The organism is Pseudomonas sp. PA15(2017) (genome assembly GCF_001945395.1).
Taxonomy (GTDB): domain Bacteria; phylum Pseudomonadota; class Gammaproteobacteria; order Pseudomonadales; family Pseudomonadaceae; genus Aquipseudomonas.
The window spans coordinates 1-57,671 of sequence record NZ_MSXV01000020.1 but is presented as its reverse complement, the minus strand read 5'-3'; the positions used below and the strand labels follow the sequence as shown (position 1 = coordinate 57,671).

At 64.8% G+C, this 57,671-nt stretch carries 46 protein-coding genes and 1 pseudogene (1 of these 47 running past the window's edge); 17 read left to right on the top strand and 30 right to left on the bottom strand.

Translation table 11 applies throughout. The features are described 5' to 3' along the window. Nucleotides 1–1,114, bottom strand: the 5' portion of a protein-coding gene (gene pmbA / locus BVH03_RS07325) for a metalloprotease PmbA (protein WP_075960553.1). It extends 233 nt beyond the left edge of the window; only the first 1,114 of its 1,347 coding nucleotides appear in the window; its start codon is at nt 1,112–1,114; its stop codon lies off the left edge, out of view. 102 nt (nt 1,115–1,216) lie between these two features. Between pmbA and yjgA the strand changes: the two genes are divergently transcribed. Next, nucleotides 1,217–1,735 (top strand): ribosome biogenesis factor YjgA, encoded by a 519-nt coding sequence (gene yjgA / locus BVH03_RS07320; RefSeq protein WP_075929222.1) that lies wholly within the window; start codon nt 1,217–1,219, stop codon nt 1,733–1,735. A gap of 38 nt (nt 1,736–1,773) precedes the next feature. Here the strand turns inward: yjgA and tldD are convergent, their stop codons facing one another. From tldD to mreB, 8 genes are all read right to left on the bottom strand, one after another. After that, nucleotides 1,774–3,216 carry a metalloprotease TldD gene (tldD, locus tag BVH03_RS07315; protein WP_075960552.1) on the bottom strand — a complete coding sequence of 481 codons (1,443 nt, stop codon included), beginning with the start codon at nt 3,214–3,216 and terminating at the stop codon, nt 1,774–1,776. After that, entirely contained in the window at nt 3,213–4,067 is an 855-nt protein-coding gene (locus BVH03_RS07310; protein ID WP_075960551.1) for a carbon-nitrogen hydrolase family protein, read from the bottom strand. The genes tldD and BVH03_RS07310 overlap by 4 nt, the downstream gene beginning before the upstream one ends. A 13-nt stretch (nt 4,068–4,080) precedes the next feature. Then, complete coding sequence (locus tag BVH03_RS07305; RefSeq protein WP_075960550.1) at nt 4,081–7,908, bottom strand: YhdP family protein; 3,828 nt, start codon at nt 7,906–7,908, stop codon at nt 4,081–4,083. Between the two features lie 31 nt (nt 7,909–7,939). Next, entirely contained in the window at nt 7,940–9,397 is a 1,458-nt protein-coding gene (rng, locus tag BVH03_RS07300; protein WP_075960549.1) for a ribonuclease G, read from the bottom strand. Nucleotides 9,398–9,479: 82 nt separating this feature from the next. Beyond that, the gene (locus BVH03_RS07295; protein WP_075960548.1) at nt 9,480–10,076 is read right to left on the bottom strand and encodes a nucleoside triphosphate pyrophosphatase; all 597 of its coding nucleotides are present in this window, start codon (nt 10,074–10,076) and stop codon (nt 9,480–9,482) included. Between the two features lie 34 nt (nt 10,077–10,110). Then, on the bottom strand, nt 10,111–10,599 hold the full coding sequence (gene mreD / locus BVH03_RS07290; protein WP_075960547.1) for a rod shape-determining protein MreD: 489 nt from the start codon (nt 10,597–10,599) through the stop codon (nt 10,111–10,113). Beyond that, nucleotides 10,596–11,588 carry a rod shape-determining protein MreC gene (mreC, locus tag BVH03_RS07285; protein WP_075960546.1) on the bottom strand — a complete coding sequence of 331 codons (993 nt, stop codon included), beginning with the start codon at nt 11,586–11,588 and terminating at the stop codon, nt 10,596–10,598. Before mreC ends, mreD begins: the two co-directional genes overlap by 4 nt. 81 nt (nt 11,589–11,669) lie before the next feature. After that, nucleotides 11,670–12,707: a rod shape-determining protein MreB gene (gene mreB, locus BVH03_RS07280; RefSeq protein WP_070884352.1), complete on the bottom strand. Its 1,038-nt coding sequence runs from the start codon at nt 12,705–12,707 to the stop codon at nt 11,670–11,672. A 329-nt stretch (nt 12,708–13,036) separates the two neighbouring features. On the opposite strand from mreB, the gene gatC reads away from it, so the two are divergent. The 4 genes from gatC (at nt 13,037) to BVH03_RS07260 (ending at nt 16,695) form a co-directional block, all read left to right on the top strand. Further along, entirely contained in the window at nt 13,037–13,324 is a 288-nt protein-coding gene (gatC, locus tag BVH03_RS07275) for an Asp-tRNA(Asn)/Glu-tRNA(Gln) amidotransferase subunit GatC (RefSeq protein ID WP_075960545.1), read from the top strand. 15 nt (nt 13,325–13,339) lie between these two features. Then, entirely contained in the window at nt 13,340–14,791 is a 1,452-nt protein-coding gene (gene gatA / locus BVH03_RS07270) for an Asp-tRNA(Asn)/Glu-tRNA(Gln) amidotransferase subunit GatA (protein WP_075960544.1), read from the top strand. An 11-nt stretch (nt 14,792–14,802) separates the two neighbouring features. Continuing rightward, the gene (gene gatB, locus BVH03_RS07265) at nt 14,803–16,251 is read left to right on the top strand and encodes an Asp-tRNA(Asn)/Glu-tRNA(Gln) amidotransferase subunit GatB (protein WP_075960543.1); all 1,449 of its coding nucleotides are present in this window, start codon (nt 14,803–14,805) and stop codon (nt 16,249–16,251) included. A gap of 66 nt (nt 16,252–16,317) precedes the next feature. Beyond that, nucleotides 16,318–16,695, top strand: a complete 378-nt coding sequence (locus BVH03_RS07260; RefSeq protein ID WP_075960542.1) for a septal ring lytic transglycosylase RlpA family protein — start codon at nt 16,318–16,320, stop codon at nt 16,693–16,695. A 221-nt stretch (nt 16,696–16,916) separates the two neighbouring features. On the opposite strand, the gene BVH03_RS07255 is transcribed toward BVH03_RS07260, so the two are convergent. From BVH03_RS07255 to BVH03_RS07185, 15 genes are all read right to left on the bottom strand, one after another. Continuing rightward, nucleotides 16,917–17,777, bottom strand: coding sequence for a LysR family transcriptional regulator (locus BVH03_RS07255; protein ID WP_075960541.1), 861 nt, complete (start codon nt 17,775–17,777; stop codon nt 16,917–16,919). A 343-nt stretch (nt 17,778–18,120) separates the two neighbouring features. Beyond that, nucleotides 18,121–19,251 carry an HPP family protein gene (locus BVH03_RS07250; protein WP_075960540.1) on the bottom strand — a complete coding sequence of 377 codons (1,131 nt, stop codon included), beginning with the start codon at nt 19,249–19,251 and terminating at the stop codon, nt 18,121–18,123. A gap of 331 nt (nt 19,252–19,582) precedes the next feature. After that, on the bottom strand, nt 19,583–20,383 hold the full coding sequence (locus tag BVH03_RS07245; RefSeq protein WP_075960539.1) for a YfaP family protein: 801 nt from the start codon (nt 20,381–20,383) through the stop codon (nt 19,583–19,585). 4 nt (nt 20,384–20,387) lie between these two features. Then, nucleotides 20,388–22,043, bottom strand: a complete 1,656-nt coding sequence (locus BVH03_RS07240) for a DUF2300 domain-containing protein (RefSeq protein WP_143485907.1) — start codon at nt 22,041–22,043, stop codon at nt 20,388–20,390. After that, nucleotides 22,036–26,562 carry an alpha-2-macroglobulin gene (locus BVH03_RS07235; RefSeq protein ID WP_075960538.1) on the bottom strand — a complete coding sequence of 1,509 codons (4,527 nt, stop codon included), beginning with the start codon at nt 26,560–26,562 and terminating at the stop codon, nt 22,036–22,038. The genes BVH03_RS07240 and BVH03_RS07235 overlap by 8 nt, the downstream gene beginning before the upstream one ends. Continuing rightward, nucleotides 26,559–27,197 carry a DUF1175 domain-containing protein gene (locus tag BVH03_RS07230; protein WP_143485906.1) on the bottom strand — a complete coding sequence of 213 codons (639 nt, stop codon included), beginning with the start codon at nt 27,195–27,197 and terminating at the stop codon, nt 26,559–26,561. The genes BVH03_RS07235 and BVH03_RS07230 overlap by 4 nt, the downstream gene beginning before the upstream one ends. 8 nt (nt 27,198–27,205) lie before the next feature. Then, on the bottom strand, nt 27,206–28,849 hold the full coding sequence (locus BVH03_RS07225; protein ID WP_075960536.1) for a DUF2138 domain-containing protein: 1,644 nt from the start codon (nt 28,847–28,849) through the stop codon (nt 27,206–27,208). Nucleotides 28,850–28,864: 15 nt separating this feature from the next. Continuing rightward, entirely contained in the window at nt 28,865–29,617 is a 753-nt protein-coding gene (locus BVH03_RS07220) for a YfaP family protein (RefSeq protein ID WP_075960625.1), read from the bottom strand. A gap of 348 nt (nt 29,618–29,965) precedes the next feature. Next, nucleotides 29,966–30,781: a phosphonate ABC transporter, permease protein PhnE gene (phnE, locus tag BVH03_RS07215; RefSeq protein WP_075960535.1), complete on the bottom strand. Its 816-nt coding sequence runs from the start codon at nt 30,779–30,781 to the stop codon at nt 29,966–29,968. A 12-nt stretch (nt 30,782–30,793) separates the two neighbouring features. Continuing rightward, entirely contained in the window at nt 30,794–31,624 is an 831-nt protein-coding gene (phnE, locus tag BVH03_RS07210) for a phosphonate ABC transporter, permease protein PhnE (RefSeq protein WP_075960534.1), read from the bottom strand. After that, nucleotides 31,624–32,466 carry a phosphonate ABC transporter ATP-binding protein gene (gene phnC / locus BVH03_RS07205; RefSeq protein ID WP_218189537.1) on the bottom strand — a complete coding sequence of 281 codons (843 nt, stop codon included), beginning with the start codon at nt 32,464–32,466 and terminating at the stop codon, nt 31,624–31,626. Before phnC ends, phnE (BVH03_RS07210) begins: the two co-directional genes overlap by 1 nt. A 25-nt stretch (nt 32,467–32,491) precedes the next feature. Then, nucleotides 32,492–33,448, bottom strand: a complete 957-nt coding sequence (phnD, locus tag BVH03_RS07200; RefSeq protein WP_075960533.1) for a phosphate/phosphite/phosphonate ABC transporter substrate-binding protein — start codon at nt 33,446–33,448, stop codon at nt 32,492–32,494. 114 nt (nt 33,449–33,562) lie between these two features. Further along, nucleotides 33,563–34,504, bottom strand: a complete 942-nt coding sequence (locus tag BVH03_RS07195; RefSeq protein WP_075960532.1) for an AEC family transporter — start codon at nt 34,502–34,504, stop codon at nt 33,563–33,565. A 118-nt stretch (nt 34,505–34,622) separates the two neighbouring features. Continuing rightward, nucleotides 34,623–35,183: a response regulator transcription factor gene (locus BVH03_RS07190; protein ID WP_075960531.1), complete on the bottom strand. Its 561-nt coding sequence runs from the start codon at nt 35,181–35,183 to the stop codon at nt 34,623–34,625. A 72-nt stretch (nt 35,184–35,255) separates the two neighbouring features. Further along, nucleotides 35,256–36,515, bottom strand: coding sequence for an ATP-binding protein (locus BVH03_RS07185; protein ID WP_075960530.1), 1,260 nt, complete (start codon nt 36,513–36,515; stop codon nt 35,256–35,258). Nucleotides 36,516–36,766: 251 nt separating this feature from the next. On the opposite strand from BVH03_RS07185, the gene BVH03_RS07180 reads away from it, so the two are divergent. Together BVH03_RS07180 and BVH03_RS07175 are read left to right on the top strand one after the other, a co-directional pair. After that, nucleotides 36,767–37,471 carry an SIMPL domain-containing protein gene (locus tag BVH03_RS07180; RefSeq protein WP_075960529.1) on the top strand — a complete coding sequence of 235 codons (705 nt, stop codon included), beginning with the start codon at nt 36,767–36,769 and terminating at the stop codon, nt 37,469–37,471. 273 nt (nt 37,472–37,744) lie between these two features. Further along, a complete protein-coding gene (locus BVH03_RS07175) occupies nt 37,745–39,343 on the top strand; it encodes an ABC transporter substrate-binding protein (protein ID WP_075960528.1) in 1,599 nt (532 codons plus the stop codon). Nucleotides 39,344–39,601: 258 nt separating this feature from the next. Here BVH03_RS07175 and BVH03_RS07170 read toward each other — a convergent pair. Further along, nucleotides 39,602–39,787, bottom strand: a pseudogene (locus BVH03_RS07170) (M24 family metallopeptidase); the annotation flags it as partial. 254 nt (nt 39,788–40,041) lie between these two features. Here BVH03_RS07170 and BVH03_RS07165 point away from each other — a divergent pair. Continuing rightward, nucleotides 40,042–41,640 carry an ABC transporter substrate-binding protein gene (locus tag BVH03_RS07165; RefSeq protein ID WP_075960527.1) on the top strand — a complete coding sequence of 533 codons (1,599 nt, stop codon included), beginning with the start codon at nt 40,042–40,044 and terminating at the stop codon, nt 41,638–41,640. A 61-nt stretch (nt 41,641–41,701) separates the two neighbouring features. On the opposite strand, the gene BVH03_RS07160 is transcribed toward BVH03_RS07165, so the two are convergent. After that, nucleotides 41,702–42,931 (bottom strand): Xaa-Pro peptidase family protein, encoded by a 1,230-nt coding sequence (locus BVH03_RS07160; RefSeq protein WP_075960526.1) that lies wholly within the window; start codon nt 42,929–42,931, stop codon nt 41,702–41,704. A 188-nt stretch (nt 42,932–43,119) separates the two neighbouring features. Here BVH03_RS07160 and BVH03_RS07155 point away from each other — a divergent pair, with 188 nt between their 5' ends. From BVH03_RS07155 to BVH03_RS07125, 8 genes are all read left to right on the top strand, one after another. After that, a complete protein-coding gene (locus tag BVH03_RS07155; protein ID WP_075960525.1) occupies nt 43,120–43,686 on the top strand; it encodes a helix-turn-helix domain-containing protein in 567 nt (188 codons plus the stop codon). A gap of 171 nt (nt 43,687–43,857) precedes the next feature. Beyond that, nucleotides 43,858–45,453, top strand: a complete 1,596-nt coding sequence (locus BVH03_RS07150; RefSeq protein ID WP_075960524.1) for an ABC transporter substrate-binding protein — start codon at nt 43,858–43,860, stop codon at nt 45,451–45,453. Between the two features lie 210 nt (nt 45,454–45,663). Next, a complete protein-coding gene (locus BVH03_RS07145) occupies nt 45,664–47,259 on the top strand; it encodes an ABC transporter substrate-binding protein (RefSeq protein ID WP_075960523.1) in 1,596 nt (531 codons plus the stop codon). A 69-nt stretch (nt 47,260–47,328) separates the two neighbouring features. Next, nucleotides 47,329–48,339: an ABC transporter permease subunit gene (locus tag BVH03_RS07140; RefSeq protein ID WP_075960522.1), complete on the top strand. Its 1,011-nt coding sequence runs from the start codon at nt 47,329–47,331 to the stop codon at nt 48,337–48,339. A 151-nt stretch (nt 48,340–48,490) separates the two neighbouring features. Further along, nucleotides 48,491–48,703 carry a hypothetical protein gene (locus tag BVH03_RS25845; protein ID WP_143485905.1) on the top strand — a complete coding sequence of 71 codons (213 nt, stop codon included), beginning with the start codon at nt 48,491–48,493 and terminating at the stop codon, nt 48,701–48,703. Beyond that, nucleotides 48,700–49,608: an ABC transporter permease subunit gene (locus tag BVH03_RS07135; RefSeq protein ID WP_070884376.1), complete on the top strand. Its 909-nt coding sequence runs from the start codon at nt 48,700–48,702 to the stop codon at nt 49,606–49,608. The genes BVH03_RS25845 and BVH03_RS07135 overlap by 4 nt, the downstream gene beginning before the upstream one ends. A gap of 57 nt (nt 49,609–49,665) precedes the next feature. Then, nucleotides 49,666–50,640 carry an ABC transporter ATP-binding protein gene (locus tag BVH03_RS07130; RefSeq protein WP_075960521.1) on the top strand — a complete coding sequence of 325 codons (975 nt, stop codon included), beginning with the start codon at nt 49,666–49,668 and terminating at the stop codon, nt 50,638–50,640. Beyond that, nucleotides 50,640–51,608, top strand: a complete 969-nt coding sequence (locus BVH03_RS07125; protein ID WP_075960520.1) for a peptide ABC transporter ATP-binding protein — start codon at nt 50,640–50,642, stop codon at nt 51,606–51,608. The genes BVH03_RS07130 and BVH03_RS07125 overlap by 1 nt, the downstream gene beginning before the upstream one ends. 169 nt (nt 51,609–51,777) lie before the next feature. On the opposite strand, the gene BVH03_RS07120 is transcribed toward BVH03_RS07125, so the two are convergent. From BVH03_RS07120 to BVH03_RS26740, 4 genes are all read right to left on the bottom strand, one after another. Next, the gene (locus tag BVH03_RS07120) at nt 51,778–54,300 is read right to left on the bottom strand and encodes a sulfite reductase flavoprotein subunit alpha (RefSeq protein WP_075960519.1); all 2,523 of its coding nucleotides are present in this window, start codon (nt 54,298–54,300) and stop codon (nt 51,778–51,780) included. Between the two features lie 238 nt (nt 54,301–54,538). Beyond that, nucleotides 54,539–55,003: a hypothetical protein gene (locus BVH03_RS07115; protein ID WP_143485904.1), complete on the bottom strand. Its 465-nt coding sequence runs from the start codon at nt 55,001–55,003 to the stop codon at nt 54,539–54,541. A gap of 185 nt (nt 55,004–55,188) precedes the next feature. Continuing rightward, a complete protein-coding gene (gene gdhA, locus BVH03_RS07110; protein ID WP_075960517.1) occupies nt 55,189–56,523 on the bottom strand; it encodes an NADP-specific glutamate dehydrogenase in 1,335 nt (444 codons plus the stop codon). 195 nt (nt 56,524–56,718) lie between these two features. Next, nucleotides 56,719–57,003, bottom strand: a complete 285-nt coding sequence (locus BVH03_RS26740) for a hypothetical protein (protein WP_305883688.1) — start codon at nt 57,001–57,003, stop codon at nt 56,719–56,721. Between BVH03_RS26740 and BVH03_RS25840 the strand changes: the two genes are divergently transcribed. Then, a complete protein-coding gene (locus BVH03_RS25840) occupies nt 56,887–57,300 on the top strand; it encodes an RNA 3'-terminal phosphate cyclase (protein ID WP_256574647.1) in 414 nt (137 codons plus the stop codon). The genes BVH03_RS26740 and BVH03_RS25840 overlap by 117 nt on opposite strands. Nucleotides 57,301–57,671 lie beyond the last annotated feature (371 nt).

Here is a 57,671-nt window from a genome sequence, read left to right as displayed (position 1 = left end):
TGACCAACAGGCCGCGGCCCATGCGCTTGATCAGCGCCTGCTGATCCTCCTCCCCATGGCTGACGAACAGGTTATGTACGCCGCCGGCGTTGGCGGTGCTGGGCATGCCCAGCTTGCGCCCGGAGTAGCTACTAAGGATGTAGGACACCAGCCGGCCGCCCTCGACGAATGGCTTGGCGTACGTGGCCAGACCGTCGCCATCGAACGCAGCACTGCCCATGGCACGCGGAATGTGCGGGCGCTCGTCGAGATTCAGCCAGGACGGGAACAGCTGCTCGCCCAGCGTACCCTCCAGAAACGACGACTTGCGGTACAGGGCGCCACCGGAGATGGCGCCGAGAAAGCTGCCGAACAACCCGGTGGCCAACTCCGCAGAAAACAACACCGGTACTTCGCAGGTCGGCACCGGCCGAGCGCCGAGGCGGCTGACCGCTCGTTGCGCGGCGCGTCGACCGATGCTGGCAGGGTCGGCGAGCAGATTGCCCTGGCGGTTCACGTCATACCAGTAGTCGCGCTGCATCTGCCCTTCGCTCTCGGCGATCATCACGCAACTGAGGCTGTGGCGCGTACTGGCGTAACCGCCGATGAAACCATGGCTGTTGCCATACACGCGGCAGCCTTGATGAGTGCCCAGGCTGGTGCCATCGGCGTTGCGAATGCGCGCGTCGGCGTCGAAGGCCGCCGCTTCGCAGATAAGGGCGCGCTCGACGGCCTGCTCGGGGGTGATGTCCCAGGCGTGATAGAGGTCCAGTTCCGGCAGGTCACGGGCCATCAGCGCGGCATCGGCCAGGCCGGCGCTTTCGTCCTCGGAGGCGTGCTTGGCAATCGCCAGGGCGGCGGCCACGGTTTCGCGAATGGCGGCCTCGCCGGTGGCCGAGGTACTGGCCGAGCCCTTGCGCTGGCCCACGTACAGGGTGATGCCGAAACCCTGGTCGCGATTGAACTCGACGGTTTCCACCTCGCGCTGACGCACCGTGGTGGACAGCCCCTGCTCTACCGAGACGGCGACTTCGCAGGCACTGGCACCCTGCTTTTTGGCCTCGGCGATAATCTCTTCGACCTGCGCCTGCAAACCGGGCAACGCGGCAGGTCCGACTACTTCCACTTCACTCATAACGACTCCTGAACGATAGCCACAGCGGCAACGACGCGGGTCGCGCATGCGGCAAGAAACTTGCTGCTATCATGGCGGCGTTTCCCATTGGATCACCGCCCCATGTCTGATTACTCCGATGACTTCTCCGGCGAGAAGAGCAAATCCCAGGTCAAGCGCGAGCTGCACGCGCTCCAGGAACTGGGCCAGCGCCTGGCCGGCCTCAAGCCCGATCTGCAGCGCAAGCTGCCGCTGACCGACGCCCTGCGCCGTGCCCTGGAAGAAGCACCGAAGCACACCGCCAATTCGGCCAAGAAGCGCCATGTCCAGTTCATCGGCAAGCTGATGCGCGAACAGGACATCGATGCCATCGTCGCGTTGCTCGACCAGGTCGACGCCTCCACGCGCCAGTACAACGAGCGCTTCCACAACCTCGAGCGCTGGCGTGACCGGCTGATCGAGGGCAACGACGAGGTGCTGGAGAAATTCATCACCGAGTACCCCGACGCCGACCGCCAGCACCTGCGCGGGCTGATTCGCCACGCCCAGCACGAAGCGGCCCAGAACAAGGCGCCAGCCGCCTCACGCAAGATATTCAAGTACATCCGCGAGCTCGACGACGCCCAGCGCGGCCTGCGCTAAGCATGCCTGTGCGCGGGTGACGCCCTCGCCCGCGCCCTTCACGCGCCGGTACCGCCGACCGTGATCGCATCGATCTTCAGGGTCGGCTGACCGACGCCGACCGGCACCGACTGCCCATCCTTGCCGCAGGTCCCGACACCACTGTCCAGCGCCAGATCGTTGCCGACCATCGATACCCGGCTCATCGCCTCCGGGCCATTGCCGATCAGGGTCGCACCCTTGACCGGCGCGGTGATCTTGCCATCCTCGATCAGATAGGCCTCGCTGGTGGAGAACACGAACTTGCCGCTGGTGATGTCGACCTGACCGCCGCCGAGGTTGGCGCAATAGATGCCTTTCTTCACCGACCGAATGATTTCCTCGGGGTCGCTCTCGCCGGCCAGCATGTAGGTGTTGGTCATACGCGGCATCGGCAGGTGCGAGTAGGACTCACGGCGGCCGTTGCCGGTGCGCGCCACGCCCATCAGGCGGGCGTTGAGCTTGTCCTGCATGTAGCCCTTGAGCACGCCGTTCTCGATCAGCGTGGTGCACTGGGTCGGCGTGCCCTCGTCGTCCATGCTCAACGAACCACGGCGCTCGGCCAGGGTGCCGTCGTCGACGATGGTGCACAGTTTGGATGCCACCTGCTGGCCGATCTTGCCGCTGTAGTTGGAGCTGCCCTTGCGGTTGAAATCACCTTCCAGGCCGTGGCCGACCGCCTCGTGCAGCAGCACGCCGGACCAGCCGGCGCCCATCACCACCGGCAGGGTGCCGGCCGGTGCGGCGATCGCCTCGAGATTGACCAGTGCCTGGCGCAGCGCCTCGCGGGCATAACCCATGGCGCGATCCTCACTGAGGAAATAGCGGTAGTCGGTACGCCCGCCGCCGCCGTGGCCGCCGCGCTCGCGACGACCGTTGTGCTCGACGATCACGCTGACGTTGAAGCGCACCAGCGGGCGGATATCGGCGCCCAGGCTGCCGTCAGTGGCCGCAACCAGCACGCGATCCCAGACGCCGGCCAGGCTCACCGTCACCTGTTTGATGCGCGGATCCAGCGCGCGGGTGGCGATGTCTATGCGCTTGAGCAGCTCGACCTTCTGGGCGCGGTCGATCACGTTCAGCGGGTTGTCGGCGGCATACAGCGGCATCACCTCGGTAGCTTTGAAGGCCTGCACCCGGCCCTGCTGGCCAGCGCGGGCAATCGAGCGCGCGGCGCGAGCCGCCTGGCTCAGCGCTTCAGGGGTGATGGCGTTGCTATAGGCGAAGCCGGTCTTCTCACCGGACTGGGCGCGCACGCCCACGCCCTGGTCGAGGTTGAAACTGCCCTCCTTGACGATGCCGTCTTCGAGCACCCAGGTTTCCGAGACCTGGGTCTGAAAGTACAGGTCGGCGGCGTCGATGCCAGGGCCAGCCAGCTCGCCGAGCACATCCGGCAGGTGCTCCAGGGTCAGTCCGCCGGGGCTCAGCAGTTGCTTGCTGACGGTCGATAACAGGTCGCTCATAAGGTCTCCACATCAGGCTGCCGCGGCTGCGCCGCAGCGAAAAATCGTTTGTGTCGCAGCACAGGCATGCGCTCGCGGATCGCCAGCTGCTCGCCGGCATCGCGTTTGGCCAGCAGCATCGCTTCACCCTCGGCGTACTCTGCCAGCTTACGCCCCCAGGGGTCGACGATCAGGCTGTGGCCGTAGGTTTCCCGGCCGCCAGGATGAATGCCGCCCTGGGCCGCCGCCAGCAGATAACACTGGGTTTCGATGGCACGGGTGCGGATCAGCACCTCCCAATGCGCAGCCCCGGTAACCCGGGTGAAGGCCGAGGGCGCGGTGATCAATTCGGCGCCAGCCTCGCGCAGGGCGGCGTAGAGTTCAGGAAAGCGCAGGTCATAGCAGACGGTCAAACCCAAACGCCCGACGGGCGTGTCGACCACCACTATCTGCCCGCCATGGGCGTAGTCGTCCGACTCGCGATAGCGGCCGCGGCTGTCACTGACGTCCACGTCGAACAGGTGCAGCTTGTCGTAGCGCGCGACGAACTGGCCGTGCTCATCGACCAGTAGCGAGCAGGCCCGCGGCTTGCCTTCGGGCTCGCCTTGCGGCGGCAGCGGCAAGGTGCCGGCAACGATCCACAGGCCGAGCTCTCGGGCGGTGCGCTGCAGCCAGGGCAGCACCGGACCTTCGCCGCAGGCCTCCAGCCGACCCAGGGCGGCGGCGTCACGCCGGCCCAGGGCCGAAAAGTTTTCCGGCAACACGGCCAGTCGCGCCCCGCCCGCCGCCGCCTGCTCCAGCAAGCACCGGGCCCGCCGCAGGTTGGCGGCGATATCGTCCTGGCTGACCATCTGGATCACGGCGAATGACATCGGCCCCTCCGGCTCAGTTGGGCTTCTCGAACGGCTTGTCGAATTTCAGCTCCGGGTCGTGCAACGTGCCCTTGACGTCGTATTGCACGCTGGCGAAGCGCGCCACGCGGTCACCGAGCAGCTGGTCGGCGATGAACAGCGCGCCGCCGATGGCAGGAGCGCCGACGATCAACGCGGCGATCGGCAGGTTGTTGGTGACCGGCAGGGTGACCAGCAGCTTGGCATCGATCCTCTGGTCGACCATGTTCAAGGTACCGTTGAGTTCCAGGTTGCTCGACGGCCCCGTCATGGTAATCGGCTCCTGGGTGACGAATACGCCGTCGGTGGCCTGCAGGTTGCCTTTCACCCGGTCGTAGCTCAAGCCCTTGTCGAGCAGGTCGGAAAAATCGAGACGCAGGCGACGGCCGATGGAATTGAAGTTGAGCAGGCCGAACACCCGCAATGCCGAGGCCGAGCCCTGCACCTCGACGAACTGGCCCCTGCGCAGCGCCGCATCGAGGCTGCCTGAATAGCGCTTGAGGTTGAACCAGGCGGGCGAGCCTGGCCAATGACCATCGGCATCCAGACGGAAGCTCTCACTGGTCGCCGACGGCGCGTAGCCCCAGGCCTTGAGCACTTCGGACAATTTCTCGCCCTGCATACGCCCCTTGTACCAGCTGCGCGTCTGCCCCGGCATACCCTGCCAGCCGATCGCGCCGCCCAGCTTGAGGCCCTTGAGGTTGATATCCAGGTCACTGAACTGCACGCCTTGGGCGTCCGGGCGGGCGTTGAGCGACCAGGTACCCATGTCGTCATCGCCCTGGAATACGTGGGCGATGCGCAGGTTCAGCGCCGGGATCTGCCGCGGGTCGAAGTCGGCCAGCGGATCAGGTGCTTCCGGCTCCGGCGCGCCCTCGGTCTTTGGCTTGACAGCCGGCAGGCGCACGTACTCCATGTCGGCGACGATGGGCTTGTCGGCAGCCTCGAACAGATCGATGCGGCCCTTGGCCAGCGTGCTGTCCAGGCTCAGCGACCAGCCGCCATCGAGCGGACGCAAACTGACATCGAGATCATCGAGCTGCTGACCGAGCCCCTCGAAACGCCCGATGCGCAGCGCGGCATCGCTGAACAGTTGCTGGGCATTCTGCCGTGACGACTGCTGGTAGGGCTCGATCGCCTTCTGCCACTCGGCCAGCTTGACCTGGGCGACACGGCCCCGCACGCGCACGCCACGGGTGGTCGGCAGAATCGCCGGGCCGTCACCGAGGCGCAGCTCGCCACGGCTCTGGTCGAACTTGCCCGGCGGCGCGGCGAGGGCGAAGCTGGCGACATCGGCGTAGTCGAGCCAGTAGCGCTGCTCGGCACCACCGAAGCTCATGCGCCAATCCGCGTAACGCTCTTCGTTGCTGGCCTTGCCGAAGGGTGCCGGCAGCGCAATGCTCAGGCCCTTGAGATTGGAGTCGACGCGCAACTGGCTCTGCGCCCCCTCCAGGCTCAACCGCAGTCGGTACGGCAGGCTGCCTTCGGCAGGCAGCTTCTGCGTGACGCCCAGCCATTGCGTCAGGTTGTTCAAGGCCACCACGCCATTGGCTTCGATATGGCTGCGCGCCTGACCTGGCCGGCCATCGGCCACCGCCTTGCCACGAATGGCATGACCAAGCGCCCGCGCGGTTATCGACGGCGCGCTCAGGCCCTTGCTCGTGTCGTAGCGGAAATCGCCGGTCACGTCGGTCAGTTGCAGCTCGGGCTTGCTGATCGCCAGCGAGGCCTTGTCGGCGCGGAAGTCGACGATCACGTTGGCCAGCTCGCCTTGCTGCAACGGGATATCCAGATCCAGCGCGCCACTCAACGCGCCCTTGCCCTTCCAGCCGGCGAAGGTATCGGCGAGGCCCAGCGGGGTTTCCTGAAGGATCTTCAGACCGTCGTCAACGCTGCTCTGCAGCTTGCCCTTGAGTTTCAGGTGTGGGGGCTGGCCCGCATCGACATGGGGAATGTCGGCGAACGCTTCTCGCACACGGCTGTTCAGGATGCTGCCCTCGGAAACCCGCACGCGCACGCCGCTGTCTTCGATCAGCACCTGCCCGCTGGCATCGCGCAGCGTGGGCCAACCAGGCTGGAAGGCCAGCTCGGCGTCCTCCACGTCGAAGAACAGGCTGATGCTGCGTACCGCAGGATCGGGATTGTGGTTGATCGAACCCTGGTACTGGAAGTAGCCCTCGTTGACCTTGCCGCTGCGGATGGCAGTCTTCAGCCACTCATCGAGGGCTGGGCTGAGTACCGGAGTCGGCAGGTATTTCTCGGTGAAGCGGGCATCGCCGTCGCGCATACCGACACGCAGGTCCATGTAGTCCTCGCGCTCGGGGTCCTTGAGCATGCGGATCAGGAAGTCACCTGCCACCTTACCCTCTTCGCCCACCACCTGCAGATAAGGCGCGCGCAGGGTGAAGCCCTCGTCATCAAGGGTCCAGGTCAGCCGGCCCTTGGCCTCTTGGTAGACCCAGGCCTTCGGGAACAGGGTGGTCAGGTGCAGGGAGAAATCTTCGCTGTCGACCTTCAGCTCGCCGCCGCCGAGGTCGCCAGTGATGCTGCCACTGCCGTTCTCCACGGCAGGCGAGGCATGCCAGGCGGAAAAGCCGACGCGTTCCAGGTTGGCGGAGAACTGCAGGCGCTCCGGGCCCGCCGCGTCCGGCTGGAAGCTGGCGTTGAGGTTACGCAAGCCGCCATGGGGTTTGAGGGTCTGCAACAGATCCAGAGCGGTGTCCGGCAAAGGCGCCAAGCTCTCGACCAACGGCACCAGCGGGCCGACATCGAGGCGGTCGGCGCTCAGCTTCCATCGCTGCAACTGGTCGTCCGTGGCAGCCTGATGGCCCAAGGCGATGCGCGCTTCGCCCCAACGGTTGTCGCCACGGCTGAAGGCGAAATCATCGAGCAGCAGGTCGAAGTCATCGCCCTCGCGCTCGAAATAGGCATTCAGGGCCAGATCCTCGAGGGCGACGGACTTGCGCTCGCCGTAATGCCCCTTGATGGCTGGCGCATGCAGGCGAGTGACCGCGCGCTGCAACTGACGCTGGTCCCACACGCCCCACAGCTCTCCACCCAGTTGCAGGTTGTCGAGGTGCCAATCGCGCGTCAGCCTGGCCGGCAACCAGGCGGCCCAGTCACTCTGCGGCGCGCTCAGGTACAGCTCGGCGCGGGCGTCCTGCCAGTGCTCGGGCTGGATGCGCGTGCGCAGTTGCAGGGCCAGGGGTTGGCCGTCCGGCAGGTGCAGGCGCGCGTTCACGCGCTGACGGCTGCTGCCGTTATCGACGCTGAGGTTGATGTCGGTGAGTTGCAGCGGCTCCTGCCCGAGCGGCTGGACGCTCACCCGGCTGCCGAGCAGGGAAAGATGGCCGAGGACCTGGGACTGGCGCAGCGCCTTGGCAACATCCAGCGGCGGCTGATTCTGCCGTTGCGGCAGGCCGTCCACATGCCAGGCGCCCTGCTCGTCCTCGCGCAGGGTCAGGCTGAGGCCATCGAGTTGCAGGTCGGCGAGGCGCGGTTGCCAGGCCATCAGGCTGCCAAGCAGATCGGGCACCACCTTCACCTGTTCGAGGGCCAGTGCCTGCTCGCCCTCGCCAATGCGCAGATCGCGCACGGTCAGCAGCGGCGCGAAACCGCTCCAGTGGCCTTCCAGCGCACCGATGGCGACCGGCATGCCCAGAGCCTCGCTGGCGCGGGTTTGCGCCTCCTCACGGTATTCGGCCACCAGGGGCACCAACTGGCGCCCGAGGCTCACATAAAAGGCGGCCAGCACCAGGCCCAGCGCACACAGCCCCAGGCTCCAGCGTAACAGCGTGGCGAACGCCAGCCCCAAACGCGCCATTCAGTTCATGCCCCGGTCCGGCCGGGCGCCTTCAAAGCAGCACCACATCGTATTGTTCCTGGGAGTACATGGTTTCGACCTGGAACTTGATGGTTCGTCCTATGAATGCTTCGAGGTCGGCGACGTTGCCCGATTCCTCGTCGAGCAGGCGGTCGACCACCTTCTGGTTGGCCAGCACGCGGTAGCCCTCGGGCTGGTAGGCACGGGCTTCACGAAGAATCTCGCGGAAGATCTCGTAGCAGGTGGTTTCAGCGGTTTTCAGCTTGCCGCGACCCTGGCAGTGGCTGCATGGCTCGCACAGCACCTGTTCGAGGCTTTCACGGGTGCGCTTGCGGGTCATCTGTACCAGGCCGAGTTCGGTGATGCCGATGATGTTGGTCTTGGCGTGATCGCGCTCCAGCTGCTTTTCCAGGGTACGCAACACCTGGCGCTGGTGCTCCTCGTCTTCCATGTCGATGAAGTCGATGATGATGATCCCGCCGAGGTTGCGCAGGCGCAGTTGCCGGGCAATCGCGGTGGCCGCTTCGAGGTTGGTCTTGAAGATGGTTTCCTCGAGCGTGCGGTGGCCGACGAAGGCGCCGGTGTTGACGTCGATGGTGGTCATCGCCTCGGCCGGATCGATGATCAGGTAGCCGCCGGACTTGAGCGGCACCTTGCGCTCCAGAGCCTTCTGGATCTCGTCCTCGATACCATGCAGGTCGAAGATCGGCCGCTCGCCCGGGTAGTGTTCCAGACGATCGGCGATCTCCGGCATCAGTTCGGCGACGAAGCTGGTGATCTTGCCGAAGGTCTCCCGCGAGTCGACGCGGATCTTCTCGGAGCGCGGGCCGACCAGGTCGCGCAGGGTGCGCAGGGCCAGGCTCAGGTCTTCGTAGATCACCGAGGGCGTCGGTGCGTTCTTCATCTGTTCGCCGATCTGCGTCCACAAGCGGCGCAGGTAGCGGATGTCGACGAGGATTTCGTCGGCGCGCGCGCCATCGGCCGCGGTGCGCAGGATGAAACCACCGGCCTCGGCAATGCCTTCGGCGGCCACGCAATCGGCGACCACCTGCTTGAGGCGCTCGCGCTCGGCTTCGTCTTCGATCTTCAGGGAAATGCCGACATGACTGGTGCGCGGCATGTACACCAGGTAACGCGACGGAATCGACAACTGGGTGGTCAGGCGCGCGCCCTTGCTACCGATCGGGTCCTTGGTGACCTGCACGATCAGGCTCTGGCCTTCGTGCACCAGGGCGCTGATGCTCTCCACGGCGCTGCCTTCGCGGCTGGAGATTTCCGAAGCGTGGATGAACGCCGCACGCTCCAGGCCGATGTCGACGAACGCCGCCTGCATGCCGGGCAGCACGCGCACCACCTTGCCTTTATAGATGTTGCCGACGATGCCGCGGCGCTGGGTGCGCTCGACGTGCACCTCCTGCAGGACACCGTTTTCCACCACCGCCACGCGCGATTCCATCGGCGTGATGTTGATCAGGATTTCTTCACTCATGCGCCCATCTCTTGGCTGAGATGAAGCTGAAAGCAGCGCCGGGCCCATCGCGCCCGAACCATCGCGGCCTGCAACCTCTGGGTTATGCGCTGGCAGTCTGTTGCCAGCACGGAATCGCGAATTGCGCGAGCAGTTCGGCAGTCTCGCACAACGGCAGGCCGACCACCGCTGAATAACTGCCCTGCATCTGGCTGACGAACACCGCAGCCAGCCCCTGAATACCATAACTGCCGGCCTTGTCGCGCGGCTCGCCAGTGGCCCAATAGGCTTCGATCTGTGTCCGGTCGAGCGGTTTGAAGCGCACCGTACTGGCCACCACGCGGGCCTCGGCGCGGGTCTGGCTGACCAGGGCGACGGCAGTCAGCACCTGATGTTCGCGGCCGGACAGCGCCGTCAGAGTGGCCAGTGCATCCTCACGGTCGACGGGCTTGCCGAGAATCCGACCATCGAGCACCACGGCGGTGTCTGAACCGAGCACCACGGCGCCCTGGCGCTCTGCCAGGGTATCGAAGGCCGCCTGCGCCTTGGCCAGCGCCAGGCGCTCGACGTAGGCGGCAGGCGCCTCGGCGGGCTGCGGGGTTTCATCGATGGGCACCACATGGGTGGTGAAAGGGACGCCGATCTGCGCGAGCAGCTCGCGACGGCGCGGCGACGCGGAGGCCAGGTAGAGCGTGGTCATGCACAGGTCTCGCAATCAGGCGCCGCAGCGCGGTTCAGTTGACTCGCATGCGCCGGTGCACCGCGCGCAGCAGGGTACACACCCAGGGCCAGAGCAGCGCGCTGACCAGAGCCGGCAGCACGAAGGCCAGGGTCGGCGGGCGGTTGCCGGTTAGGGCATTGAGCCACAGCTGTACCAACTGGGCGACGCCGAACACCACCAGCAGCACCATGCTCTGCTGCCACATGGGAAACATGCGCAAACGCTGGTGCAGGCTCAGCACCAGGAAGGTGATGAGGGTGAGGATCAGCGCGTTCTGCCCCAGCAGCGTGCCGTTGAGCACGTCCGCCAGCAGGCCGATGCAGAAGGCACTGGTCATGCCAATGCGGTGCGGCACGGCCAGCACCCAGTAGGTGAGAAACAGCGCCAGCCACAGTGGCCGACCGATTTCCATGAAACGCGGCAGCGTGGACACACTGAGCAGCAGCGCCAGCACCAGGCTGGCCCAGATCACCCAGAGATTGCTGGAACGGGTGGCGATCATTCGCGGGCCTCCTCAGCGCCGGCAGGTTCTGCCGGTGCAGTTTCAGGTGCCGGCGCCTCGACTAGCGGCGCATCCTCGACCGGCGCTTCGGCATCGGGATGTTCGAGGGCGCGACGATCGACCTCCTCCTGGGCCTCGGCCGACTCGGCAGCGCGCTGCTCCGGCGTACGCGGGTCGGTGAACACCAGCAGCATGTAGCGGGTGCGGTTGAGATTGGCGGTCGGCACCGCACGCACGATGGCGAACGGCTGGCCGGAGTCGTGCACCACCTCGGTCACCGTGGCCACCGGATAACCGGCCGGAAAGCGCTGGCCAAGGCCGGAACTGACCAGCAGGTCGCCTTCCTTGATGTCGGCGGTGTCGGCCACATGGCGCAGTTCCAGGCGCTCGGGGTTGCCGGTGCCGGTGGCGATGGCGCGCAGGCCGTTGCGGTTGACCTGTACGGGAATGCTGTGGGTGGTATCGGTAAGCAGCAGCACACGGGAGGTGTACGGCATCACTTCGACCACCTGGCCCATCAGACCGCGGGCATCGAGCACCGGCTGGCCGAGCACCACGCCGTCCTTCTCGCCCTTGTCGATGAGAATGCGGTGGGTGAAAGGGTTGGGGTCGATACCGATCAGCTCGGTGGCCAACACCTCGTCGTCGACCAGGGCCGAGGAGTTGAGCAGCTCGCGCAGCCGCACGTTCTGCTCGGTCAGCGCGGCCAGCTTCTGCAGGCGGCGCTGCATCATCAGCTGTTCGGCCTTGAGCTTCTCGTTCTCGGCGGCAAGCTCGTTGCGCGAGCTGAGTTCCTGGGTGGCGCTTTCCCACAGGGTGACCGGCAGGCGGCCGAGCCAGTAGACGGGCTCGACGATCAGGCCGAGCTGGCTACGAACCGATTGCAGGACGGTAAGACGGGCGTCGACGACCATCAGGGTGGCCGACAGCACGGCGAACACCAGCAGGCGTACACCGAGCGACGGACCTTTGGCGAATAGCGGCTTTATGGCAATTACCTCGTAGCCTGCCCGGAAGCTGCATGCGGCGCGATGGTAGCTTCCGAGCTGCTGCAGCGTGAGGAGTGCGGCTTATTCGGTGGACAGCAGATCCATGGTGTGGCGATCCATCATTTCCAGCGCCTTGCCGCCGCCACGGGCGACGCAGGTCAGCGGATCCTCGGCGACGATCACCGGCAGGCCGGTTTCCTGGCTCAGCAGCTTGTCGAGGTCACGCAGCAGCGCGCCACCACCGGTCAGCACCAGGCCGCGCTCGGCGATGTCCGAAGCCAGCTCCGGCGGCGATTGCTCCAGGGCGCTCTTGACCGCCTGGACGATGGTCGCCAGGGATTCCTGCAGCGCCTCGAGCACTTCGTTGGAGTTGAGGGTGAAGCTGCGCGGTACGCCTTCGGCCAGGTTGCGGCCACGCACGTCGACTTCGCGGATTTCGCCACCTGGGTAGGCGGTACCGATTTCCTGCTTGATGCGCTCGGCGGTGGACTCGCCGATCAGCGAGCCATAGTTGCGGCGCACGTAGGTGATGATGGCTTCGTCGAAACGGTCGCCACCAACCCGCACGGATTCGGCATAAACCACGCCGTTCAGGGAGATCAGCGCGATTTCGGTGGTACCACCGCCGATATCGACGACCATCGAACCACGGGCTTCTTCGACCGGCAGGCCGGCACCGATGGCAGCGGCCATCGGCTCTTCGATCAGGAACACTTCGCGGGCACCAGCGCCCAGGGCGGATTCACGGATGGCGCGGCGCTCTACCTGGGTCGACTTGCACGGCACGCAGATCAGCACGCGCGGCGACGGCTGCAGAAAGCTGTTTTCGTGAACCTTGTTGATGAAGTATTGCAGCATCTTTTCGCAGACGCTGAAGTCGGCGATCACGCCGTCCTTCATCGGGCGAATGGCGGCGATATTGCCAGGAGTACGACCGAGCATGCGCTTGGCGTCGGTACCGACGGCGACGACGCTCTTCTGATTGCCATGGGTACGAATGGCGACGACCGACGGCTCGTTCAGGACGATGCCGCGCTCGCGTACATAAATAAGGGTATTGGCAGTGCCCAGGTCAATCGACAGATCGCTGGAAAACATGCCACGCAGTTTTTTGAACATGGGATAGGGACCCTAGGCAACGCGTGGTAAAGATCGGCGCAAGAAAACACGCAGGTAAAAAAGTGCGGCAAACTCTAACAACGGCAGGGATTTTGAGCAAGGCACCAATATGTTAGATTGCCTGTTTTTCCGCGGCCTTGAGGCATCTTTCACACCGGTGGCGACAGCACTGAAAAAGCTGTCATGCGCTACCGGTAAACGCCCCAAGCCGCACGTCGCCGCCTTAGACCGCCAGCCAAACGCATCCGTTCCCTGCCACCTGTGCATGGGTACCTGCCGATACACGTGCTGGCGACCGCCTGGCGGCCAGTTTTCAAAGGGAGAACCCGATGGCGCTTGAACGCTCCGAGGTGGAAAAGATCGCACACCTGGCCCGCCTGGGCTTGAGCGACAGCGAACTGCCACAGACCACCGCAACCCTCAACAGCATTCTGGGCCTGATCGACAACATGCAGGCGGTCGACACCACCGGCATCGAGCCGCTGGCCCATCCGCTGGAAACCACCCAGCGCCTGCGTGCCGACGCCGTTACCGAAGCGAACCAGCGCGAGGCCTACCAGGCCATCGCCCCGGCCGTGGAAAGCGGCCTGTACCTGGTTCCCAAAGTCATCGAGTAAGGAAAGCCTTCCGCCATGCATCAATTGACCCTGGCCGAGATCGCCCGCGCACTCGCCGACAAGCAATTCTCCTCCGCCGAGCTGACCGGGAGCCTGCTGAGCCGCGTCGAGCAGCTCGACCCGCAGCTCAACAGCTTCATCACCGTCACCGCCGAGCAGGCCCTCGAGCAGGCCAAGGCTGCCGACGCCCGCCGCGCCGCCGGTGAAAACGGCCCGCTGCTCGGCGCGCCGATCGCCCACAAGGACCTGTTCTGCACCAGGGGCGTGCTGACCAGCTGCGGCTCGAAGATCCTCACCGGCTTCAAGGCGCCCTACGACGCCACCGTGGTCGACAAGCTCAAGGCTGCCGGCACCGTCAGCCTCGGCAAGCTGAACATGGACGAGTTCGCCATGGGCTCGGCCAACGAATCCAGCCACTACGGCCCGGTCAAGAACCCCTGGGATACCAGTCGGGTACCCGGTGGTTCCTCCGGCGGCTCCGCGGCTGCCGTGGCGGCACGGCTGATTCCGGCGGCTACCGGCACCGACACCGGCGGCTCGATTCGCCAGCCGGCCGCGCTGACCAACCTCACCGGCATCAAACCAACCTATGGCCGCGTGTCACGCTGGGGCATGATCGCCTACGCCTCCAGCCTCGACCAGGGCGGCCCACTGGCCCGCTCCGCCGAGGATTGCGCCCTGCTGCTCGGCGCCATGGCCGGTTTCGACCCGAAGGATTCGACCAGCGTCGATCAGCCGGTCGATGACTACCTGGCTGCCCTCGCCCAGCCGCTCGCCGGCCTGCGCATCGGCCTGCCCAAGGAATACTTCGGTGCCGGCCTGGACGCGCGCATCGGCGAGAAAGTCATGGCCGTGGTCGAGGCGCTGAAAAAGCTCGGTGCCACCGTCAAGGACGTCAGCCTGCCGAACATGCAGCACGCCATCCCGGCCTACTACGTGATCGCCCCGGCCGAGGCCAGCTCCAACCTGTCGCGTTTCGACGGCGTGCGTTTCGGCTACCGCTGCGAGAACCCAAAGGACCTGCAAGATCTCTACAAGCGCTCCCGTGGCGAAGGCTTCGGCGAGGAAGTGAAGCGCCGCATCATGGTCGGCACCTATGCGCTGTCCGCTGGCTACTACGACGCTTACTACATCAAGGCCCAGCAGATCCGCCGGCTGATCAAGAACGACTTCGTCGCGGCCTTCAAGGACGTCGACGTGATCCTCGGCCCGACCACGCCGAACCTGGCCTGGAAGCTCGGCGAGAAGAACGCCGATCCGGTCTCCGCCTACCTGGAAGACATCTACACCATCACCGCCAACCTGGCCGGCATCCCCGGCCTGTCGATGCCGGCCGGTTTCGTCGATGGCCTGCCGGTGGGCGTGCAGTTGCTTGGCAACTACTTCCAGGAAGGCCGTCTGCTCAACGTCGCGCACCAGTACCAGCAGGTCAGCGACTGGCACAAACAAGCACCGAGCGGATTCTGAGGAACACTTTTATGCAATGGGAAACCGTCATCGGGCTCGAGATCCACGCTCAGCTCAGCACCCAATCGAAGATCTTCTCGGCCAGCGCCACCACCTTTGGTGCCGAGCCCAACACCCAGGCCAGCCTGGTCGACCTCGGCATGCCCGGCACCCTGCCGGTGCTCAATGCCGAGGCCGTGCGCATGGCCTGCCAGTTCGGCCTGGCCATCGACGCCGAGATCGCCGAGCGTAACGTCTTCGCGCGCAAGAACTACTTCTACCCGGACCTGCCGAAGGGCTACCAGACCAGCCAGATGGATCACCCCATCGTCGGCAAGGGCTTGCTCGACATCACCCTGGAAGACGGCACCGTCAAACGCATCGGCATCACCCGCGCGCACCTCGAAGAAGACGCCGGCAAGAGCCTGCACGAAGACTTCCAGGGCATGAGCGGCATCGACCTGAACCGTGCCGGTACACCGCTGCTGGAAATTGTTTCCGAGCCAGACATCCGCTCGGCCAAGGAGGCGGTGGCCTATGTGAAGGCCATCCACGCACTGGTGCGCTACCTGGGCATCTGCGACGGCAACATGGCCGAAGGGTCGCTGCGTTGCGATTGCAACGTGTCGGTACGCCCAAAGGGCCAGGCCGAGTTCGGCACCCGCGCCGAGATCAAGAACGTCAACTCGTTCCGCTTCATCGAGAAAGCCATCAACCACGAAGTGCAGCGCCAGATCGAGCTGATCGAGGACGGCGGCAAGGTGGTGCAGGAAACCCGCCTGTACGATCCCAACAAGGATCAGACGCGCTCCATGCGCAGCAAGGAAGAAGCCAACGACTACCGTTACTTCCCCTGCCCCGACCTGCTGCCGGTGGTGATCGAGCAGAGCTTCCTCGATGACCTGCGCGGCAAGCTGCCCGAGCTGCCGCCGCAGAAGCGCGAGCGTTTCGAGAGCCAGTTCGGCCTGTCCACCTACGACGCCAGCGTTCTTAGCGCCAGCCGTGAGCTGGCCGACTACTTCGAAGCCGTCGAGAAAACCTGCGGCGACGCCAAGCTGGCCGCCAACTGGGTGATGGGCGAGCTGTCCAGCCTGCTCAACAAGGAAGGCCTGGAGATCGAGCAGTCGCCGGTGTCCGCCGAGCAACTGGGCGGCATGATCCTGCGCATCAAGGACAACACCATCAGTGGCAAGATCGCCAAGATGGTCTTCGAGGCCCTGGCTGCCGGTGAAGGCGCCACGGCTGATGAAGTGATCGAGAAGAAGGGCCTCAAGCAGGTCACCGATTCCGGCGCCATCGAGGCGATGCTCGACGAAGTGCTGGCGGCCAACGCCGAACAGGTCGAACAGTACCGCGCCTCGGACTCCGCCAAACGCGGCAAGATGTTCGGTTTCTTCGTCGGCCAGGCCATGAAAGCCTCCAAGGGCAAGGCCAACCCGGGGCAAGTGAACGAACTGCTGAAGAAAAAGCTCGAAGGCTGAGCGATTTGAAAACGCCGGGATTGCCCGGCGTTTTCATGTCTGACGTACAGGAAGTGGAGAAGAGCAATGCGTCGACAATCGATTCTGCTGATAGTGTTCAGCCTGCTGCTCGCCGGCTGCAGCAGCACACCGTACAGCGGCGTGCCCAGCGACTACCGGGCCGAAGGCAAGGCCTCGTATTACGGCAGAGCCCATCACGGTAACCGCACCGCCAGCGGTGAGCGCTTCGACCAGAACGCACTGACCGCCGCCCATCGCGCCCTGCCCTTCGGCACGCAGGTGAAAGTCACTAACCTCAACAACAACCGCAGCGTGGTGGTGCGCATCAACGACCGCGGCCCGTTCGCCCGCGGGCGGATCATCGACGTGTCGCGCAAGGCGGCCGAGGCGCTGGACATGATCCGCTCGGGCGTGGCGCCGGTGCGTGTGGAAGGCCTGAAGTAAGATAGAGGGGCTGTTCACGATCTTTCGGGCGACATGGAGAGACTGTTACAAGGCAGAAGCGGACATCAGCGCAGTATCTGTGGGAGCGGGCGGGGACGCCTAGTCCATGCCCGCGATTTTTCGCGCGCATGGCGCGCTCCCACAGTGGATCGGGGAACGGCCGCTCCCACCACTTAGCAGGCAAAGCGCCGAATTCGAGACAAACGATCGTGAGCAGACGCTTACAACGCCGGATCCCAGCGCTGCGACCAGTCGGTGTCCTGCGCGGCGATCTCGCGCAGTAGTTCGAAGCTCTGCTGCAGGGCCGCCGAGTCCCGTTCACGGGAATACACCAGATAGGTCGGGTAGCTGAATTCCGGCGCCCTGGGCACTCGTTCGAGCACTTTCCTGTCCAGGTAACTCTGCACCACCCGCGTGCGGAAATAACCGGAGCCGCCGTGCTCCAGAATGTACTGCAGCGCCAATGGCCCGAGGTTGAAGGACACCGGCGCCCGCGCTTTGTCCGGCAGTGCTCTGTCGTGCTGGGCGCGGAAGCTGTCGCTCCAGTCGACGAACACGTAGGGCTCCGGGTTCGCCGCGCGAACCAGAATCAGCTTTTCCTCGAGCACCTGCTCGACCTGCACACCGGCCCAGTAGGTGGGCTGGTAGACCAGCGCCGCGTCCATCACGCCCATCTCCACCTGACGCAACAGGCTGGCGCATTCTGCCACCTGGGCGCGCACCGCATAGCCGTCGATGCCCTGACGGATGGCGCTGACCCAGCGCAGCATCAGCGGGTTGCAGAGGCTCACTTCGCCGCCGATATGCAGTACGTTGTGATAGCCGTCCGGCAACGGCAGGTCGCGCTGCGCGGCCTCCCAGGTCTGCTGGATCTGGTTGGCGTAGGTCACGAACGCCTCGCCGTCAGGGGTCAGCCGCGCGCCGGCGCGATTGCGTACGAACAGCGTGCTGCCCAGATGGCTTTCCAGCTTCTGGATGCGCGCGGTGATCGCTGTCTGGGTCACGTGCATGCGCTCCGCGGCGGCGATGAAACTGCCGCTGCGGACGATTTCCAGAAAGGTGCGGGTAAGGTCGATATCCATGGTCGCTGAGCCAGCCCGACGGGTGCTGGCGATTCCTCAAGCCTGATCCGACGCCCAGTGTACTAGGGTCTGTTGCCGTTTCGACGCGAGCCGCGTTGCCGCGAGAAATCTCGCCAGGCCGGGCGGCGATCCGCTAGGCGGAGGACGCAGGGAATGGTTGTTCCCTTGCCAAGTCCTTCAACAACGCATGGCGAGATTTCTTGCGCAACCCGTAGGGCCGGGCCCGTTTTACCGAGATGTTGCGTTTCTCGCCGGCTCATTTAGCCAGCTAAACTTCGCGGCTCGTGCCTTGCCTCGCGGCAAACGGGCTCCGGCGCGGCCGTGCGTGAAACGGCAACAGACCCTACCCCAGATGCCTGAGCAGGTCGCGGTGCAGCGCAGCGACCAGATCGGTCTGGGTAATCATCCCGACCAGCCTGCCGTCGTCGAGCACCGGCAGGCAATGCAGGCCGTCATCGGAGAGCAGCGCGATCAGGTCGACGACATGGGCGTCGACTTCCACCGTGCGCACCGGCGCGGTCATCAGCTCGCCGAGCACCTGCTTCTTCTGCAGGCCGAGAATCGCCCGCAGGTTGAAGGTATTGGCCCGCGTGGCGCTGACCAGATCGACCAGGCTGACGATGCCGACCAGCCTGCCGGCGTCGAGAATCGGCAGCGCCTTGAGGCTGTGATGGGTAAGCAGGTACAGGCCCTTGGCGACCGCGGTTTGCGGCGTGGCATGGATCAGGTCGCGGGACATCATCTGCGCGGCACGGATCTCGCCCATGCTGCGGCGCAGCGCGTGCTTTTCGGTGCTACGCACGATCAGTTCGAGGTCTTCGCGGGTGATGTCGACGAAGGAGCCCAGTTCGTCGAGGGCATAGTCCAGGTCATCGGTATTGATGCCGGCGCGCTCACTCGGTAGCGGGTCGCGGGTGTGGTGTACCGCAGGCGTGCCGGGGTGCGGCCGTGGATACGGCACGCGGGTCAGGTTGTTGTAGAGCAAAGCGCAGGCCAGCAGGCCGACACCGGCGGTCATCGCCGCCAGCGCCGGCTGCCAGAACGGCTCGCCCGGCAACGGCGTGGCGAACACCATGCAGAAGGCGATGGCCCCGCCCGGCGGGTGCAGGCAGCGCAGCGGGCACATCAACAGCAGGCTCAGGCCCAGGGCCAGCGCTGCACCGAGCAGGCTGTGATCGATGAAATGGGTGATCGTCAGCGCCACGGCACTGGCGCACAGGTAGCTGCCAAGAATCGACCAGGGCTGGGCCAGAGCCCCCGAGGACACGGCGAACAGCAGCACCGCCGAAGCCGCCAGGGGGCCGGAGAAATGCACCGCCATGTGCAAGCCGAACAGCTGGCTGCATACCCAGGCGCTGAACAGGAACCCGGCGGCGGCACCAAAGGCGGCGCGGCTCCATTCACGGGGGCGTGTGTGCAGGGCATCAGGCAGAAAGGCGGAAAGCCATTGGGGGAAATGCGCGTGGGACTTCATCGCTACCGTCGAAAAGATCGAGCCTCTCAAATGAGAGGCCCGCTGGAGACCGCTGGAAGCGGCTGGCAGGAGCATCCGTCCCTGGATGATGTACTCGTCTGTTTGCAACCTTGTCCGCCGAGGCAGAGAAACCACGGCGGACAATGCAGCGGAGTGTGACGAACAGTGATAGCGCGATCAAACGAATAATAATGAAGGATGAATAAGCTTTTTTTGATACTAAACGGCATGCATCACGCCTGTAGCCCGGGTTGAGCGTAGCGATACCCGGGGAACCGAATCCTGGGTATCGCTGCGCTCAACCGCAGGCTACGTATGATCGGCTGTGCCTTTACGGATAGCTGAAGCTCTTTACCAATGTCAGCTCACCCGGCGTACGCATCGGCACCAGAAAGCTCTCCTGTTTCTCGTTCACCGTGCCCTCTTCGCTGATCAGGGTGATCTGCCCGGTGGTGAGAATCTGCCCGGCGTTACTCTCACCCTCATCGCCTTCGCAGTAACCGCCGCCGTAGTAGTTCACGTAGACCAGGTACTGGCCCTTGAGTGGGGTAGGCGAAGCGATCATTTCCGGGCCGTAGCCGGTGGTCACATCGACATCCAGGGCAGCGCCGTTGGCCAGCGACCGATTGCCGTACCACACGTGCTCGCCATCGGGCGTGACCAGGTGCAGATCCAGGTCGGTGTTGTCGCTGTCCCACGACAGCACCACGCGCAAGCGCGCCGGGGTTTCGCCGCTACCGTTGTTGTAGAACTGCACGCGGCGACGCTGACTGCCGTCCGGGCTGCGCACCTCGACGTTGTTGCTGCCGGCCGGGAACACGAATGGTCGGTCGAAGCCGCCGTCCTCGCCGATCTTCAGCGGCATGCTGGTGCCGTTGACCACCAGGCGGCCCGGCGCCTTGCTCTGGTCCTTGCCGAGCCCGCTGATCGCGCCCTTGATGCGCGCGGTGTCGGCCTGGTTGGCGGCGCTGTTCACCATTGATGCCGGGTAATTGACCCCCTGCATGAACTGGGCGCCGTCGCCACCGCCGACGCGCCAACCGCTACGCGGGGTGTCGAGCGTCACCTCGGCCAGCGCGCAGAGCGGCAGCAGGGTCAGGCAGAGGGCGATACGAGGGGTGATCAGGGCCATGATGTCATTCCAGTAACAGGGTGCGGGCGAGGCCTTCGACGTAGGCCTCGTCCTGTCCATTGGGGTGGGCGACGAACGCCAGGTGCAGGTATTCGTGGGTCAGGTCGAGGCGGTCCTGCAGGGAGAAGAAGCCGCGCACGAAAATGCGCTGCCGCTCGCGATCCACATAGGACCGCCCGGATGAAAGCTGGCAAACGGTGAATTGCTGGATTTCTTCATAACCCGGCTCCGTGTCCAGGCGCGGGCGCCAGTCGCGCCTCTGCTTGCGCAGCCACTGCTCGGCAGCGGCCAGCGGCTGGCAGGCGGCCACGGGTTTGTCCCAGCGGCTCAGGGTGGCACGCGGGAAGGCGCGGGCGAGGATGGCGTCGTAACGCAGGCCACCGTTCGCCTGCTCGACCGCTTGGCTCCAGGCCAGACGATCAGGCCCCGGCTGGGTGCTGTGATAGGTCACCGGCGTGCCGGCCAGCACCAGGTCGGCCGTCCACGCGGCGATATCCCGGGCGCCCTGGCTGGCCGGGCGCGGCGCCACGCGCTGGCTGGCGCTGCTGTCGTCGATGCGCAGGCATTCGCCACGGCGCCCGGCGCTCTGCAACAGGTAGGTGCGCGCAGCGATGGCCAGTGCCTTGGCGGCCTCGGCGGGCTGCGCCGAGGCTTCACGGTCCAGCACGCGGGCCACATAGTCCTCACGATCCAGATGGGCGGTGAGCTGTAACCCTTCGCTGCTGCGCTCGAGAAACAGTTCGCCGCGGCTTTCGATGGGCAGGCGGTTGCCATTGGCGAACTCGACCTCGTAGCGCCCGTTGAGCACGCCCGGCTCCACGGCGGCGTCACTGCCCTCGCGCCGGAGCTGGCGCAGCGGGTAGCGGGCGAACAGGCGCACCTCGACGCAACTGCCGGCCTCACTTGGCCAGGCTGTTGGCAGCACCTGACCAAGCGCTTCGGCATGGCGCTTGAGCACCATCACGCTGGTACCCGAGCCACCGGCCCACACCGGCGTGCCATCGGCCAGCCAACCAGCGAAACCGCCCTGGCGCGCCTGGGGATCGTCATCGGCCAGCCAGCTCCAGGTCTTTACCCGCAGGCGACTGCCCAGGGCGCTGACGGTCGAGCCGTCGCCGTTGAGCACCACGTCCAGCAGCACCTTGCGGGCATCGGCCTGGGCAGGTGACTGGGCGAGTTGCGTGAGCAGTTGTTCAACCGAAACACGGGTCGCCGGCGCCAGGCGCTGGCGCTCGCTGATCCAGCTCGGCGCCTTGCGGGCCTGCCAGTAGTGCGACCAGTCGCCTTGATCCAGCTGCAGATTCTGCTGCTCGAAATACAGGCCGCAGGATTTGACCAGCGCATGATCCCGGTCGATACGCTCGCCTGGGTTGCAGCAATACACTTCCTCCTTGTTGCCGCCACGGCACTGGTAGCCGTTGTCCGGCTGGCCGGTGTCGACCAGGTAGGCATAGACGAACAGCTTCCACAGACTGCCCAACGGCGCCTGAAGGTTTTCGGAAAGCGGTTCGCGGCTGATCAGCCGCTGCCCGTCTAGGCGCAACAACTCGCTGCCGTCGGCCCGTTGCCAGGCCAGCGACAGCGGCACCTCGCCAGCCAGTGCCGAACCGCCTAGGGCGGCCAGCAAGGCTAGTGAGGCGAGAATGCAGCCCTTATTCAACGGTGACCTTCTGCAGCGCTGGCTCGGCCTCCAGTGCCTGCTGGCCCGGCGCGTACAGGCGCACGTAGCGAGCCGGCGGCAACACGAACTCGCCCTTCTGGGAGAAGCGCACCAGGTGACGCAGCACCAGCTCACCCTGCAGGGCATCCACCGGCACCGCGTAGCTGAGTTCGCCCGGCTCGTTGCGGGCCTTTTCCAGCGGCGCTGCTTCGTCGCCGCCCAGGCCACTGACCTGGATACCCCAGGTGGTGCGCTCCACATCGGCGCCCGGCGGCAGTGGCACTTCGAGCATGCCGTAGCGCAGGGCCTGCTCCGAATCGCTGGTCAGGGTGATTTCGTCCAGGTAAAGGCTGGCGCTGGAGATGTCGTCGCTGCGCACTTCATGGGCACTGAAAACGAAGGCCTCATCGCTCTCGACCAGCTCCAACAAGCGCCGCTTGACGGTGACCGGCACATTGCTCGGCGCAGCCTGGGTGCTCTGGTAGTCGAGGCGCAGATCGCTCGGCTGATCCAGATCGCCGGCCACTTGCAGGGCCTGAGGCGGTTGCGCACCCGTCCACTGCCAGTAGTTGTCACCGCTGGTGCCTTCCACGGCCTGCCAGTCGCCCTCCAGCGCCAGCGTCGGCTGGGCACTGCGCAGGTCCAGCGAGGGCTGCAGCCAGGTCAGCGCCAGGGCGCGTTCCAGGCCAGCCTGGGCTGGCGCCAGCTCGCCGAGCAGGCGCTGAGCGCGCTGGCGATCCGGGCCATCGAGGTACAGGGCGACGGCCGCCACGAATGGCGACTGGCTCTCGGCCAGGCGACGACGGGCACCATCGAGTTGTACTTGCGGGGCCTCGGCGACCGGCACGTTGTTCTGCTGCGCCAGGCGCACACCCAGCTCCCGGGCAATCGCCAGGCCCAGGGCCGAATCCGGCGCCGCCATCACCAGGCTGTCGCCTTCGCCGAGCACCACTTCCTCGCCCTCACCCGCGGCGGCCAGGTCATACACCAGGCCTTCGAGCAGGGTTTTCACCGGCAGGCCCATGTCACGGGCGAACGCCAGGATCAGCGCACGCTGCAGCAGCGGCGTTTCTGGAGCGCGCTTGGCGTACAGCTCCAGCACGCGCTGCCAGTGCTCGGGCGGCAGTTGAATGGCCAGGGCGCTACTGGCATGCCAGTCGGCGTAATAGGCATAGGTGGTCAGGAAGGCGTCGCCGTCGGCATCGCCGCCCCACCAGGTGAAGGTCGCCTCCGGCCCGGCCATCTGCACCAGGCGCAGGCGGCTGTTCTGCATGATCAGGCGCAGACGATCCTTGATGCGCGGCTCGCCGGCGGCCAGCGCCGGGTAGGCCAGGCTCAGCGGCAGCAGGCGGCTGGCAGTCTGCTCGACGCCGCCGTAGGGGTAGTCGAGCAGGTCGTCCAGCGCCGCGTTGAACAGGCCCGCGCCGCTGTCGGCCACACGCAGTTGCACCTGGCTGGCATCGGCCGGCAATTGCAGCGTCGTGCTGCCCGGGAACACCGCCAGGTGCTCGCTGCGCACCTGCTGCCAGCCGGGCGCCACGCTGCTCAGCTTGACGGCCAGGGCGTCGGCCACCTTGCCCTGACGCAGCTCGGCGCTGAAATCACCAGCGGCGATCACCGCCTGCTCGACCGGCAGGTAGTTGATGCCCTTGGCCAGCGTTACCTCGCGGCGCTGCTCCTGCTCGCCATGACGAATCAGCAGTTCGGCCTTGGCGCCCGCCTCGCCCTGGTTGAAGGCGAACAGCCCCAGCGCCGGCTTGTCGCCGACGCGAAAGCGGCTCGGGCCGCTCCACTTCAGGTAGAGCGGCTTTTCCGAGCGCACGAACTGACGCTTCTGACCCACTTCGCCCTCGGCGCTCACCGCCCGCGCGGTAATGCGCCAGCGGGTCAGCGAGTCCGGCATGCGAAAGCTGAAGCTCGCCTTGCCGTTGGCATCGGTGACCAGGTCCGGCTGCCAGGAGGCGGTGTCGACTTCCTCGCGGCGCGGACGCTCCAGCACCTTGACGCCCCGCTCGCTGCGGTTGGCGCGGCCCGGTGCACTGGGCATGCCCGGCAGGGCCAGGTCGTAGCTGATGAACGACAGGCTGGCGCTGGTGCGCACATTGTTGCGGCGCGGGTGATAGAAGAACTGGTCGATGCCCGGGGCGATTTCCGGCTGCAGAGCGTAGATCATCTCGTCCACCACGCTGACCGTCAGGCGCGTCGGCACCGGCTTGCCGTCGAACAGGGTGCTCAGCTCGACGGTGACCAGATCACCCGGCTGCACCACCTCCTTGTCGGCCTTGATGGCGATGTCGATCTGCGGCGTGGCGACCTTGATGCCGGCGTTCTGGAAGCTGTAGTCACCGCCGCGGGTGTACAGCGCCGAGAAGGTGATGTTCGGCGAGAAGGTCTTGCCGACCGGGATGCGCGCGCGGTACTGGGTGTCGGACAGGCGCTCGAGCTTGAGCCAGTCGCCGCCCTTGGAGAGCAGCGCAGTGGCTTCGACCTTGTCGCGCTCCAGGGTCAGCAATGCATCGCTGACCGGCTCGGGGAAGGTGATCAGCGCCAGGGCGTCGTCGCCGGCCTGGTACTCGGCCTTGTCGAGGACGATCTCGATGGTGCCGGCCACCGACTTGACGCCCTCGCCGCTGACCGAATGGCCGGTGGCGCCGAGGATCAGACCGCTGCTGTCCTTGAGGGTGATGCTGTAGGTGCCGGGGCGCTCGAAATTCAGCGCGAAGCCCTTGGCATCCGCCACCAGCTCGCCATTGCCGGTGCTCTGATCTTCCAGGCGCACCCACTCGTAGCGGGCGGGTTTGCGTTCACTGGCGCCTTCGCTCTGGTAGGTGAAGTTCACCGCCTGGCCTGCCGAGCTGAAGCGCTGCGGGGCGCTCAGGCGATAGCGGGCGGCGCCGCGCTCGATGAGGATTTCCTTGCTGGTCTTGACCCGGTAGGCGGCGCCATCGCTGGCGAACACGCTGAGCAGGTAGCGGCTCGGTTTGTCGGCAGCCGGCAGGTCGAGCTCCGCGCGGCCCTTGTCATCGGTGATGACTTCGCTGCTGCTCAGCTCCACCGGGAACTGGCCGAGGTACTGCAGTTCGTTGTCGACCATCGACAACTGCTGGGCGCGCAGGCTCAGCTGCACCGTGGCACCCGCCACCGGCTTGCCGTCCGGATAGAGCAGCACCAGGGCGCCCTTGACCGGCTCGCCGGTGCGCAAGTCCGGCTTGTCCAGATCCAGCGACACCTCGAAGTGCGGCTTGATGTACTCGGCGACGCGGAAGGCGCTGCTGTACAGCCCGTCGCGGTAGGCGAAGCGCAGCTCGTAGCCGCCGGCCACGGCGTTGTCCGGCAGCTGGAAGCGGCCCTGGCCGCCACGGGCGCTGTCGAAATCCAGTTTCTGGGTCTGCAGTACGGTGCCGTTGGCGTCCAGCACGCTGAGGCTGATCGGCGCGGTGCCGGCCGCTACGGATTCGCGGGCGTTCTTGAACTCGCGGCCGACGATCTTCACTTCCACCCAGTCGCCGGGGCGGTACAGCGGGCGGTCGGTGAAGGCGTACAGCTTGGTGTCGTAAATCTCGCTGTCGTAATAGAAGTTCTCGGAGACGAACACGCCGCCGTCGGTATCCTCACCGATCACGTAGGAGCGCTCCGGGCTGGCGTGGCCCAGGCGCAGCAGGCCCTGGGCGTCGGTCTTGCCGCTGGTCATCACGCCCACGCCGTCGCTCCACAGCAGTTTGGCGTCGGCTACCGGCGTGCCCTGGTGCTTGTCGGCCGTCCACACCAGCAGTTCACCGCCGGCGATTTTGCTGACCGCCACGGTGTTGGATACGAACACCACGGTGGTGGCGCGGTACTTGCCGATGATCGCTTCGGCCAGATACAGGCCAGGCTTGAGCTTGCCCAGCGGCACGTAGACGTTGCCCGAGGCGACACTGACGAAGTTGCTCGACGAGCCGGACAGATCGACGCCGGCCGGCGGCTCGATCGGTTTGGCTTCCCACAGCGGGTAGCGGAACTCGGCCACCAGCGGCAGGCCCTTCATCGGCGCGAATTGCACCTGTGGGGTGTACTCGGTGGGCGCGGCGATGGCGTTGCCCATCTTCAGCTCCGGCGCCTCTTCGGTGACCTGCTTGCGCGACTCGTAGGAGAAGGCACGCTGCATTACCCGGCGGGATTTGCGGTACCAGTTGTCCCACAGGTACGCCAGGGTATTGGACAGCCCCTCGCCCTTGAACTGGCCCTCGGCGACCACGCGGTGCAGGTTCTTCTGGCGCTTGAGGAACTCCAGCGGCTGGTCGATGCGGTACAGGCGCATGTCCACGCCGCCGTAGCCTTCCATGCGATAGCGGCGGTAGTCGCGGCCCGGCGCCTCGAGGCGCACGGTGGCCACTTCATCGGCGGCGAAGCTCGAGTCGGCGAGCAGGAAGAACGACTCGCCGGCCAGCGGCGTGTAGCCACTGGCCGGCACTTCGTCTTCGGCCTGCACGGCCAGGGGCACGAGCGCCAGCAGCGCGACGGCGAGCAGACGGTTCATCGCGCGAGGAAATTCAGCCGATAGATGCCGATAAAGTTGGGGTTGGCGTCGTCGGGTATCCATCGGGTGTCCTTCCATGTCATGAGTTGTTGCAGGCTGACGGCACGCATGCCGTTATCCGTGGGAGTGGTGGTGCCGGTGTGGTAAACGATGTCGCGGCCCATCCAGATCATCAGGTGCTGGTCATCGCCCTGGTCGAAGAACATCAGGTCACCGGGGCGCGCCTGGTTCAGGTCGCGGCCGACCAACTGGCTGTTGAACTGGATCATCTTGATCGCATTGACATAGGCGCCGCGCTTGCCGCCGCCCTGCTCCCAGTTCTGCGCCAGTTGGCGTTGGCTGTCACTGAGCTGCAGCTCTGGCGGCAGGTAGCGGTTGGACAGGCCATTGGCGCGCAGCCATTTAGCGTCATGCACCTTGAGCGCTTCGTTGGCGGCGAAGCGCACCAGGCCCACGCAATCCTGCTGATACCAGCGCGGGCTCGGCCCCTGGCGCAACTGCTCCTGGGCGATACGCACGAACCAGGCGCGAAAGATCTGCGACTGTTCGGGATCGAGGCTCGGTGTCTGCTCGGCGCGAGCGCACAGGCCGAACGCGAGCAGCAGCGCAGCCAGCAGCACGCGCCAGGCCGACATGACAGTGATCAAAGCGCGCGCCATTGCAGCGGTATCCACTTCCAGTCATCGTCGGCTTCGGTGTCTTTGGGCAGCGTCAGCGCGAACTGGCCGTAGCCACCCAGCGCCCGCAGTTTGGGCAGCAGGTGGGTGTCGGCGGCGTTGCGGAATACCGGCTCGTAGTTGGCCGGCAGGCTGTCCAGGGTTTCCTGTTCAAGCAGGCGCGACAAACCGTCGGGCGCCAGGTATCCGGGCACCACGCCGTCGGCGGGCAGCACTTCGGCCAGCGGCGGGAAGCGCTTGTTCAACGTGTCGAGCGCCTTGTTCACCAGTCGGTCATCGAGGGAGAACAGCAAGGTCTGGCCTTGACGCGCCAGGCTCGCCCGGAAGAAGCCCTGGGAGACCAGCGCATCGGGGATGGCGGCTTGCTCCGCCGGGTATTGGCCGAAGTTGGAGCCCACCTCGCGGCGCCAGGTGTGGCCATCGTTCGTGCTCTGGCTTGCCACCGGGAAGCGACCGTTTTCGGCATTGGGCTCGAAGGCGCCGATCATGCCGTCGAACAACCCGCCGATGGCCTGGTCCAGCTCCGGCGTGGCGGGTTTATCCAGATGGGCAACCAGCAGCGGCGAGTGCAACCGCGAGTCGGCGTACCAGCACAGGCCGGCAACGTTGCCCAGGCGTTTGCGCAGCTCTTCGCTGGCCTGCTCGCTGGCGCCGACCTTGGCCAACAGTTTTTCCGCGCTGCCCGGCGCCACCGGCACCGCCACGCAGGCGCTGGCGCCCATGGGCATGGCTCGCCAGATCGGCATGAAATCCATGGCCGGCTGGTCGTCCACTTCGTTGAGCGCCAGGAAGCTGCTCCAGTCGCCCTCGCCCTTCTCGAAGCGCACCCCGGCAAAGGCCGGGAAAAAGCGCTGATAACCGAGTGCGACGTACTCGCCGCTCAGGGAAATGCGCTGCTGCTCGGTTTCGCGAGCCTTGAGGCCGAAGCGCTTGGCGAAGGGACTGTCGCCATCGAGCAGTGCCTCGACGGACTCGGTGGCGTTGCGGCCGAGCTTGTCGTTCTCGCCGAACAGCATGCCGGGTGAGGACAGCACCAGCAGTTTGTCGCCATGGCTGGCCAACAGCAGGGCGCGATCACCCAGATAATTGAGGCGGTACAGCGGCACGCTGCTGCCATCGACGCGCAGCTCGCCGGCCTGGCTGAGCTGGGTATCGTCCAGCGCCACATGGGCCAGGGGCTCGAGCACCTTGGCCAGGCCGCCGCGCTGCATGACCATCACGAAGTGCTTGAGCTTGCCGTCGGCGCCCTTCCACAGGGCAACGTCGGCGGGCTGGTCGAGCAACTCGTCGAGCAGGTTGTCGCGCAGCTTCAGGTCACGCTCGTAAATGATCCGCCGCAGGCTGCCGACCAGCCCGAGGCGGTCGGCGTTGTGCTCGTAATAGAACACGAAGTCTTCGGTGAGGGTGTCGCGCAGCAGCGGCACGGCGAGCAGGTCCTTGGGCAGGCGGCTGAGCGAGGCGCTCTCGATCAGTGCATCGGGGTGCTTGAGGTCCAGGCCCAGGGCGCTGCGCTCACCCAGGTCGCGCGAGTCCTGGCCGCAGGCAGCCAGCAGGCCGGCGGTCAGCAAAACGGCGACGTGGCGCAGGTGGGCAGTGGTATTCCGGTTCATCCGAGCCTCGGGATATCAGTAATTGAAGGATTTCACGAAAAGCAGCTCGCCAATGGCGCGCAGCGGTACCACGAAGGTCTCGCGCTTCTCGTTGACGGTGTTCTCGTTGAAGATCAGGTTGATCTGCGCAGTGATGATCTCGTTCCGGTTGCTACCGGCCTCGAAGTTGTAGCCCTCGCTGCCCAGGTTGCCCCAGTAGTTCACGTAGATCAGGTAGGTGCCTTGCAGCGGCGCGGTCATGGTGAACATTTCCGGGCCGGGGCCATCGACGCTGTCGACATCCAGGCCGCCGCCATTGGTGAGTACCGGGAGGCTCCAGAACGCGTGCTGGCCATCCGGGGTGACCACGTGCAGGTCGAGTTCGGCCTTGGGATCGTCCCAGCCCAGCACCATGCGGATACGCGCCGGTGTGCGCAGGCTGTTGGCTTCAAAGAACTGAATGCGCTTCAACGACTGCCCTTCACCGGCCACCAGTTCCACGCTGTTTGAGCCGGCGCCAAAGGCGTAGGGCCGGGCGAAGCTGCCCTGCTCGTCGGTGTACAACGGCAGCGGGTTGCCATTGACCACCAGCCGATGCGGCGCACGCAGCTGGCCGATGTTCTGCAGGGTGCCCTCGATCAGGCTGCGCCCACGCTGCGCGCCGCGGTCGATGGGCGGCGTCGGATAGGCCACGCGCGCAGCGTTGTCGCCGTCGTTGAGGCCGTGATAGCGCCAGCCGCCAGTGGGGCCTTGCAAGGACATGGAAGGCTCGGCCCAGCTCAATGGCATGGCCAACAGGGCGCAGAGCGGCAGCACCAGCCGCAAGGCGACTGGCGCGCGCCGCAAGGCTCGGCATCGCAGAGGAAAACGAACCACCGCACTGCACTCCTTGTGCTGGCTCAGGGGTCCTGGCGCCGGCACTCACACTGTTGGTTCTGAAAGGGTTGTCTGGCGCGAGGCGCAACCGCTTCTGCGGCAGGCCCGTCACATCAAGTTACACGCTAGGCAGGAATGCTAGCGAGTTGCCCTGAGGCTGACAATCGTGGCACATGCGAATCGGCACTGGATCACAAGGCAGAGGTGCAGAATCACACGAGACCGGCGTGCTGGCCGAAGCGTGCGCCGGCAGTGTTCGGATCAGGAGAGGCGCTGGCGTAGTTTGGCCGAGGCCCATTCGGAGAAGATCACGGTGACGAAGATCAGCAGGAAGATCACGCTGACCCGATCCCAGGCGAGATTGTTGATCGCTGCATCGAGCTGCAGGCCAATGCCGCCGGCACCGACCAGCCCCAACACGGTGGCCTCGCGGATGTTGATATCCCAACGGTACAGCGAGGTGCCGACGAAGGCCGGCATGATCTGTGGCACCACGCCGAACTGCAGCACCTGCAAACGCCCCGCCCCGGTGGCGCCGATGGCCTCGACCGGCGAGGTGCTGATCTCCTCGACGGCCTCGTAGAGCAGCTTGCCGACGAAGCCGACCGAACGCAGCGCGATGGCGATGATGCCGGCCAACACGCCGGGGCCAAGCATCGCCACCAGCAGCATCGCCCAGATCAGCGAGTTGATCGAGCGCGACGAGACGATGATCAGCAACGCAGCGCTTCTGACGACAGGCGACGGCGTAGTGTTACGCGCGGCGAGCAACGCCAGTGGGAATGCCAGCACTACCCCGAGGGCGGTACCCAGGGTGGCGATGTTGAGCGTGTCCCAGAGCGGCTTGAGCAATTCGGGCGTGTAGTCCCACTGCGGTGGCACCATGCGTGCCAGCAACGAGGCGCCTTGGGTTCCGGCATCTGCCACGAACTCCCACAGGGTGTTCTCGGAGATGAACCGCGCGCACCAGACGAACAGCAGTGCGCCAGCGAACCAGGCGAGCCAGTGCGCCCACTGCTGGGCAGTGGTGCGTCGGCGCCATTGCGGCTCGGCTGTCTCGGCATGGATGATCGGCATGACGATAACGCCCTATTGAAGCCAGCGACGCACATGGCCGGAGAAATACTCCGAGGCCAGCACGATGGCGATGATGATCAGCAACACGGCCGCAGCCGTGCTGTATTCGTAGCGATCCATGGCGGTGCCGAGCGTCGCGCCGATGCCGCCCGCGCCAACGATGCCGATGATCGCCGACTCGCGGAAATTGATATCCAGGCGGTACAGCGAGAGCCCGATAAAACGCGGCATGATCTGCGGCTGCACGGCATGGTTGAGCACCTGCAGCCAGCTACCGCCCGTGGCGCGGATGGCCTCGAGCGGCCGCGCATCGATGTCCTCGATCGCCTCGGCCAGCAGCTTGGCGATGAAACCGATGGTCGCGAAGGTCAGCGTGGCAACGCCGGCCAACGGGCCGAAGCCGAACATCACCACGAACAGGATGGCGATGATCACCTCCTGAAAGGTACGCGAGACCATGATGATCCAGCGGCAGAACAGGTAGATCGGTAGCGGCGACAAATTGCGCGCGGCGCCCAGGCCCACTGGGATCGACAGGGCGATGCCGAGCACGGTGGCGACCAGGGTCATGCTCAGGCTTTCCAGCAGGCCTTCGAGGATATCGCCGCCACGGCTGGTGAAGTCCGGGTGCAGAAAGCCGCCGGCGAAGGCCAGGCCGCGCGACCAGCCTTCGGCAATGCGATTCCAGTCAAGGTTGATGCTCGAACCGGCCAGCAGCAGATAGAGCAGCACCCCGCCGATCACCAGGCAGCGCTGCCCCGTTCCCGATAGCAGCGAGGGCGGTTGCCAGTCGCCGGCCCGGGCTCTGGCCAGGCGGTCATCTACGTGCAGTTCACCAGCCATCAGGTCGCCACCCGTGGCCAGCCGGAGCGCGATGCGTGCGGCGTGGCGCGCTCGGCGGGCTCGTCATCCGGCGCTGCGTCATTGGCATTCGTTTCCCAGTCTTCCTCGCCGTAGATACGGGTCAGCGTCCCGGCATCCAGTGCATCGGGCGAGCCATCGAAGACCACCCTGCCGGCGTGCAGGCCGACGATACGGTCGGAGAAGCGTCGTGCCAGCTCGACGTCATGGATATTGATGATGGCGGTCAGGCCGCGCTCATCGCACAGCTCCCGGATCAGCCGCATGATCTGCCGGGAGGTTTTCGGATCGAGGCTCGCCGTCGGCTCGTCGATCAGCATCAACTCGGGATTCTGCAGCAGGGCGCGGGCGATGCCGACCCGCTGGCGCTGACCACCGGACAGCGCGTCGGCGCGCTTGTCGATGGCATGGGCCAGGCCGACGCGCTCGAGCAGACGAAACGCCTCCTGCACATCGGCCCGCGGGTAACGGCGCCATACACTGCGCCAGAAGCCGACGCAGCCCAGCCGACCGGCGAGGACGTTTTCCATCACCGTCAGGCGGTCGACCAGCGCATGGTCCTGAAAGATCATGCCCATGCGCCGCCGCGCCTTGCGCAGGGCACCGCCACGCAGCCCGGTCAGTGCCAGACCACCAAGCAGCACCTCGCCCTCGGTGGGTTCCACCAGCCGGTTGATGCAGCGAATCAGCGTGCTCTTGCCAGCGCCGGACGGGCCAATCAGCGCCATCACCTGGCTCTTCGGCAGGGCCAGACGGATGTCCGCCAGGGCCTGGTCGCCAGTGGCGTAGCGCTTGCCCAGGCCTTTGATCTCGAGCAGGTTCATGGCTGTGCCCCTCTGTCCAAGTGGATCACCTGTCGCACGTGTAGCTCACGTCCATGGCCTGATCGATCTTGCGCACCACTTCCCAATGCTCCTGATAGGTGATGGGGATGAACTGCGCCTGGCCGGAGTTCTTGAATTCCGCCTGCAGTGCGGTGCCCTCCCAGTCGAAGGTCGCGAAGCCCTCGCGCACCTTGTCGGCCAGTTCCGGCTTGAGGTTGTAGACGTAGCCATATCCGGTGGTGGGGAAGGTTTGCGAGGTATACAGCACCTTGTACTGATCGGCCTTGACCACACCGCGCGCCTGCATTTGCGAGAGCACCGAGTTGGCGATGGCAGCGGCGTCGTAGTCACGGTTCACCACGCCCATGATCGAATTGTCGTGCTTGCCGGAAAACGCGGTCTTGAAGTCCTTGTCCGCCTCCAGATCGAATTCGGACTTGAGCAGGGCCGAGGGCGCCTTGAAACCGGAGTTGGAGGTCGGCGACGTGAACGCCAGGGTGTGGCCACGAAGGTCCGGCACATCAGCGATGCCGCTGCCAGGATGGGTGATGATTTCCATCTCGTAGCCGTAGCCGCCCTTCTCGTCGGCCATCATGGTGAATGGCACGAAACCGGCGCAGTTGACGGCCAACGGCACGGAGCCGGTGTTGAAGCCGGCGATGTGCAGGCGACCGGCGCGCATGGCTTCGAGCTGGGCGGCGTTGGACTGGACCGGGAAGAACCTGACTTTCTTGCCGGTCACCTTCTCCATGTGCTGCAGGAACTCGTCCCACACCTTGGCGTAGACGGCTGGGTCTTCGATCGGCGTGTAGGCGAAGATCAGCGTGTTCGGGTCCAGCCACTCGCTGGGTTTGGCCGGCGCGTCGGCCACCATGTCATCGTTGCCGTCGGTGTAGCGCGAGGACAGATCCGAGGCATGAGCGCCGCCCAGCACGGGCAGCAACAAGGCGGGCAGCAGTCGACGGAAAGAGGCGCGCAGCATGGTCGTATCCTTACAGGCTGGAAAGAGATTCCGGCCAACATAAGGCGCCTTTGTGACGCTTTTGCTGCAATGAATCGCACCGTCACTTCTTGCAATGAAGTGTGCCCGCGCCAGCTAGACCCACCCCGCCCACTGCAACAGCAACAAGCCGACGTTGGTGCTCACCACCGCCGCCAGGGTGGTGATGACGATGATCGCGGCAGCGAGCCGGTAATTGCCGTTGACCGCCTTGGCCATGACAAAGCTGGAGGCGGCCGTGGGGCTGACGAAGTACAGGAACAGGATCGCCAGGTCCGCGCCGCGAAAGCCCACGGCCCAGGCGCCAAGAGTGGAGAGCAGCGGCAGCCAGACCATCTTCATCAGGCTGGAGCTGATGGCCTCGCCGCTGCTCTCGCGCAACGAAGCCAGCGACAGGGTGCCGCCGATGCAGATCAGCGCCAGCGGCAGGGTCATCTGCGCGAAGTATTCGGCCGAGACCATGGTCCAGTGCGGCAGCGGGATCTGCCAGTAGGCGAAGGGGATGGCCGACAGCACGCCGATGATCAGCGGGTTGGTGAAGATGCTCTTGCACAGCGTCCAGGGGTCGGCCTTCATGTCTGGCGCGTAGATGGCCAGCACGATGGCCGACAGCACGTTGTAGCAGAGGATCACCACGCCACCGAGCACTGCCCCCACCGACAGGCCGTAGTCGCCGTACATGCTGGTGGCCAGCGCCAGCCCGACGATGCCGTTGTTGCCGCGAAAGGCGCCCTGGGTGTAGATGCCGCGGTCAACCTTCGGGCAGCGCCAGATCGCCCAGCCCCAGGCGAGGGCAAAGCTGACCAGGGTGGCGAACACGAAGTAGCCGATCAGCGCCGGCTGCAGTGCCGCGCTCAGGTCCGCCTGGACGATGCTGATGAACAACAGCGTCGGCATGGTGCCGCGAAACACCAGGGACGAGGCGGTATCGATGAAGGGATCGTCGATCCAGCGCAGCCGCTTGAGCAGCACGCCGAGAAACAGCATGGCGAAGACGGGCGCGGTGATCGCGAGCGTCTGCTGGAGTACAGCGAGCATGAGAGCCCCGGGAGGTGGAAGTGCCTTAGGACGCGCCGACGTGCCTGGTGCTCAGACACGTCGATAGCCTGCTAATGATAGCAAGGCTTTGGCCTCTCGGAACGGCGGGACGCTCGCTTCAGCGACGAACCGGGCGCTTCTGCAGTTTGCGCTGCAGGGTACGCCGGTGCATGCCCAGGGCGCGGGCGGTCGCCGAGATGTTGCCCTCGTGCTCGGCCAGCACGCGCTGGATATGCTCCCACTGCAGACGATCCACCGACATGGGGTTCTCCGGCACCAGGGTGTCGAGGTCGGCATGCTGGGTCAGCAGCGCGGCAAGCACGTCATCGGCATCGGCGGGCTTGCACAGGTAGTTGCAGGCGCCACGCTTGATGGCTTCAACGGCGGTGGCGATGCTCGAATAGCCGGTGAGGATCACCACACGCATCTCGGCATCCAGCTCCAGCAACTTGGGCAGCAGCACCAGGCCGGAGTCGCCCTCCATCTTCAGGTCGAGCACGGCGTAATCGGGCAGATCCTGGATGGCAAGCGCCAGGCCTTCCTCGGCCGAAGCGGCGGTGGACACGCGCAGCCCGCGGCTGCTCATGGCGCGCGCCATCACGCGGGTGAAGGTGGGGTCGTCGTCGACCAGCAGCAGATGGGGCTGTTCTTCGCTTTCCAGCAGCGTTTCGTCACTCATGTTTCACTCCTCAATACATGCTCGCGGCCTGCCGGCCCGGCAGTGCGCTGCATCGAAAAACCTGCGCCAGGCTCACACCCGGGCGTAGGCGCGCGGCAACTTGAGCTCGGTGAGCGTGCCGCCTTCTTCATGGTTATACAGCTTCACCGTGCCGCCGGCGCGGGTCACGCTGGCCTGGCTGAGAAACAGGCCGAGGCCGAAACCCTTGCCTTTGCCCTTGGTGGTGAAGAACGGCCGGCCCAGTTGCTCGGCGATGGCCAAGGGTACACCTGCGCCGTAGTCGCGGATGCTCAGGCGAACCCACTGGTGATCCCAGTCCAGGCTGATTTCCAGGTTGTCCGGGCAGGCATCAGCGGCATTGTTGAGCAGGTTGAGCAGCGCCTGGGTCAGGTCGGCCGGCGGCATCAGTTGCGGCGATTTGCCCACGCCCAGGCATTCGTAACGATAGCTGGCTTCCGGGCGCATCAGGTGCCAGCGATTGAGGGTGGTCTCCAGCCAGCTGACCGCCGGCATTTCCACCACGGCCTGGCGACGATCCGCTTCGGCGGCGCGCACCAGATGCTGGAGGGTTTCCTTGCACAGCTTGACCTGCTCCTGCAGCAGCGCCAGGTCTTCCTGCAGCAGCGGGTTCTGGTGTTCGCGGCGCAGTTCCTTGATCAGCACGCTCATGGTCGCCAGCGGCGTGCCCAGCTCATGGGCGGCACCGGCAGCCTGGGTGGCCACGGCCAGCAATTGCTGGTCACGCATGCCTTCCTCGCGGCGCTCGGCACGCAGCTTTTCCTGCTGGCGCAGCTCCTCGGCCATCTTGGCGACGAAGAAGGTGATCAGCCCCGCTGCCAGGGCGAAGCTCAGCCACATGCCGTACACCAGCAGGCTCTCGCGCGGCCCCACCGGCAGTTGCAGCGGGTGCGACCAGACCAGCAGCAACGTGTAGGAGGCCAGTGCCATGCCGCCGAGAATCATGGTGAACAGCCACGGCAGGGTCGCCGCGGCAATGGTCAGCGGCACCAGATAGTAGGACACGAAGGGGTTGGTCGAGCCGCCCGAGTAGTACAGCAGTACACTGTGGATCACCAGATCGAAGCCCAGGTGGATGCCGTACTCGGCTTCGGTGACCGGCCAGGGCCCGCGCAGACGCAACGCGGTCAGCAGGCACAGCACCAGGGAGGCGCCCAGGGTGACGCTCAACTGCAACCAGGGCAGCGGCAACAATTCGGATTTGTAGGCCAGGCCAACCGAACCGGCTTGGGCAGCCAGCACCAGAAAGCGAATAAGGGTCAGCCGCCAGAGGTTCTGGCGGCTGGCCGAAAGCAGTTGTACGGGGGCGAGCATCGATACTCCTCTATGCTCGTTGGCGAGCCCGGCGAGTATAACCAAGGCCGCCGGCGCCCTGATGCGGCAACGCGCCGCAGTCGTACGACGATTGCCCGGCAGGCGCCGAATCAGAGCAATCACTTGCCGGTCGGCGCGGTCTGAGGTGGGGTGAATATTTTTTCGATTCGCTTAACCCGAATATTCGAATCGCCACGTCTAACCCCATGAACACGGTCTCCATCCGTGCCCGCTATCGATAAGGAATCGCCATGCTGCCACTGTCCCGCCTCGCCACCGCCCTGGCTTTCACCACCGCCGGCCTGCTCAGCATCGCCGCGCACGCCGATGAGCCACGTTACAACCAGATATCCCTGAGCACCCAGGTCAGCAACGAGGTGGCTCACGACCTGATGCAGGTCACCCTGTACACCGAAGCCCAGCAGAAGGACCCCGCGGCGCTGGCCGCCGAGATCACCCGCACCCTCAATGCCGGCCTGACCCAGGCCCGTGGCGTGAAAGGCGTGACCGTTTCCCAGGGCAGCCGCAACAGCTACCCGGTTTACAGCGAAAAGGGCGAGGAAATCAGCGCCTGGCGCGAGCGCGCCGAGATTCGCCTGGAGAGCGCCGACTTCGCCGCCCTCTCCAAGCTCACCGGCGAGATGCTGAAAACCCTGAAAATGGGCGGCATGAGCTTCAGCATCGCCGACGCCACCCGCAAGAAGGAAGAAGACGCACTGATCAAGGACGCCGTCGCGGCCTTCAAGGAGCGCGCCCAACTGACCACCGAAGCCCTGGGCGGCAAGAGCTACAAACTGGTCAGCCTGAACCTCAACAGCGGCGGCTTCGTGCGCCCACCAATGCGCATGCAAGCCATGAAGGCCTCGGCGTTCTCCGACAGCGCAACGCCAGAAGTCGAAGCCGGCACCAGCCAGGTGACGATGAATGCCGACGGCGTGATCGAAGTACAGCTGTAAACCAGCCTGCTGTCACCAAGAAACAGGAGGCTGCGACCGTTGTCGCAGCCTCTTTTTGTTTTTGCGGACGGCTCCAGGGTTTTCGGCACAGCCCGTGCATAGCCTCAAACAGGGTTGGGGCCTGTTCACACTTGCGCACGACCGCGCCGGGGCCCTTGGGCTTGCGCGGCAGTATGAACAGGACCTAGGCTCAAGGCAGGCTCGTCACCATCCGACACGCCCTGCTTTCGCGCAACAGCCCTCGCAAAAAATCACAATAGACATGAGGTAACCATGCACAAGAACGCCTTTATCCAGGCTTTTGTCGTCGCCGGCCTGATTGCCAGCGCCCCCTTCGCGCACGCCGCCGGCAACCTGGTGTACTGCTCCGAAGGCAGCCCGGCGGGCTTCGACCCCGGGCTCTACACCACCGGTACCGACTTCGACGCCGGCGCGGAAACGGTCTTCAACCGCCTCTCGCAATTCGAGCGTGGCGGCACCTCGGTCATCCCCGGCCTGGCCGAGAAGTGGGACATCAGCGATGACGGCCTGACCTACACCTTCCACCTGCGCGAAGGGGTCAAGTTCCATACCACTGACTACTTCAAACCCAGCCGCGAATTCAACGCCGACGATGTGCTGTTCACCTTCAACCGCATGCTCGACAAGGATGACCCGTTCCGCAAGGCATACCCCACCGAGTTCCCGTACTTCACCGACATGGGCATGGACAAGAACATCGCCAAGATCGAGAAGGTCGACGAACACACGGTGCGCTTCACCCTCAACACCGTCGACGCGGCCTTCATCCAGAACATGGCCATGAGCTTCGCCTCGATCCACTCCGCCGAATACGCCGCCCAGCTGCTCAAGGCCGGCAAAGCCTCGGACATCAACCAGAAGCCCATCGGCACCGGGCCGTTCGTGTTCAGCCGCTATCAGAAGGACGCGCAGATCCGCTACAAGGGCAACAAGGAATACTGGAACCCGGATGACGTGAAGATCGACAACCTGATCTTCGCCATCAACACCGACCCATCGGTGCGCATGCAGAAACTGCGCGCTGGCGAATGCCACGTCAGCGTGTTCCCGCGCCCGGCCGACCTGGAGACCCTGAAGAAGGACCCCAAGCTGCAGATGCCCGAGCAGGCCGGTTTCAACGTCGGTTACCTGGCCTACAACACCGAGCACAAACCGTTCGACCAGCTCCAAGTGCGCCAGGCCATGGACATGGCGGTCAACAAGCAGGCGATCATCAACGCCGTCTATCAGGGTGCCGGCCAGGTGGCGGTGAACGGCATGCCGCCGACCCAGTGGTCCTATGACGACACCATCAAGGACACGCCCTACAACCCGGAAAAAGCCAAGGAACTGCTCAAGGCTGCCGGCGTGAAGGAAGGTACCGAGATCACCCTGTGGGCCATGCCCGTGCAGCGCCCCTACAACCCCAACGCCAAGCTGATGGCCGAGATGCTGCAGGCCGACTGGGCGAAGATCGGCATCAAGGCGCGCATCGTCAGCTACGAATGGGGCGAGTACAACAAGCGCGCCAAGGCTGGCGAACACGACGCCCTGCTGATCGGCTGGACGGGCGACAACGGTGACCCCGACAACTGGCTGAGCGTGCTGTACGGCTGCGACGCCATTGGCGGCAACAACTACAGCCGCCTGTGCAACAAGGAGTTCGACGCGCTGCTCAAGAAAGCCAAGGCGATCAACGACCGCGAAGAACGCACCGTGCTCTACAAGCAGGCCCAGCACCTGCTCAAGGACGACGTGCAGAACACGCCGATCGCCCACTCCACGGTGTACCAGCCGATGAGCACCCGGGTTAAGGACTTCAAGATCAGCCCGTTCGGCATCAACTCCTTCTACGGCGTGAGCATCGAGTAAACCAGCTGCATGAACGAAAACGCCCGGCCGTTTGGCCGGGCGTTTTCGTTTTCAAGAGGCCGTTCACGATTCTGCGGATCGGCTCAGCGTGTTGCCTGCAAAGTGGCGGAGTCGGACATCGGCGGGGTATGTGGGAGCGGGCCATGCCCGCGATTTTTCGCGCGCATGGCGCGCTCCCACAATGGATCGGCGAACGGCTGCTTCTGCCTCGTAGCAGCCTCTTTTATGCCGCCCAAAAAGATCAATTCCAGGGGCGGTTCAGGCATTCAGCCCGAGCGGGTCGTCCACCGAATGGCTTGGCTGGGTAAACCAGCGTGGACCTTCGGCGGCGGTCATGTAGAAGTGATCGTCCAGGCGGATGCCGAACTCGCCGGGCACGCAGATCATCGGCTCGTTGCTGAAGCACATGCCTTCGGCCAACGGCGTGTCGTCACGCCAAAGATAGCGGGTGCTCAGCCAGTTCATCACCGGGTTCGCGCCTGCGCGCAAATAAGCAGGCTCGCCACCACCAAAGCGGCAAGCAGTGGCCGGCACCACGCACACTGCCCATGAACGCGATCCTGTGCGGCATCACATAGGCGATGTGGCAAAGGATCGCAAACGGGTTATTAGCTGCAAACCAGATGATCTTGTAGAAAAAAACCAGAGTGCGGCATGCTCCATCGACACACCGATTCACACCTGTCGATAGGACATTCATGGACAAGACCCTATTCAAGCCCTTGCTACTGACCAGCGCACTGCTGGCCTGTGCGCCAATGGTCCAGGCCGCCAGTACCCTGGTTTACTGTTCCGAGGCCAGCCCTGCCGGCTTCGACCCCAGCCAGTACACCAGCGGCACGGATTTCGATGCTTCGGCGGAAACCGTGTTTAACCGCCTCACCCAGTTCAAGCGTGGCGGTACCGAGGTAGAACCGGGGCTGGCTGACGAGTGGCAGGTGGCCAATGACGGGCTGAGTTACACCTTCCACCTGCGCAAGGGTGTGAAATTCCATACCACCGACTATTTCACGCCGAGCCGAGACTTCAGCGCCGACGACGTGCTGTTCACCTTCAACCGCCTGCTCGACCCCGAGCAACCGTTTCGCAAGGCCTATCCTTCGGAGTCGCCCTACTTCATCGACATGGGCCTGAACACCACGATCAAGAGCGTGGAAAAGCTCGACGACTACACCGTGCGCTTCAATCTCAACAACGTCGATGCCGCTTTCGTGCAGAACCTGGCGATGAGCTTCGCCTCGATCCAGTCGGCCGAGTACGCTGCCAAGCTGCTCAAGGAAGGCAAGGCCGGCGAGATCAACCAGAAGCCGATCGGCACCGGGCCGTTCGTGTTCAAGCGCTACCAGAAAGATTCCAACATCCGCTATACCGCCAACCGGCAGTACTGGAAGCCCGAAGACGTGAAGATCGACAACCTGATCTTCTCGATCAACACCGACGCCGCCGTGCGCCTGCAGAAGCTCAGGGCCGGCGAATGCCAGGTCAGCGGCTACCCGCGCCCCGAAGACATTGAGCTGGCCGAGAAGGATCCGAACCTCAAGGTGCTCAGCCAGCCGGGTTTCAATCTGGGCTTCCTGGCCTATAACGTCACCCACCCGCCACTCGACCAGCTCAAGGTGCGCCAGGCATTGGACATGGCCATCGACAAGCCCGCGATCATCAAGGCCGTTTACCGCAGTGCCGGACAAGTGGCCGAGAACGCCCTGCCGCCTGGCCAGTGGGGCTTCGACCCGAACATCAAGGACGCCCCGCACGATCCGGAAAAGGCCCGCCAACTGCTCAAAGAGGCCGGCATCGCCCCAGGTACCCAGATCAACCTGTGGGCCATGACCGTGCAACGCGCATCCAACCCCAACGCCAGGCTCTCGGCCCAGATGATTCAGGCCGACTGGGACAAGATCGGCATCAAGGCCAATATCGTCAGCTACGAGTGGGGCGAGTACATCAAGCGCGCCAAGGCCGGCGAACACGACGTGATGATCTACGGCTGGACCGGCGACAATGGCGATCCGGACAACTGGCTAGGTGTGCTGTACGGCTGCGCGGCGGTCAAGGGCAGCAATTACGCCAAGTGGTGCGACCCGGCCTACGACAAGCTGATCACTCAGGCCAAGACCGCAAGCAACCGTGACGAACGCATCAGGCTGTACCAACAGGCTCAGCAGATCCTCAAGGCCCAGGTGCCGATTACGCCCATCGCCAACTCCCGGGTGTTCCAGCCCATGCGCAAGCAAGTGAAGGACTTCCGCATCAGCCCGTTCGGCCTGACGCCCTTCCACGGCGTCAGTATCGACTGAACCAACGCGGCGAATGAAAACGCCCGGCCAATTGGCCGGGCGCTTTCATGTCTACACGCGCTTAAGCGTTCAAGCCGAACGGGTCGTCCACCGAGTGGCTTGGCTGGGTAAACCAGCGTGGACCTTCGGACGTCATGTAGAAGTGATCTTCCAGGCGGATGCCGAACTCGCCGGGCACGCAGATCATCGGCTCGTTGCTGAAGCACATGCCCTCGGCCAGCGGCGTGTCGTCGCCACCGACCAGATAAGGGCCTTCGTGGATGTCCAGGCCGATGCCGTGGCCGGTGCGGTGCGACAGGCCCGGCAGCTTGTAGCCAGGGCCCAAGCCGGCGGCTTCCAGGCTGCGTCGGGCGGCGGCATCCACACTGGCGCACGGGGCGCCCAGCACGGCGGCTTCGAAGGCGGCCTGCTGGGCGGCCTTTTCCTTGTTCCAGAACTCGCGCTGGCGCGCGCTCGGCGTGCCGAAAACGTAGCTGCGAGTGATGTCCGACAGGTAGCTGTGGACCTGGCAGCCGGTGTCGATAAGCACCATGTCGCCGTCTCTCAGGGTCTGCGCATGCTTGACGCCGTGGGGGAAAGCGCTGGCCGGGCCGAACAGTACGATGCAAAAGATCGAGCCCGGCGCGCCGACCTTGCGATGCGCCTGACGGATGAACTCGGCAACTTCGGTGGTGGTGATGCCTTCATGAAGGATGCTCGCCGCGGCCTTGTGCACTTCCAGGGTCATGTCCTTGGCGCGTTGCATCAGGGCGATTTCGGCAGCGGATTTGCGCTGCCGGCACGCGGCGGTGATTACCCCGGCGTCGATGAAACGGTAACCGCTGGTCAGCTTGCGGATGCCTTCGAACATGAAAAAAGGCAAGGAAGAACAAAGACCTACCTGAGGTGGCGCACCATCATCGGGCATCACGCCAAGGCGCCGCAGGCACCTGAGCAGCAATGCGTAGGGGCTCTCGTGCTCCTCCCAGGTATTGATGGTGCCCGGCACCACCTGGAAGTCGCGCACCGTACCTTCCTCGAAGGTCGGCGCCAGGTACTCCAGCGCACCACTGGCCGGCAGGATCGCCCCGACCATGCGCTCGCTGGGGTTCCATTTGACCCCGGTGAAGTACTGCAGGTTACTGCCAGCCGATACGAACATTGCCTCGATGCACCGCTCGCGCATCAGTGCCTGGGCCTGCTCGATGCGTGCCTGATACTCCGCTTCGCCGATCGGCTGCGTGCCGGCCGTCATGTCCTGCAGGCGCGCCAAGGCCTGCTCCGGCGTGCTACCGCCCACTCCCAGTGTCATCTGCACATCCTCGTCTGGCGACGGCAACGGATATCGCTGCCGGGTCATTCACTGGCGCAAAATTTAAGTGCAACTTAAATTACGGTCAAAGCTTTTTTCAGTGGCACTTAAAAACTGCCATCATCTTCAAGCTGAAGTCCCTACTCGCCATCGGTATACTCCGCCCATTCGAACAGCGAACCTTACCCATGACCGCAGATCGCATCGGCGAACGCCTGCGCCGCTACCGGCGGGCCGCCGGCAAGACCCTCAACCAGGTGGCCGCCGACGCCGGCCTGACGGCCAGCTTCCTGTCCCAGGCCGAGCGCAACCTCACCGGCGTGTCGATCTCGTCCCTGGCGAGCATCGCCAAATCCCTGAACGTGCCGCTCAACGCGCTGTTCGACCAGCCCGAGCAGGCGCAGCCGGACTCTCACGTCAATGAGCGCGTACGCTATACGGTCGGCGGCCAATTGCTGGCTTACGAACGGCTGTCCAGCTCGTTTCCGGGCAATTCGATCAATGCCGTGAAGATGAACATTCCGGTGGGCTACGAATCGGAGCTGATCGCCCATGAAGGCGTGGAGTTCTCCTACGTGCTGGCCGGGCAGATCGTCTATACCATCGAAGGTCGCGACTACCCGCTCGGCCCCGGCGACTCGGTGCATTTCGATGCCGGCAAGCTGCATCGGCTGATCAATGCCGCCAACGAGCCGGCCGAGGTGCTGACCATGACCACCATGGGGTTGTTTGGCGATCACCCTGCCAATAGCTGATTTTTGCTCCAATTCAGGGCAAATATGCGCAATGTTAGTGCTGCTTAATTTTTGTTGACCGAAATTTCAGCATGACTTAATTTCGAATCCGACCCGGTGGGCTATCCGCTTTCACCGCATTCCGAGCTCGCGCTGAACCCAGGCGCGAACAAAAAGAAAAAAGAGGTTCGCATGCGCATGTCTCTCCTGTGCAAGGCTCTGCTCACTGCAGGTCTGCTCTCCAGTGTTTCGCTCGCCCAGGCCAGCAATCTGGTGTATTGCTCCGAAGGCAGCCCGGGCGGTTTCGATCCGGGCCAGTACACCACCGGCACCGACTTCGATGCGGCCTCGGAAACCATCTTCAACCGCCTGGCCGAATTCGAGCGCGGCGGCACCAAGGCCCAGCCGGGCCTGGCCACTTCCTGGGACATCAGCGAAGACGGCCTGACCTACACCTTCCACCTGCGCGAAGGGGTCAAGTTCCACACCACCGACTACTTCAAGCCGACCCGCGAATTCAACGCCGACGACGTGCTGTTCACCTTCCAGCGCATGCTCGATCGCAACCACCCGTTCCGCAAGGCTTACCCCAGCGAGTTCCCGTATTTCACCGATATGGGTCTGGACAAGAACATCGTCAAGATCGAGAAGACCGGTGACCACACCGTGGTCTTCACCCTCAAGGAAGTGGACGCCGCATTCGTGCAGAACCTGGCGATGAACTTCGCCGCCGTGCACTCGGCCGAGTACGCCGACCAGTTGCTCAAGGCCGGCAAGGCCGCGGAAATCAACCAGAAGCCCATCGGCACCGGCCCGTTCGTGTTCAGCCGCTACCAGAAGGACGCGGCGATTCGCTACAAGGGCAACAAGGAGTACTGGGCACCTGATCAGGTGAAGATCGACAACCTGATCTTCTCGATCAACACCGACGCCTCGGTTCGCGCCCAGAAGCTGCGTGCCGGCGAGTGTCAGATCACCCTCAACCCGCGTCCGGCCGACCTCAAGGGCCTGCAGGCGGACAAGAACCTCAACGTGCCGACCGCTCCGGGCTATAACCTGGGCTATATCGCCTACAACGTGACCCGCGCGCCGTTCGACAAGCTCGAAGTGCGCCAGGCGCTGGACATGGCGGTCAACAAGCAGGCGATCATCGACGCCGTGTACCAGGGCGCCGGCCAACTGGCCGTCAATGGCATGCCGCCGACCCAGTGGTCCTACGACGAGTCGATCAAGGACGCCGCCTACGACCCGGAAAAAGCCAAGGAGCTGCTCAAGGCCGCCGGCGTCAAGGAAGGCACCGAAATCACCCTGTGGGCCATGCCCGTGCAGCGCCCCTACAACCCCAATGCCCGTCTGATGGCCGAGATGCTGCAGGCCGACTGGGCCAAGGTCGGCGTCAAGGCACGTATCGTCAGCTACGAGTGGGGCGAGTACATCAAGCGCGCCCACGCCGGCGAGCACGACGCCATGCTGATCGGCTGGACAGGCGACAACGGTGACCCCGACAACTGGCTCGGCACCCTGTACGGCTGCGCCTCGGTGGACGGCAACAACTTCTCCAAATGGTGCGATGCCGAGTACGACAAGCTGGTGGTGGCCGCCAAGCGGGTGACCGATCAGAACGAGCGCAGCGAGTTGTACAAGCAGGCTCAGGCGGTGCTCAAGCGTGAAGTGCCGATCACCCCGATCGCCCACTCCACCGTGTACCAGCCGATGCGCACCAGCGTGAAGGGCTTCCAGATCAGCCCGTTCGGGCGTAACAGCTTCATCGGTGTCAGCAACGACTGATTGGCGTGGTGGCCGCCTCGAGGGCAATCGCGAGGCGACCCGCCAGCCGACCGACCCGAGTGACGGGCGCATCGAGCGCCCAGGCCTCGGGCTTATCCACTGGCTGAGCACGCCGCACGAGCGATGATGCATGCACCCTTCTGACCACGGCTCACGGCCTGCCCTTGCAGGCCGTATGTCTATGCTGATCTCATTCGCGGGGGATATCCGATGAAGACACTACCGCTACGTGCAGCGCTGGCCGCCCTGGTTCTCGGCGCCGCCGGCCACCTCGCAGCCAAGCCCCTGGTGGTGTGTACCGAAGCGAGCCCCGAGGGCTTCGACATCGTTCAGTACACCACCGCGGTGACGGCCGATGCCTCGGCCGAGACGGTATTCAACCGCCTGGTCGACTTCAAGCCCGGCACCACGGACATCCAGCCGGCCCTGGCCGAGCGCTGGGCAGTCAGTGACGACGGCCTGACCTACACCTTTCACCTGCGCAAGGGTGTGAAATTCCACACCACCGATTACTTCACGCCGAGCCGCGACCTCAACGCCGACGACGTGCTGTGGAGCCTCAATCGCCAGCTCGACCCCAAGCACCCCTGGCACGCCAAGGCCAGCGTCGGCTATCCCTATTTCGAGAGCATGGCCTTCCGGCAACTGCTCAAGTCGGTGACCAAGACCGACGACCACACCGTGGTCATCACCCTGACTCGCCCGGAGGCGCCGTTCCTGCGTGACATGGCGATGGCCTTCACGTCGATCTACTCAGCCGAATACGCCGATCAGCTGCTCGCAGCCGGCAACACCGCCGACCTCAACAGCAAACCGATCGGCACCGGCCCCTTCGTGTTTCAGCGTTACAACAAGGACGCCCAGGTCCGTTTCCGGGCCAATCCGGATTACTTCCGCGGCAAGCCACCGGCCGACCCGCTGATCTTCGCCATCACCACAGACAACAACACGCGCCTGCAGAAGCTGCGCGCCAACGAATGCCAGGTGGCGCTGTATCCCAAGCCCGACGACGTGCCGGCGATCAAGGCCGATGCCAAGCTCAAGGTCGACGAGATCGAGGCCATCGTTACCGGCTACATCGCCATGAACACCGAGCACCAGTACCTGAGCGACGTGCGCGTGCGCCAGGCGATCAACCTCGCCTTCGACCGCCAGCGCCACGTCGAGCAGCTGTTCGGCAAGGGCAACGCGCTGGTGGCGGTCAACCCGTACCCGCCAACCCTGATCGGCTATAACGACGACAACCGCAACCCGCCCCGCGACCTCGACAAGGCCCGCGCCCTGCTCGAGGAAGCCGGCGTGCCGAAAGGCACCGTGCTCACCCTGTTCACCCGCAGCGGCGGCGGCCAGACCAACCCCAATCCGCGCCTGTCGGCAGAAATGCTGCAAGCGGATCTTGCCGAGATCGGCCTGAAGGTCGACATTCGGGTGATGGAATGGGGCGAAATGCTTCGCCGCGCCAAGAATGGCGAAGGCGATCTGGTATCCGCCGGCTGGGCTGGCGACAACGGCGACCCGGACAATTTCCTGGGCCCGCTGCTCAGCTGCGATGCGGCAAAAAACGGCGAGAACTATGCACGCTGGTGCAACCCTAAGTTTCAGGAACTGATCACCAGGGCCCGCGGCGTGACCGCCAACGATGAGCGTGCCGCCCTGTATCGCCAGGCCCTGGCACTCTACGCCGAGGATCAACCCTGGATCAACGTGGCCCACCCGAAGCTGTTCACCGCCATGCGCAAGGACGTCGAGGGCTATCGGATCAGCCCGCTGACCACCAACAACTTCGCCACCACCCGAGTGAAGTAGATAAAAACACACCGCCGGCGCTACAGACGCCGGCGGGCTGCCTGACCGGCCAATGAGGTACCTACCACGATGTTGAGTTTTATAGCCCGGCGCCTGGGCCTGCTGATACCCACGTTCTTCGGGGTCACGCTGCTTACCTTCGCGCTGATTCGCATGATTCCCGGCGACCCCGTGGAAGTGATGATGGGCGAGCGTCGCGTCGACCCGCAGATGCACGCCGAAGCCATGGAGCGACTGGGCCTCAACAAGCCGCTGTACGCCCAGTACTTCGACTACATCGGCCAGTTGGCTAAGGGCGACCTGGGTGAATCGCTGCGCACCCGTACCCCGGTGTGGGACGAATTCACCACCCTGTTTCCCGCCACGCTCGAGCTGACCCTGGCCGCGCTGCTGTTCGCCGGCACGCTGGGGCTGATCGCCGGGGTGATCGCCGCTCTCAAGCGCGGCTCGCTGTTCGATCACGGCGTGATGGGCATCTCCCTGACCGGCTACTCGATGCCGATCTTCTGGTGGGGTCTGCTGCTGATCATGTTCTTCTCGGTGTGGCTCGGCTGGACGCCGGTATCGGGGCGTATCGACCTGCTCTACGACATCCAGCCGGTGACCGGCTTCATGTTGATCGACACCCTGCTGTCCGACGAGGAAGGCGCCTTCGTCAACGCCCTGCGCCACCTGATCCTGCCGGCCATCGTGCTGGGCACCATTCCGCTGGCAGTGATCGCCCGCATGACCCGTTCGGCGATGCTCGAAGTACTGCGCGAAGACTACGTGCGCACCGCCCGCGCCAAGGGCCTGTCGCCCACCCGCGTGGTGTTCGTGCACGGCCTGCGCAATGCACTGATTCCGGTGCTCACCGTGTTCGGCCTGCAGGTCGGCACGCTGCTCGCCGGCGCGGTACTGACCGAGACGATCTTCTCCTGGCCGGGCATCGGCAAATGGCTGATCGAGTCGATCGGCGCCCGCGACTACCCGGTGGTACAGAACGGCATCTTGCTGATCGCCTGCCTGGTGATCCTGGTCAACTTCGTGGTCGATATCCTCTATGGATTGGTGAACCCACGTATTCGCCACCAGCGCTGAGAACCGGCCATGACCTGCTGCGCGTCGGCGATGCCGCGTCAAAATCCCTCTCGAGATGCTCATTGGCTACAGCCAACTCCGCTCTCTCGACGAATTTTTCCTTGCCTCGCGCTAGCACGCGAGGCCATGAACCGATTCTCCGGAGTCATGAATGGCAACTGATACCAACACAACCGTAGGGTGGATGACGCTTTTCTCATCCACCATGACCGCGCCGCGGTGGACGGATAAAGCGTCGTCCACCCCACAAACTACTTCCGTAGCCTGGGTTGAGCAGCGCGATACCCAGATCGCTCTTTCCCGGGTGTCGCTGCGCTCGACCCGGGCTACGCCAAAATCAGATATCCATGAGGTGCGAGCATGACCTCGACCACTACCACGCCGCTCGACCAGAGCCTGGTCTACCCCTCGCCGCTGAAGGAATTCTGGCGCGCGTTCAGTCACAACAAGGGCGCCGTTGCCGGCCTCGGCTTCATGCTGCTGATGGTGTTCTGCGCACTGTTCGCGCCGTGGATCGCGCCCTACTCGCCCAGCGAGCAGTTCCGTGACGCCCTGCTGACCCCGCCGGTGTGGCTGGACGGCGGCCAGTGGCGCTTCATTCTCGGCACCGACGAAGTCGGCCGCGACCTGCTCTCGCGACTGATCCACGGCGCGCGCCTGTCGCTGCTGATCGGCCTGGCTTCGGTGGTCATCTCGCTGATTCCCGGCCTGCTGCTGGGCCTGGTCGCCGGCTTCTTCCCGCGCCTGATGGGCCCCTCGATCATGCGCCTGATGGACATCATGCTGGCCCTGCCCTCGCTGCTGCTGGCCGTGGCCATCGTCGCCATCCTCGGCCCAGGTCTGATCAACACCGTGATCGCCATCGCCATCGTCTCGCTGCCTTCCTACGTGCGCCTGACCCGCGCCGCGGTGATGGGCGAGCTGAACCGCGACTACGTCACCGCCGCCCGCCTGGCCGGCGCCAGCCTGCCGCGGCTGATGTTCATCACCGTGCTGCCCAACTGCATGGCGCCGCTGATCGTGCAGGCGACCCTGAGCTTCTCCTCGGCGATTCTCGATGCCGCCGCCCTGGGTTTCCTCGGCCTCGGCGTACAACCGCCAACGCCGGAGTGGGGCACCATGCTCGCCTCGGCGCGCGACTACATCGAACGCGCCTGGTGGGTGGTGACCCTGCCCGGCCTCGCCATCCTGCTCAGTGTGCTGGCGATCAACCTGATGGGCGACGGCCTGCGCGATGCGCTGGACCCGAAACTCAAGAACGCGATCTGAGGAGGCCGCCATGAACATCTCTCGCATTACGGCCTGCCATTCGATGGAGGCCGCCCGATGAGCCTGCTGGAAATAGACAACCTGAGCGTGCGCTTCGGCGACGCCAACGCCGTGCCGGTGGTCGATGGCCTCGACCTGAAAGTCGACAAGGGCGAAGTGCTGGCCATCGTCGGCGAGTCCGGCTCCGGCAAGTCGGTGACCATGATGGCGCTGATGGGCCTGATCGATGCGCCCGGTATCGTGCGCGCCGATCGCCTGACGTTCGACGGCACCGATATGCTCAAGCTCAAGGGCCGCCAGCGTCGGCACATCGTCGGCAAGGACTTGTCGATGATCTTCCAGGACCCGATGACCGCCCTGAACCCGAGCTTCACCGTGGGTTTCCAGATCGAGGAAGTGCTGCGCCAGCACCTCGGTCTCAAGGGCAAGGCTGCGCGCCAGCGCGCCCTGCAACTGCTCGAGCGCGTGGAGATTCCGGGTGCGGCCAGCCGCCTCGACGCTTACCCGCACCAGCTGTCCGGTGGCATGAGCCAGCGCGTGGCGATCGCCATGGCGATTGCCGCCGAGCCCAAACTGCTGATCGCCGACGAGCCGACCACCGCCCTGGACGTGACCATCCAGGCGCAGATCATGGCGCTGCTGCTCGACCTGCAGCGTGAACAGAACATGGGCCTGGTACTGATCACCCATGACCTGGCCGTGGTCGCCGAAACCGCCAACCGGGTCTGCGTGATGTACGCCGGCCAGGCCGTGGAACTGGGCCAGGTGCCGGCGCTGTTCGACGCACCGACCCACCCGTATACCGAAGCGCTGATCAAGGCGATTCCCGAGCACAGCCTGGGCGCCACGCGCCTGTCGACCCTGCCCGGTATCGTACCAGGCCGCTACGACCGGCCCCAAGGCTGCCTGTTGTCGCCGCGCTGCCCCTACGTGCAGCCCAAGTGCCGCGAGCAACGCCCGGCCCTGGAACCCCACGAGCGCGGCGCGGTGCGCTGCTATTTCCCGCTCAATCTGAATGCCGAGGTGGCGTGATGACGACCGTTCTGACCGCACGCCAACTGACACGCCACTATTCCGTGTCCCAGGGCCTGTTCAAGCCCAGCGCCACGGTGCAGGCGCTCAATGGTGTGTCCTTCGAATTGCAGGCCGGCAAGACCCTGGCCGTGGTTGGCGAATCCGGCTGCGGCAAATCCACCCTGGCCCGCGCCCTGACCCTGATCGAGGAGCCCACCTCGGGCTCGCTGCAGATCGCCGGGCAGGAAGTGAACGGTGCCGGCGCGCAGACCCGCAAGCAACTGCGCCGCGACGTGCAGATGGTTTTCCAGAACCCCTACGCCTCGCTCAACCCGCGGCAGAAGATCGGTGACCAGCTGGCCGAACCGCTGTTGATCAACACCAGTCTGTCGCGCGCCGAGCGCCGCGAAAGGGTGCAGGCGATGATGAACCAGGTCGGCCTGCGCCCCGAACACTACCAGCGCTACCCGCACATGTTCTCCGGCGGTCAGCGCCAGCGCATCGCCCTGGCCCGCGCCATGATGCTCACCCCCAAGGTGCTGGTGGCCGACGAGCCGACCTCGGCACTGGACGTGTCGATCCAGGCCCAGGTGCTCAACCTGTTCATGGACCTGCAGGAAGAGTTCAAGACCGGCTACGTGTTCATCTCCCACAACCTGTCGGTAGTGCGCCACGTCGCCGACGACGTGCTGGTGATGTACCTCGGGCGCCCCGCCGAGATCGGCCCCAGCGAGCGGCTCTACGAGCGCCCGCTGCACCCGTACACCAAGGCGCTGCTGTCGGCCACGCCGACCATCCACCCGGACCCGAGCAAACCGAAGATCAAGATCGTCGGCGAGCTGCCCAACCCGCTCAACCCACCACCCGGCTGCCCGTTTCACAAGCGCTGCCCATACGCCACCGAACGCTGCCAGACCGAGCTGCCACTGCTGCGCCCGCTCGATGGCCGTGAAGTGGCCTGCCACCACGCCGAGCAGTTCCTCTGACCGCCACCGGGCGCAGCTCAAGCTGCGCTCGGCAACTCAGGCAGCCCGAGTGCCGAATCCAGCAGCGGATCGGAGAGTCAGCTGTATTGTGGGAGCGGGCCATGCCCGCGAATTCGCCCGCATAGATCACACAAATCCTTGCACCTGCTCATAAATCCAGAGCAAGCCCTCAGTACACATCTCGCCGATACCGCCCCTGCTCCACCAGCCCCTCGACGGCGGCGTCACCCAACACCTCTCGCAGCACCTCATCCACATTCGCCGCCATGCCCTGCAAGCTGCCGCACACATAAACCGCAGCACCCTCTGCAATCCACGTCCGCAGTTCATCAGCTGCCTCGCGCAGGCGGTCCTGCACGTAGAGCCGCTGCGCCTGATCACGCGAAAAGGCCAGGTCCAGTCGCTGCAACTGGCCGCCTTGCAACCAGCCTTGCAGCTCGTCACGGCAGTAGAAGTCATGCTCGGCATTGCGTTCGCCGAACAGCAGCCAGTTGCGCGCGTGCCCGACGGCGATGCGTGCCTTGAGCAGGCTGCGCAGGCCAGCAAGCCCGGTACCGTTGCCGATCAGGATCAGCGGGCGATCATCCTCAGGAGCGTGGAAACCACTGTTACGGCGTACCCGCGCCAACAATTGAGCGCCCATTGGCAGGTGTTCGGTCAGCCAGCCGGAGCCAGCGCCCAGCTCGCCATTGGTCACGCGCTGCTGACGCACGATCAGCTCCAGCACACCATCTTCAGGTAACGAGGCGATCGAATACTCACGGCTGGGCAGCGGCACCAGCGCCTCGAACAGCGCCTGGGCGTGCAAGCCGACCAGATGACTGGCGCTGTACGGCAGCTGGCGAGCAGCCAGCGCCTCAGCCAGCGTATGGCCCAGCGGTTCGATGACGACAGGCGCCAGCGCCTGCAAGCCGTGGGCCTGCAGCCAGCGCTGTATCTGTGCATCGCCGTTGCGCGGGAGGATTTCCAGGATGTCACCTGCCTGCCACTGGGCACCGGCCGGCGGCCGCAGGCCGATCAACCAGGTGCCCTGCCCCTGGCTGCCCGGGTTGAGGCAAGTGCGCGCGCACAGCTCCCAGCCGTCGAACGGCACCTGCTGCACGGCCAGGGGCTGTACGCCGGTCAACTCGGCCAATTGCCGCTGCCAGTGCTGCAGCGCTTGCTGGTCGTCACCATCGACCTCGATACGCTCGCCCAGGCGCTGCGCACCACGGCTGGCCAGCCAGTCGTCGAGGCGCCGAGCGAAGCCGCAGAATTGCGCGTACTGACGATCCCCCAGGGCCAGCACCGCGTAGCGCAGGCCGGGCAGATCCAGCGTTGCCGCCAGCCACTGGCGCTCGGCGCCACGGGCGCTGTCCGGTGCTTCGCCGTCGCCAAAGGTGCTGAGCACCAGCAGCGCACGGGGCGTGGCGCTGAGCCTGGCGGTATCGATACGTGCCAGCGGCTGCACGTCCACCGCCATGCCGGCGGCCTGCAACTGCCCGGCGGTTTGCCAGGCCAATTGTTCGGCAAAGCCACTCTGGCTGGCAAAGCCCACCAGCCAGGGCTCCCCGCCGTCACGCCCAGCGAGCACCTGACGGGCCGCCAGTGCAGCGCGCTTCTTGCGGCGACGGTCCAGGTACAGCAACAGGCCGGTGACGAAGAACAGCGGCATCAGCAGGCTGGCGACCATCATCAGGATGCGCCCGGTCATGCCGAAGTATTCGCCGGTGTGCAGGGCGTAGACGCTGGCCAGCAAGCGCGCCTTGAACGACTTGTCGGCGTAGCGCTCGACCTGGTTCGCCTCGCCGGTCAGCGGGTCCAGTTGCATCTGGTCGAAGGCGCGGGTGTGCGCGGCGTCGCGCAGCATGAAGAACACCCGCGCCGGTTGGCCGGCTGCGTTGGGCAGCTGCAGGCTGTAGACGCCAAGACGATTACCGGCCGTGCGCTGAATGCCCTGCCAGAGGTTGGCGTAGTCAACCGCTGGCATCGCTTGCCCCTCGGGTGGTGGCCCGCGGCGACCGCGCTCTTCGCCAGCGACCCGTGGTTTGTCGCTGAGCAGGTTTTCCAGGCCGCCGCGGTACCAATCGTAGGACCAATACAGCCCGGTCAGCGCCGCGCACAGGTACAGCGGCAGGCACCAGGTGCCGACCACCGCGTGCAGGTCCCAATTGAAGGCGCGGCCTTTCTTGGCCCAGTCGAACGTCAGCCAGGCGCGCCAGCTCCACACCTTGCGCGGCCAACGCAGGTAAAGCCCGGACAGGCAGAAGAACACCAGGGCGATGGTGCAGGCGGCGGTGATCTGCCGGCCGCTCTGGCCCATGGCGAGAAAGCGATGCAACTGCAGCATCAGCCCAAAGAACTGCAAGCCGCGAGGGGTCTCGAATATCTCGGCTGTATAGGGGTCGACGAAGCGTATCCCGCCGCGCCGCTCACCAGGCGGCGGTGTCAGGAACACCCGTGTCGGCTGGCCGCCTTCGGTGTCCACGTACAGCCCGGATACGCTGAGCCCCTGAGCCTGCAAACGCTCGACCATTTCGCCCGGTTGCAGTACTTCGCCCGCCTGAGCGGTCACCGCCATCTCGGGGTTGATCGCCAGCAGGATCTCTTCCTGAAAGCTGTACAGCGCGCCGGTCACGCCCATCAGGGCCAGCACCAGCCCGGCGGTGATGCCGAAAAACCAGTGCAGTTGGAACAAGACTTTCTTGAACACCGCAATCGACTCTAGATACTGCGAACGAGGGAACCGGCTGCTGGTACGCGCCCATCTCGTGCCTGACGAACAGGCATACGCTCCCGCAGAGCCTGAACAGTAGCGAGCGGGGCTTGGCGAAAACGAGACAGACGCAGGCAAGCGAGCCGGTGGCGCGCGAGTCTATTCGATAACGATTGTCATGCACTAGCGGTTCGCATCTTTACTGCTGTAAAGATGCGCCTGCTAAGGGTTGCGCTCAGCGCAAACGCCACATCTCGAACGGCCTGGCCAGCACGAACAGATTACGGGCTACGCATTCCGGGTACTGGTCGAGCGACGGCGCGTCGGGCAGGTACAGCGCCGCGGCATCGAGGGTCGACAGCAAGAACTCCAGCTCCACACCAGTGGCCTGGAACAGCCTGATGACCGCCTCGACTTCCGCCGCGCTACTGCAATTGACCCGGCGCCCGGCGTAGAAGGCGTTGAGCTGGTCGCAGACCTTTTCGGCAGCCAGGCCGGTGGCCTCGGCTTCGAGCAGCGACAGGCCGAGGTCTTCCTCGCAGGCCGCATCCAGCGCGATGGGGCTACCCGCCGGTTTGACGATGGCGGACATGCTCGTACCAGGCACCGCGGCACCGATTTCGATGGGGAAAGGCCCCTGCACGCTCTGGTAGAAGCGAACGGCCATAGCGCCTTCGAGCATTCCTGGGATCTGTTTCATGACACGACTCTCGTTGTTCCAGTGGTGTTGCCAACACGCGCGGCGCCATCTGCACCACGACGGGAGGGCATTGTCGGCACCTTGTGTGTACGAGTCGTGACAATGAGCACATCTTGCCGACCAGCCGTCGGCAAGGTGCTGGGGTTGGCGGTGCAGCCAGATTGCCCGGCCGCGCGGGTGGGCCGTCAGACCACGCCCTGGGCGAGCATGGCGTCGGCCACCTTGACGAAGCCGGCGATGTTGGCGCCCTTGACGTAGTTGATGCCGCCATTCTCCTCGCCGTGACGCACGCAAGCATTATGGATGGACTGCATGATGCCATGCAGCTTCTCGTCCACCTCGCCTTCGCTCCAGTGCAGGCGCATGGCGTTCTGCGACATTTCCAGGCCGCTGACCGCCACGCCACCGGCGTTGGAGGCCTTGCCCGGGGCGAACAGGGTGCCGTGCTCGATGAACAGGTCCACCGCGTCCAGCGTGGTTGGCATGTTGGCGCCCTCGGCCACGCACCCGCAGCCATTGCCGAGCAGCGCCCTGGCGTCCTCCAGGTTCAGCTCGTTCTGGGTGGCACAGGGCAGTGCAATGTCGCACGCCAGGCCCCAAGGGCGTTGCCCGGCCTGGAAGCGCAACGCGCCGCCGTCGAGTTCGCTCAGGCGGCCACGCTTCTGGTTCTTCAGCGCCACCACATCCTGCCAGTGCTGCTCGCTGAAGCCCTCTTCGACATGCAACGTGCCTTCGGAATCGGAGAAGGAAATCACCTTGCCGCCCAGGTCCATGACCTTGCGCGCGGCGTACTGCGCCACGTTGCCGGAACCGGAGATGGCCACGCGCTGGCCATCGAAGTGGCGACCGCGGGTCTTGAGCATTTGTTCGGCGAAGTAAACGCAGCCGTAGCCGGTGGCTTCCGGGCGGATCAGGCTGCCACCGTAGGTCAGGCCCTTGCCGGTCAGCACCGAGGTGAATTCGTTGGCCAGGCGCTTGTACTGGCCGAACAGGTAACCGATCTCGCGGCCACCTACGCCGATATCTCCGGCCGGCACATCCAGGTTGGCGCCGATGTGACGGTACAGCTCGGTCATGAACGACTGGCAGAAACGCATCACCTCGGCGTCGCTCTTGCCCTTGGGGTCGAAGTCCGCCCCGCCCTTGCCACCGCCCATGGGCAGCGAGGTCAGGGAGTTCTTCAGGGTCTGCTCGAAAGCCAGGAACTTGAGCACGCTCAGGTTCACCGAGGGGTGAAAGCGCAGGCCGCCCTTGTACGGGCCGATGGCGCTGTTCATCTGGATGCGCAAGCCTCGGTTGACCTGCACGCGCCCGGCATCGTCGACCCACGGCACGCGGAACAGCACGGCACGCTCCGGCTCGACCAGACGCTCGACGATGCCCGCCTCCAGGTAATGCGGATTGGCTTGCAGGAACGGCCACAGGCTACGCAGCACTTCCTCCACCGCCTGGTGGAATTCGGGCTGGTTAGGGTCGCGTTGTTTCAGGCGTTCGAGAAAATGATCGACGGACATGCTCATGGCAGACTCCCTGGCGTCTTGCTGCGCCGCGCAATGAAAAGTGGCGGGACTCTAGCAAGAACGCCACGCCCTTAAAAAGGGCAAGATGACGCCTTTATGAAACTTTTTGATGCTTTATTGTAAATAGCCCCGTGAAAACAGGGTTTTCAACAGCCCTGACAACGCACCAAATCAGCCTCATCGCGCACCATAAAATCACTCCCTCCGAATGGACTGCCAGCTCAAGCCGAAGCGCGCCAGGTACTTGCGCAGGCGATCCGCATCGTTGGGCTGCGCCTTGCCCTGGCGACTGATGTCGAACAATCGCCTGCCGGCCTCGGACAAGCTACCCGTCTGCCGACAGATATCGATCACCGCCTGCAGTTGCAGAAGGTCGAGCAGGTCGATATCGCCTGCAGCCTCGCCCAGCAGAGTCGACAGATCATCTCCCGCGCCCGAAACGCCCCAGGCGCGACACAGCCGCTCGATCTCTTCCTGCACCTGAGCTTCGTCGATGCGCCCGCGTTCGGCCAGAACGGCGTGCGTGCCGAAGCGGTGGCCGACCGCGCCATCGAACCGTTGCGCCAATGGCTGGTCAGCGGCGCGGCGGTGGGCGAGTACCTGGCCGATCAGTTGCTGCTACCGATGGCGCTGGCAGGTTCAGGCAGCTTTACCACCACGCACCTGAGCGAGCATCTGCAGAGCAATATCCAGGTGATCGAAGCTTTCTGCCCGGTGGCCGTTCGTTGCATGCAGGCCGGCAAGGTATTGCGGGTCGAGGTGGATAGCCGCGCCTGAGGCCTGGCCGCGATCATTGTTCGCCGGCGAATGCGTATTTCCATGGAGTCGGCAGTAAGGCAGAAGCGGCCGTTCGCCGATCCACTGTGGGAGCGCGCCATGCGCGCGAAAAATCGCGGGCATGGCCCGCTCCCACAGATAATCACTAGTCCATCCCACGAGAACGAACGGCCGCTAACGCCACTTTGCAGTCATCGAAACGAAAGGAATTCGAAAACGCCCCAAAAACGCAGCCATAAAAAAACGGAGCCCTGACAGAGCGTGTGAAAACTCGCTGATGCAGGTAGTGATCCCATCAGACGCCCCGACATTGTTCGGGGCGTTTGCTTTTGTACGATTCGAAAGGTCGCGACCAACCTTTCAGGTGAGCA

What these genes read in the sequence shown, in the direction of transcription:
- yjgA (WP_075929222.1), top strand. Translation starts at nt 1,217, where the DNA reads ATGTCTGATTACTCCGATGACTTCTCCGGCGAGAAGAGCAAATCCCAG.
- tldD (WP_075960552.1), bottom strand. Translation starts at nt 3,216, where the DNA reads ATGAGCGACCTGTTATCGACCGTCAGCAAGCAACTGCTGAGCCCCGGC.
- BVH03_RS07310 (WP_075960551.1), bottom strand. Translation starts at nt 4,067, where the DNA reads ATGTCATTCGCCGTGATCCAGATGGTCAGCCAGGACGATATCGCCGCC.
- BVH03_RS07305 (WP_075960550.1), bottom strand. Translation starts at nt 7,908, where the DNA reads ATGGCGCGTTTGGGGCTGGCGTTCGCCACGCTGTTACGCTGGAGCCTG.
- rng (WP_075960549.1), bottom strand. Translation starts at nt 9,397, where the DNA reads ATGAGTGAAGAAATCCTGATCAACATCACGCCGATGGAATCGCGCGTG.
- BVH03_RS07295 (WP_075960548.1), bottom strand. Translation starts at nt 10,076, where the DNA reads ATGACCACGCTCTACCTGGCCTCCGCGTCGCCGCGCCGTCGCGAGCTG.
- mreD (WP_075960547.1), bottom strand. Translation starts at nt 10,599, where the DNA reads ATGATCGCCACCCGTTCCAGCAATCTCTGGGTGATCTGGGCCAGCCTG.
- mreB (WP_070884352.1), bottom strand. Translation starts at nt 12,707, where the DNA reads ATGTTCAAAAAACTGCGTGGCATGTTTTCCAGCGATCTGTCGATTGAC.
- gatC (WP_075960545.1), top strand. Translation starts at nt 13,037, where the DNA reads ATGGCGCTTGAACGCTCCGAGGTGGAAAAGATCGCACACCTGGCCCGC.
- gatA (WP_075960544.1), top strand. Translation starts at nt 13,340, where the DNA reads ATGCATCAATTGACCCTGGCCGAGATCGCCCGCGCACTCGCCGACAAG.
- gatB (WP_075960543.1), top strand. Translation starts at nt 14,803, where the DNA reads ATGCAATGGGAAACCGTCATCGGGCTCGAGATCCACGCTCAGCTCAGC.
- BVH03_RS07260 (WP_075960542.1), top strand. Translation starts at nt 16,318, where the DNA reads ATGCGTCGACAATCGATTCTGCTGATAGTGTTCAGCCTGCTGCTCGCC.
- BVH03_RS07255 (WP_075960541.1), bottom strand. Translation starts at nt 17,777, where the DNA reads ATGGATATCGACCTTACCCGCACCTTTCTGGAAATCGTCCGCAGCGGC.
- BVH03_RS07250 (WP_075960540.1), bottom strand. Translation starts at nt 19,251, where the DNA reads ATGAAGTCCCACGCGCATTTCCCCCAATGGCTTTCCGCCTTTCTGCCT.
- BVH03_RS07245 (WP_075960539.1), bottom strand. Translation starts at nt 20,383, where the DNA reads ATGGCCCTGATCACCCCTCGTATCGCCCTCTGCCTGACCCTGCTGCCG.
- BVH03_RS07235 (WP_075960538.1), bottom strand. Translation starts at nt 26,562, where the DNA reads ATGAACCGTCTGCTCGCCGTCGCGCTGCTGGCGCTCGTGCCCCTGGCC.
- BVH03_RS07230 (WP_143485906.1), bottom strand. Translation starts at nt 27,197, where the DNA reads ATGTCGGCCTGGCGCGTGCTGCTGGCTGCGCTGCTGCTCGCGTTCGGC.
- BVH03_RS07225 (WP_075960536.1), bottom strand. Translation starts at nt 28,849, where the DNA reads ATGAACCGGAATACCACTGCCCACCTGCGCCACGTCGCCGTTTTGCTG.
- BVH03_RS07220 (WP_075960625.1), bottom strand. Translation starts at nt 29,617, where the DNA reads ATGCCATTGAGCTGGGCCGAGCCTTCCATGTCCTTGCAAGGCCCCACT.
- phnE (WP_075960535.1), bottom strand. Translation starts at nt 30,781, where the DNA reads ATGCCGATCATCCATGCCGAGACAGCCGAGCCGCAATGGCGCCGACGC.
- phnE (WP_075960534.1), bottom strand. Translation starts at nt 31,624, where the DNA reads ATGGCTGGTGAACTGCACGTAGATGACCGCCTGGCCAGAGCCCGGGCC.
- phnC (WP_218189537.1), bottom strand. Translation starts at nt 32,466, where the DNA reads ATGAACCTGCTCGAGATCAAAGGCCTGGGCAAGCGCTACGCCACTGGC.
- phnD (WP_075960533.1), bottom strand. Translation starts at nt 33,448, where the DNA reads ATGCTGCGCGCCTCTTTCCGTCGACTGCTGCCCGCCTTGTTGCTGCCC.
- BVH03_RS07195 (WP_075960532.1), bottom strand. Translation starts at nt 34,504, where the DNA reads ATGCTCGCTGTACTCCAGCAGACGCTCGCGATCACCGCGCCCGTCTTC.
- BVH03_RS07190 (WP_075960531.1), bottom strand. Translation starts at nt 35,183, where the DNA reads ATGAGTGACGAAACGCTGCTGGAAAGCGAAGAACAGCCCCATCTGCTG.
- BVH03_RS07185 (WP_075960530.1), bottom strand. Translation starts at nt 36,515, where the DNA reads ATGCTCGCCCCCGTACAACTGCTTTCGGCCAGCCGCCAGAACCTCTGG.
- BVH03_RS07180 (WP_075960529.1), top strand. Translation starts at nt 36,767, where the DNA reads ATGCTGCCACTGTCCCGCCTCGCCACCGCCCTGGCTTTCACCACCGCC.
- BVH03_RS07175 (WP_075960528.1), top strand. Translation starts at nt 37,745, where the DNA reads ATGCACAAGAACGCCTTTATCCAGGCTTTTGTCGTCGCCGGCCTGATT.
- BVH03_RS07165 (WP_075960527.1), top strand. Translation starts at nt 40,042, where the DNA reads ATGGACAAGACCCTATTCAAGCCCTTGCTACTGACCAGCGCACTGCTG.
- BVH03_RS07160 (WP_075960526.1), bottom strand. Translation starts at nt 42,931, where the DNA reads ATGACACTGGGAGTGGGCGGTAGCACGCCGGAGCAGGCCTTGGCGCGC.
- BVH03_RS07155 (WP_075960525.1), top strand. Translation starts at nt 43,120, where the DNA reads ATGACCGCAGATCGCATCGGCGAACGCCTGCGCCGCTACCGGCGGGCC.
- BVH03_RS07150 (WP_075960524.1), top strand. Translation starts at nt 43,858, where the DNA reads ATGCGCATGTCTCTCCTGTGCAAGGCTCTGCTCACTGCAGGTCTGCTC.
- BVH03_RS07145 (WP_075960523.1), top strand. Translation starts at nt 45,664, where the DNA reads ATGAAGACACTACCGCTACGTGCAGCGCTGGCCGCCCTGGTTCTCGGC.
- BVH03_RS07140 (WP_075960522.1), top strand. Translation starts at nt 47,329, where the DNA reads ATGTTGAGTTTTATAGCCCGGCGCCTGGGCCTGCTGATACCCACGTTC.
- BVH03_RS25845 (WP_143485905.1), top strand. Translation starts at nt 48,491, where the DNA reads ATGGCAACTGATACCAACACAACCGTAGGGTGGATGACGCTTTTCTCA.
- BVH03_RS07135 (WP_070884376.1), top strand. Translation starts at nt 48,700, where the DNA reads ATGACCTCGACCACTACCACGCCGCTCGACCAGAGCCTGGTCTACCCC.
- BVH03_RS07130 (WP_075960521.1), top strand. Translation starts at nt 49,666, where the DNA reads ATGAGCCTGCTGGAAATAGACAACCTGAGCGTGCGCTTCGGCGACGCC.
- BVH03_RS07125 (WP_075960520.1), top strand. Translation starts at nt 50,640, where the DNA reads ATGACGACCGTTCTGACCGCACGCCAACTGACACGCCACTATTCCGTG.
- BVH03_RS07115 (WP_143485904.1), bottom strand. Translation starts at nt 55,003, where the DNA reads ATGAAACAGATCCCAGGAATGCTCGAAGGCGCTATGGCCGTTCGCTTC.
- gdhA (WP_075960517.1), bottom strand. Translation starts at nt 56,523, where the DNA reads ATGAGCATGTCCGTCGATCATTTTCTCGAACGCCTGAAACAACGCGAC.